This window comes from Streptomyces sp. NPDC104307, from assembly GCF_055584045.1.
Window position 1 is genome coordinate 56,731 of record NZ_JBVJMU010000020.1, and the last position, 55,733, is coordinate 112,463.

At 72.1% G+C, this 55,733-nt stretch carries 58 protein-coding genes, 1 pseudogene and 1 riboswitch (2 of these 60 only partly in view); of the genes and pseudogenes, 34 read left to right on the top strand and 25 right to left on the bottom strand.

What is annotated here, in order from left to right; translation table 11 throughout:
* The 5 genes in view from ACZ601_RS34055 to ACZ601_RS34075 are tightly spaced (at most 25 nt apart) and all read right to left on the bottom strand, a layout consistent with a single transcriptional unit that may run on beyond the window.
* Positions 1–284, bottom strand: partial view of a VIT1/CCC1 transporter family protein gene (locus ACZ601_RS34055; protein ID WP_469545124.1) — the 5' portion only. Its footprint begins 430 nt before the window's first position; 284 of the gene's 714 nt are visible here — the first part of the coding sequence; the start codon lies at positions 282–284; its stop codon lies beyond the left edge, outside the window.
* Between the two features lie 25 nt (positions 285–309).
* Complete coding sequence (locus tag ACZ601_RS34060; protein ID WP_469545126.1) at positions 310–1,569, bottom strand: amidohydrolase family protein; 1,260 nt, start codon at positions 1,567–1,569, stop codon at positions 310–312.
* Entirely contained in the window at positions 1,566–2,849 is a 1,284-nt protein-coding gene (locus ACZ601_RS34065; RefSeq protein ID WP_469545128.1) for an amidohydrolase family protein, read from the bottom strand. Before ACZ601_RS34065 ends, ACZ601_RS34060 begins: the two co-directional genes overlap by 4 nt.
* A gap of 10 nt (positions 2,850–2,859) precedes the next feature.
* On the bottom strand, positions 2,860–3,744 hold the full coding sequence (locus tag ACZ601_RS34070) for an SDR family NAD(P)-dependent oxidoreductase (RefSeq protein ID WP_469545129.1): 885 nt from the start codon (positions 3,742–3,744) through the stop codon (positions 2,860–2,862).
* Complete coding sequence (locus ACZ601_RS34075) at positions 3,741–4,541, bottom strand: acetoacetate decarboxylase family protein (protein WP_469545131.1); 801 nt, start codon at positions 4,539–4,541, stop codon at positions 3,741–3,743. Before ACZ601_RS34075 ends, ACZ601_RS34070 begins: the two co-directional genes overlap by 4 nt.
* A 124-nt stretch (positions 4,542–4,665) precedes the next feature.
* Between ACZ601_RS34075 and ACZ601_RS34080 the strand changes: the two genes are divergently transcribed.
* From ACZ601_RS34080 to ACZ601_RS34105, 6 genes are all read left to right on the top strand, one after another.
* Positions 4,666–5,322 (top strand): TetR/AcrR family transcriptional regulator, encoded by a 657-nt coding sequence (locus tag ACZ601_RS34080; RefSeq protein ID WP_469545132.1) that lies wholly within the window; start codon positions 4,666–4,668, stop codon positions 5,320–5,322.
* Positions 5,323–5,351: 29 nt separating this feature from the next.
* Entirely contained in the window at positions 5,352–6,359 is a 1,008-nt protein-coding gene (locus ACZ601_RS34085) for a DEDDh family exonuclease (protein WP_469545134.1), read from the top strand.
* Positions 6,360–6,423: 64 nt separating this feature from the next.
* Positions 6,424–6,657: a hypothetical protein gene (locus ACZ601_RS34090; RefSeq protein WP_078852816.1), complete on the top strand. Its 234-nt coding sequence runs from the start codon at positions 6,424–6,426 to the stop codon at positions 6,655–6,657.
* Between the two features lie 59 nt (positions 6,658–6,716).
* Positions 6,717–7,532: an SURF1 family cytochrome oxidase biogenesis protein gene (locus tag ACZ601_RS34095; protein ID WP_469545136.1), complete on the top strand. Its 816-nt coding sequence runs from the start codon at positions 6,717–6,719 to the stop codon at positions 7,530–7,532.
* A 115-nt stretch (positions 7,533–7,647) separates the two neighbouring features.
* Positions 7,648–9,459: a glycoside hydrolase family 15 protein gene (locus ACZ601_RS34100; RefSeq protein ID WP_469545137.1), complete on the top strand. Its 1,812-nt coding sequence runs from the start codon at positions 7,648–7,650 to the stop codon at positions 9,457–9,459.
* Positions 9,460–9,463: 4 nt separating this feature from the next.
* Positions 9,464–10,219, top strand: coding sequence for an SDR family oxidoreductase (locus ACZ601_RS34105; protein ID WP_469545139.1), 756 nt, complete (start codon positions 9,464–9,466; stop codon positions 10,217–10,219).
* Between the two features lie 315 nt (positions 10,220–10,534).
* On the opposite strand, the gene amaP is transcribed toward ACZ601_RS34105, so the two are convergent.
* The 5 genes from amaP to ACZ601_RS34130 are packed head-to-tail and all read right to left on the bottom strand — an operon-like array spanning position 10,535 to position 12,861.
* A complete protein-coding gene (amaP, locus tag ACZ601_RS34110) occupies positions 10,535–11,122 on the bottom strand; it encodes an alkaline shock response membrane anchor protein AmaP (RefSeq protein WP_440575103.1) in 588 nt (195 codons plus the stop codon).
* Complete coding sequence (locus ACZ601_RS34115; protein ID WP_469545142.1) at positions 11,119–11,805, bottom strand: DUF6286 domain-containing protein; 687 nt, start codon at positions 11,803–11,805, stop codon at positions 11,119–11,121. The genes amaP and ACZ601_RS34115 overlap by 4 nt, the downstream gene beginning before the upstream one ends.
* A complete protein-coding gene (locus ACZ601_RS34120) occupies positions 11,802–12,164 on the bottom strand; it encodes an Asp23/Gls24 family envelope stress response protein (RefSeq protein ID WP_469545144.1) in 363 nt (120 codons plus the stop codon). The genes ACZ601_RS34115 and ACZ601_RS34120 overlap by 4 nt, the downstream gene beginning before the upstream one ends.
* Positions 12,161–12,352: a hypothetical protein gene (locus tag ACZ601_RS34125; protein ID WP_073735273.1), complete on the bottom strand. Its 192-nt coding sequence runs from the start codon at positions 12,350–12,352 to the stop codon at positions 12,161–12,163. The genes ACZ601_RS34120 and ACZ601_RS34125 overlap by 4 nt, the downstream gene beginning before the upstream one ends.
* Positions 12,353–12,384: 32 nt before the next feature.
* Positions 12,385–12,861 (bottom strand): Asp23/Gls24 family envelope stress response protein, encoded by a 477-nt coding sequence (locus tag ACZ601_RS34130; RefSeq protein ID WP_440575100.1) that lies wholly within the window; start codon positions 12,859–12,861, stop codon positions 12,385–12,387.
* 93 nt (positions 12,862–12,954) lie between these two features.
* On the opposite strand from ACZ601_RS34130, the gene ACZ601_RS34135 reads away from it, so the two are divergent.
* The gene (locus ACZ601_RS34135) at positions 12,955–13,695 is read left to right on the top strand and encodes a hypothetical protein (protein WP_469545147.1); all 741 of its coding nucleotides are present in this window, start codon (positions 12,955–12,957) and stop codon (positions 13,693–13,695) included.
* Positions 13,696–13,767: 72 nt separating this feature from the next.
* Here the strand turns inward: ACZ601_RS34135 and ACZ601_RS34140 are convergent, their stop codons facing one another.
* The 3 genes from ACZ601_RS34140 to ACZ601_RS34150 form a co-directional block, all read right to left on the bottom strand.
* Positions 13,768–14,559, bottom strand: coding sequence for an enoyl-CoA hydratase/isomerase family protein (locus ACZ601_RS34140; RefSeq protein WP_469545148.1), 792 nt, complete (start codon positions 14,557–14,559; stop codon positions 13,768–13,770).
* 149 nt (positions 14,560–14,708) lie between these two features.
* Positions 14,709–14,930 carry a helix-turn-helix domain-containing protein gene (locus ACZ601_RS34145; RefSeq protein WP_018518904.1) on the bottom strand — a complete coding sequence of 74 codons (222 nt, stop codon included), beginning with the start codon at positions 14,928–14,930 and terminating at the stop codon, positions 14,709–14,711.
* A 341-nt stretch (positions 14,931–15,271) separates the two neighbouring features.
* Positions 15,272–16,870, bottom strand: a complete 1,599-nt coding sequence (locus ACZ601_RS34150) for an ABC-F family ATP-binding cassette domain-containing protein (RefSeq protein WP_440575097.1) — start codon at positions 16,868–16,870, stop codon at positions 15,272–15,274.
* A 255-nt stretch (positions 16,871–17,125) separates the two neighbouring features.
* On the opposite strand from ACZ601_RS34150, the gene ypfJ reads away from it, so the two are divergent.
* A complete protein-coding gene (gene ypfJ / locus ACZ601_RS34155) occupies positions 17,126–18,016 on the top strand; it encodes a KPN_02809 family neutral zinc metallopeptidase (RefSeq protein ID WP_469545151.1) in 891 nt (296 codons plus the stop codon).
* 124 nt (positions 18,017–18,140) lie between these two features.
* Complete coding sequence (locus ACZ601_RS34160; protein WP_469545153.1) at positions 18,141–18,554, top strand: VOC family protein; 414 nt, start codon at positions 18,141–18,143, stop codon at positions 18,552–18,554.
* 119 nt (positions 18,555–18,673) lie between these two features.
* Here ACZ601_RS34160 and ACZ601_RS34165 read toward each other — a convergent pair whose 3' ends face one another.
* From ACZ601_RS34165 to ACZ601_RS34175, 3 genes are all read right to left on the bottom strand, one after another.
* The gene (locus ACZ601_RS34165; RefSeq protein WP_469545275.1) at positions 18,674–19,984 is read right to left on the bottom strand and encodes a hypothetical protein; all 1,311 of its coding nucleotides are present in this window, start codon (positions 19,982–19,984) and stop codon (positions 18,674–18,676) included.
* Positions 19,985–20,169: 185 nt separating this feature from the next.
* Positions 20,170–21,297: an alpha/beta hydrolase gene (locus tag ACZ601_RS34170; protein WP_469545155.1), complete on the bottom strand. Its 1,128-nt coding sequence runs from the start codon at positions 21,295–21,297 to the stop codon at positions 20,170–20,172.
* 112 nt (positions 21,298–21,409) lie between these two features.
* Positions 21,410–22,087: a class II aldolase/adducin family protein gene (locus ACZ601_RS34175; RefSeq protein WP_469545156.1), complete on the bottom strand. Its 678-nt coding sequence runs from the start codon at positions 22,085–22,087 to the stop codon at positions 21,410–21,412.
* Between the two features lie 235 nt (positions 22,088–22,322).
* On the opposite strand from ACZ601_RS34175, the gene ACZ601_RS34180 reads away from it, so the two are divergent.
* From ACZ601_RS34180 to ACZ601_RS34210, 7 genes are all read left to right on the top strand, one after another.
* On the top strand, positions 22,323–23,600 hold the full coding sequence (locus tag ACZ601_RS34180) for an inorganic phosphate transporter (RefSeq protein WP_469545158.1): 1,278 nt from the start codon (positions 22,323–22,325) through the stop codon (positions 23,598–23,600).
* A 12-nt stretch (positions 23,601–23,612) separates the two neighbouring features.
* Positions 23,613–23,846 (top strand): hypothetical protein, encoded by a 234-nt coding sequence (locus ACZ601_RS34185; protein ID WP_469545159.1) that lies wholly within the window; start codon positions 23,613–23,615, stop codon positions 23,844–23,846.
* A gap of 158 nt (positions 23,847–24,004) precedes the next feature.
* A riboswitch (cobalamin riboswitch) is annotated at positions 24,005–24,137 on the top strand.
* Positions 24,138–24,287: 150 nt separating this feature from the next.
* Positions 24,288–25,301 (top strand): cobalamin biosynthesis protein, encoded by a 1,014-nt coding sequence (locus tag ACZ601_RS34190; protein ID WP_469545161.1) that lies wholly within the window; start codon positions 24,288–24,290, stop codon positions 25,299–25,301.
* Positions 25,298–26,953 carry a cobyric acid synthase gene (locus tag ACZ601_RS34195; RefSeq protein WP_469545162.1) on the top strand — a complete coding sequence of 552 codons (1,656 nt, stop codon included), beginning with the start codon at positions 25,298–25,300 and terminating at the stop codon, positions 26,951–26,953. Before ACZ601_RS34190 ends, ACZ601_RS34195 begins: the two co-directional genes overlap by 4 nt.
* Positions 26,950–28,989: a putative cobaltochelatase gene (locus ACZ601_RS34200; protein WP_469545164.1), complete on the top strand. Its 2,040-nt coding sequence runs from the start codon at positions 26,950–26,952 to the stop codon at positions 28,987–28,989. Before ACZ601_RS34195 ends, ACZ601_RS34200 begins: the two co-directional genes overlap by 4 nt.
* The gene (gene cobO, locus ACZ601_RS34205; RefSeq protein WP_469545165.1) at positions 28,989–29,588 is read left to right on the top strand and encodes a cob(I)yrinic acid a,c-diamide adenosyltransferase; all 600 of its coding nucleotides are present in this window, start codon (positions 28,989–28,991) and stop codon (positions 29,586–29,588) included. The genes ACZ601_RS34200 and cobO overlap by 1 nt, the downstream gene beginning before the upstream one ends.
* Positions 29,582–31,021 carry a cobyrinate a,c-diamide synthase gene (locus ACZ601_RS34210; protein WP_469545167.1) on the top strand — a complete coding sequence of 480 codons (1,440 nt, stop codon included), beginning with the start codon at positions 29,582–29,584 and terminating at the stop codon, positions 31,019–31,021. Before cobO ends, ACZ601_RS34210 begins: the two co-directional genes overlap by 7 nt.
* A gap of 38 nt (positions 31,022–31,059) precedes the next feature.
* On the opposite strand, the gene ACZ601_RS34215 is transcribed toward ACZ601_RS34210, so the two are convergent.
* Positions 31,060–31,782: a ZIP family metal transporter gene (locus ACZ601_RS34215; protein WP_440578146.1), complete on the bottom strand. Its 723-nt coding sequence runs from the start codon at positions 31,780–31,782 to the stop codon at positions 31,060–31,062.
* A gap of 127 nt (positions 31,783–31,909) precedes the next feature.
* Between ACZ601_RS34215 and ACZ601_RS34220 the strand changes: the two are divergent.
* Both ACZ601_RS34220 and cobC read left to right on the top strand, forming a co-directional pair.
* Positions 31,910–32,302: pseudogene (locus tag ACZ601_RS34220) on the top strand (cobalamin biosynthesis protein); the annotation flags it as partial.
* 170 nt (positions 32,303–32,472) lie between these two features.
* Positions 32,473–33,567 (top strand): Rv2231c family pyridoxal phosphate-dependent protein CobC, encoded by a 1,095-nt coding sequence (gene cobC / locus ACZ601_RS34225; RefSeq protein WP_469545169.1) that lies wholly within the window; start codon positions 32,473–32,475, stop codon positions 33,565–33,567.
* Between the two features lie 153 nt (positions 33,568–33,720).
* On the opposite strand, the gene ACZ601_RS34230 is transcribed toward cobC, so the two are convergent.
* Together ACZ601_RS34230 and ACZ601_RS34235 are read right to left on the bottom strand one after the other, a co-directional pair.
* Positions 33,721–34,809 (bottom strand): SCO1860 family LAETG-anchored protein, encoded by a 1,089-nt coding sequence (locus ACZ601_RS34230; protein ID WP_469545171.1) that lies wholly within the window; start codon positions 34,807–34,809, stop codon positions 33,721–33,723.
* Positions 34,810–35,177: 368 nt separating this feature from the next.
* Entirely contained in the window at positions 35,178–36,254 is a 1,077-nt protein-coding gene (locus ACZ601_RS34235) for an amidohydrolase family protein (protein WP_469545277.1), read from the bottom strand.
* A 136-nt stretch (positions 36,255–36,390) separates the two neighbouring features.
* Between ACZ601_RS34235 and ACZ601_RS34240 the strand changes: the two genes are divergently transcribed.
* From ACZ601_RS34240 to ACZ601_RS34265, 6 genes are all read left to right on the top strand, one after another.
* The gene (locus tag ACZ601_RS34240; protein WP_469545173.1) at positions 36,391–37,497 is read left to right on the top strand and encodes a pyridoxal-phosphate-dependent aminotransferase family protein; all 1,107 of its coding nucleotides are present in this window, start codon (positions 36,391–36,393) and stop codon (positions 37,495–37,497) included.
* 384 nt (positions 37,498–37,881) lie between these two features.
* On the top strand, positions 37,882–38,346 hold the full coding sequence (ectA, locus tag ACZ601_RS34245; protein WP_469545279.1) for a diaminobutyrate acetyltransferase: 465 nt from the start codon (positions 37,882–37,884) through the stop codon (positions 38,344–38,346).
* An 88-nt stretch (positions 38,347–38,434) separates the two neighbouring features.
* A complete protein-coding gene (gene ectB, locus ACZ601_RS34250; protein ID WP_469545174.1) occupies positions 38,435–39,697 on the top strand; it encodes a diaminobutyrate--2-oxoglutarate transaminase in 1,263 nt (420 codons plus the stop codon).
* 119 nt (positions 39,698–39,816) lie between these two features.
* Positions 39,817–40,215 carry an ectoine synthase gene (locus ACZ601_RS34255; protein WP_024494051.1) on the top strand — a complete coding sequence of 133 codons (399 nt, stop codon included), beginning with the start codon at positions 39,817–39,819 and terminating at the stop codon, positions 40,213–40,215.
* A 6-nt stretch (positions 40,216–40,221) separates the two neighbouring features.
* Positions 40,222–41,115 carry an ectoine hydroxylase gene (thpD, locus tag ACZ601_RS34260; protein ID WP_469545176.1) on the top strand — a complete coding sequence of 298 codons (894 nt, stop codon included), beginning with the start codon at positions 40,222–40,224 and terminating at the stop codon, positions 41,113–41,115.
* Between the two features lie 108 nt (positions 41,116–41,223).
* Positions 41,224–42,237, top strand: a complete 1,014-nt coding sequence (locus ACZ601_RS34265; protein WP_469545178.1) for a VOC family protein — start codon at positions 41,224–41,226, stop codon at positions 42,235–42,237.
* A gap of 18 nt (positions 42,238–42,255) precedes the next feature.
* Here ACZ601_RS34265 and ACZ601_RS34270 read toward each other — a convergent pair whose 3' ends face one another.
* The 4 genes from ACZ601_RS34270 to ACZ601_RS34285 form a co-directional block, all read right to left on the bottom strand.
* Positions 42,256–43,317 carry an aminotransferase class V-fold PLP-dependent enzyme gene (locus ACZ601_RS34270; protein ID WP_469545180.1) on the bottom strand — a complete coding sequence of 354 codons (1,062 nt, stop codon included), beginning with the start codon at positions 43,315–43,317 and terminating at the stop codon, positions 42,256–42,258.
* Between the two features lie 164 nt (positions 43,318–43,481).
* Entirely contained in the window at positions 43,482–44,204 is a 723-nt protein-coding gene (locus ACZ601_RS34275) for a DsbA family oxidoreductase (RefSeq protein ID WP_469545182.1), read from the bottom strand.
* Between the two features lie 125 nt (positions 44,205–44,329).
* Complete coding sequence (locus ACZ601_RS34280) at positions 44,330–44,815, bottom strand: GNAT family N-acetyltransferase (protein WP_469545184.1); 486 nt, start codon at positions 44,813–44,815, stop codon at positions 44,330–44,332.
* A gap of 157 nt (positions 44,816–44,972) precedes the next feature.
* Positions 44,973–45,146: a CsbD family protein gene (locus ACZ601_RS34285; RefSeq protein WP_440577775.1), complete on the bottom strand. Its 174-nt coding sequence runs from the start codon at positions 45,144–45,146 to the stop codon at positions 44,973–44,975.
* A gap of 356 nt (positions 45,147–45,502) precedes the next feature.
* Here ACZ601_RS34285 and ACZ601_RS34290 point away from each other — a divergent pair, with 356 nt between their 5' ends.
* The 7 genes from ACZ601_RS34290 (at position 45,503) to ACZ601_RS34320 (ending at position 51,396) form a co-directional block, all read left to right on the top strand.
* Complete coding sequence (locus ACZ601_RS34290) at positions 45,503–46,369, top strand: SigB/SigF/SigG family RNA polymerase sigma factor (RefSeq protein ID WP_469545186.1); 867 nt, start codon at positions 45,503–45,505, stop codon at positions 46,367–46,369.
* Positions 46,370–46,491: 122 nt separating this feature from the next.
* Complete coding sequence (locus ACZ601_RS34295) at positions 46,492–46,965, top strand: ATP-binding protein (RefSeq protein WP_469545189.1); 474 nt, start codon at positions 46,492–46,494, stop codon at positions 46,963–46,965.
* A gap of 121 nt (positions 46,966–47,086) precedes the next feature.
* Positions 47,087–47,938 carry an STAS domain-containing protein gene (locus tag ACZ601_RS34300; RefSeq protein WP_469545190.1) on the top strand — a complete coding sequence of 284 codons (852 nt, stop codon included), beginning with the start codon at positions 47,087–47,089 and terminating at the stop codon, positions 47,936–47,938.
* The gene (locus ACZ601_RS34305) at positions 47,935–48,375 is read left to right on the top strand and encodes an STAS domain-containing protein (protein ID WP_469545192.1); all 441 of its coding nucleotides are present in this window, start codon (positions 47,935–47,937) and stop codon (positions 48,373–48,375) included. Before ACZ601_RS34300 ends, ACZ601_RS34305 begins: the two co-directional genes overlap by 4 nt.
* A complete protein-coding gene (locus ACZ601_RS34310) occupies positions 48,372–48,785 on the top strand; it encodes an anti-sigma regulatory factor (protein ID WP_469545194.1) in 414 nt (137 codons plus the stop codon). The genes ACZ601_RS34305 and ACZ601_RS34310 overlap by 4 nt, the downstream gene beginning before the upstream one ends.
* Complete coding sequence (locus ACZ601_RS34315) at positions 48,782–50,008, top strand: ATP-binding protein (protein ID WP_469545196.1); 1,227 nt, start codon at positions 48,782–48,784, stop codon at positions 50,006–50,008. Before ACZ601_RS34310 ends, ACZ601_RS34315 begins: the two co-directional genes overlap by 4 nt.
* Positions 50,005–51,396 (top strand): PP2C family protein-serine/threonine phosphatase, encoded by a 1,392-nt coding sequence (locus ACZ601_RS34320; protein ID WP_469545197.1) that lies wholly within the window; start codon positions 50,005–50,007, stop codon positions 51,394–51,396. Before ACZ601_RS34315 ends, ACZ601_RS34320 begins: the two co-directional genes overlap by 4 nt.
* 91 nt (positions 51,397–51,487) lie before the next feature.
* On the opposite strand, the gene ACZ601_RS34325 is transcribed toward ACZ601_RS34320, so the two are convergent.
* Positions 51,488–52,099, bottom strand: a complete 612-nt coding sequence (locus tag ACZ601_RS34325; protein WP_469545199.1) for a DUF1349 domain-containing protein — start codon at positions 52,097–52,099, stop codon at positions 51,488–51,490.
* Positions 52,096–53,616 (bottom strand): aldehyde dehydrogenase (NADP(+)), encoded by a 1,521-nt coding sequence (locus ACZ601_RS34330; RefSeq protein ID WP_469545201.1) that lies wholly within the window; start codon positions 53,614–53,616, stop codon positions 52,096–52,098. Before ACZ601_RS34330 ends, ACZ601_RS34325 begins: the two co-directional genes overlap by 4 nt.
* A 205-nt stretch (positions 53,617–53,821) precedes the next feature.
* On the opposite strand from ACZ601_RS34330, the gene ACZ601_RS34335 reads away from it, so the two are divergent.
* The 3 genes from ACZ601_RS34335 to ACZ601_RS34345 all read left to right on the top strand — a co-directional run.
* A complete protein-coding gene (locus ACZ601_RS34335) occupies positions 53,822–54,592 on the top strand; it encodes an IclR family transcriptional regulator (protein ID WP_469545203.1) in 771 nt (256 codons plus the stop codon).
* A 3-nt stretch (positions 54,593–54,595) separates the two neighbouring features.
* Positions 54,596–55,069, top strand: coding sequence for a GNAT family N-acetyltransferase (locus tag ACZ601_RS34340; protein ID WP_469545205.1), 474 nt, complete (start codon positions 54,596–54,598; stop codon positions 55,067–55,069).
* Positions 55,070–55,209: 140 nt separating this feature from the next.
* Positions 55,210–55,733, top strand: the 5' portion of a protein-coding gene (locus tag ACZ601_RS34345; RefSeq protein ID WP_469545207.1) for a hypothetical protein. 511 nt of this gene lie beyond the right edge of the window; 524 of the gene's 1,035 nt are visible here — the first part of the coding sequence; the start codon lies at positions 55,210–55,212; its stop codon lies off the right edge, out of view.

A 55,733-nucleotide genomic window follows, 5' to 3' on the forward strand; every position in this document is an offset into this window, starting at 1 on the left:
TGGAGCTCGCGCTTCTCCGTGGCGAGTGCGGCCTTCTCCGAGTCGCGCTGGGTGGAGACGGAGACGTACTCACCCGCGGCCATCGACATGGATCCGGCCAGCAGCCCGGCCAGGCCTGCGGTCAGCAAGGTGCTGCGGTCGTCGGTGGCACCGGCCACGCCGACGACGAGACCGGCGGTGGAGACCACACCGTCGTTGGCGCCGAGGACGGCGGCGCGCAGCCAGTTCAGCCGTGCGCCCATGCCCGAGCTGTGCGGTTCGTGGTGCGCCTGGGTATCGCTCATCCGGGGATGGTCTCACCCAGGACCTTCACCAGACGCGTACCGACCCACCCGGTGCGAACGCGGGGCTGGTCGCGCCTGCGGGGACCTCCTTCAGGGGTTCGGAGATCTCCGCCACCGTCGGGCCCACGCGCGCGGCGATCCGGTCCAGGGCGGGCAGGTCGAATCCGTAGACGCGGGCCGCGTTGCCGCCGGTCATCGCCGCGACCTCGGCGGGCGGCAGCCCGGCGTACGCGATGCGCAGGCCCTCCCGCGAGTAGGGGGCGGTGCCCTCGTCGTGCGGGTAGTCGCTGCCCCACATGATCTTGTCGAGGCCGATCCGGTCGCGCAGCGGCACCTCGTGCGGGCGCATGAAGCTCGCGCCCACGTAGCAGTTCTCGTGCCATACCTCGCTGGGGCTCGCGCCCATCGAACCGGCCAGTCCCGCACCGAACTTGGACTCCGCGGTGGCCGCCCGGGAGGCCGCCGCGACGAGCCGGCCGTGGTAGTAGTCGAGCATGTCCATGATGCCCGGGATCCAGCCCGAGCCCTGTTCGGTGAGGACGAGCCGCAGCCCGGGGTGACGGCGGAACGCCCCACCGAAGATCAGGTGCCACAGCGCCCGGTGCGAGAACCAGGTGGTCTCCACCATGAAGACGGCGCGGGCCGCGGGTTCGTCGCCCAGCGGCGGCGAGGCCGAGCCGCCGTGGTGGTTGACCGGTACGTCCAGCTCGGCGCAGGCCGCCCAGAGCGGGTCGTACGCCGGGGAGTGCAGCTCCGGTACGCCGGAGCCGGGCGGGGCGCCGGGCAGCAGGATGCCGCCGGTGAGCCCGACGTCCTTGGTGCGGCGGACCTCGCGGGCCGCCTCTGCCGGGTCGTTGAGGAGGATCTGCGCGACGCCCGCGCGCCGGCCGGGCGCGGCCGCGCAGAAGTCGGCGAGCCAGCGGTTGTGGGCGCGCAGCCCGGCCCAGCGCTGTTCGTACTCCGCCCGGGAGGGTGCGGGTGCCATCAGGGAGGCGGAGGGGAAGAAGGGCGGGATGGTGTTGGGGAAGACGACTTCCGCGACGATGCCGTCCGCCTCCAGTTCCGCGAGGCGGCGGTCCGAGTTCCAGTTGCGGTCGGCGGTGTCGGCCACCAGGTCCTCGTACGGGTTGACGTAGGTGGCCGCCCAGGCGTCGAAGTCGTCGTGGTAAGCCGACTCCAGGTACGGCTTGTAGTCGAGGAGGTCGGCGCCGGCGTGGCAGTCGGCGGAGATGACGGTGTAGCGGTCCGTGTCCCGCGTGGCGTGCTCATGCCGGGGATCGGTCATGACGCCCCCAGGACCGGGAAGTCGTGGTCGGTCAGCCAGTGCCGGCCGACCTCGCGCGAGCGGGCCCAGGACGCCTCCACCGCCGCCTGGTCGGCGCTCTGGCCCAGGTCTGCGGGGGTGGGGCCGATGCGCGCGGCCACGGGTGCGAGCCTGTCCGTGTCGAAGCCGAAGACCTCGGCGGCGGCCAGGCCGAGCATCCGGCGGGTCTCGGTGACGGGGATGTCGTGGAAGGTGTCGCGCAGCCAGTTCGCGGTGTTCGGCCAGGTGCCCTCGGGATGCGGGAAGTCGCTGCCCCAGAGGATGTTGTCGACGCCGATCTCGTAGCGCTGGGCGAGCTCGCGGCGTTTGGTGTTGGTGGCGCAGATGAACACCTGGCGGTCGAGGTACTCGTGCGGCGGGCGCTTGAGCTCCGCGAACGGGGAGAGCTTCTTGCCGCCGTGGGCGCCGAGGTAGAGCCGGTCCATGAACCAGAGGAGGTTCGGCAGCCACCAGCAGCCGGACTCGGCCACGCCGAACTTCAGCCCGGGATGGCGTTCGAAGGCGCCCGACCAGAGGAGGAACCAGAGCGGGCGCGAGGGCCACCAGGTGACCTCGGAGACGTAGATGCCGAGGTGGTCGCCGTACTCGTGGCGCGGGGCCGCGCCGGAGTGGGTGACGACCGGCATCCCGGTCTCTGCGGCGGCCGCCCAGACCGGATCGTAGCGGCGGTCGTGGTACGGGGCCTTGTCCACCCACATGGACGGGATCATCAGGGCGCCGAGGCCGGATTCCTTGGCTCGGTGGATCTCCGCGACGACCCGGCCGGTCTCGCCGGTGACGGGCAGCAGGGCGACCCCGCAGTGGCGTTCGGGGTGCTGGGAGACGAACTCCGCGAGCCAGCGGTTGTGGGCCTGCGCTCCGGCCATGCCCAGCTCGGGGTCCTGGTCGCCGGAGAGGCCGAGGCCGACGCCGAAGGGGGCGGCGGTGCGGCTGTCCACAGCGTCCGCGTCGGGGAAGACGACCTCGGCCGCCACCCCGTCGCCGTCCAGCTCCTTGAGCCGCTGCGTGGAGTCCCAGCCGCCCCTGAGCCCTTCCTCGTTGTCCTGGAACCACTTGTCGGCGAAGGCCTCGTTGCGGACCCCGAGGCGGGTCATCTCCTCGCGGCGGCGGTCGCGTCCGGCGAGGAAGTCGTCGAACTCGCGGTGGAAGCGGCTGTCGAGGTAGGGGCGGTACTCCTCTGTGGGCAGTCCGGCGTGGCAGTCGGAGGAGATGATCAGGTACGGGTCGTCATCGGTCGTCATCACTCACTCCTCAGTCGAGTATGAAGTTCTCCAGGTACGACGGGTTGGACCGGTCGAGCATCGACTGCGACCTGGCCCGGATCTGGCTGTCGCTGCGCTCGCTGTCGGGGAGCATCCAGAAGCGGTCGGCGCGGATGCCGTCCACGACGGTCGCGGCGACGTCCTCCACGGGGGTGAACTCCACCTCCTGGCCCGCCGCCTTCATCGCGCTCTCCCACTGGTCGAGGCTGCGGTACGGGGTGCGGCGCGGGCGCTCCTTGGCGTATCGCTCGGGGCGGTTGCGGTGCGACTCCCACAGCCCGGTGCGGAGCATGTGCGGGCCGGGGAAGAGGACGGAGGCGCCGACCGCGGCGCCCTCCGCCCGCAGGTGCGCGTACAGCGATTCGGTCATGGTGACGACGGCGGACTTGGTGACCGCATAGACGGAGGCGGTGGGCAGCGGGGCGATCCCGCCGTCGCCGGAAGACGTGTTGACGATGTGGCCGGGGGCACCGTCCGCGAGCATGCGCGGCACGAAGGCCTGGATGCCGTGGAAGACGCCCCACACGTTGACCGCGAAGGCCCACTTCCAGTCGTTCGGCTCGTGGTCCCACATCCGGCCCTCCGCGCCGGAGCCGACCCCGGCGTTGTTGCACAGCACGTGCACGGCGCCGAAGGTCTCGTAGACGGTGTCGGCCAGGGCCCGTACGGAGTCGCGCTCGGCAACATCGACGACGGCGGCCAGCACCCGTGCGCCGTCCTCGCGCAGTTCACCGGCGGCCTTGTCGAGCGCGCCCTCCTCGACGTCCGCGAGGACGACGTTCAGCCCCTCGGCCGCGAACCGGCGGGCCATGGCGAGGCCGATACCGCTCGCGGCCCCGGTGACGACAGCGGTCTGCCCTTCCTCCAGCCTCATCGGACGCTCCCCTCGGGCGGTCCGTCGTGGATCTGCTGCGGATCGTCGTAGCGCTGGTGGACGTACGGCAGCAGCGCGTCGGCGCTGACCCGCTCCACCGCCCTGCCCTGCTGGTCGCTGGTCTTCTCCCCGATGGTGAGTTCGAGCAGCCTGCGCACCGGCAGGTCCGCGACCGGGTCGTACACCGACTCGCGCAGCACCACGTCGCCGGTGATCCGCTCCAGCTTGCGGACCTTCTCGTGCCGGGTGCAGTGGATCAGCACGGGTCCGGAGTCGAAGCCGTCGCCGTCCACGGCGGGCAGGAACTTGAAGTAGAAGTCGAGCTTCGTGCTCGGTTCCGGCAGCGGGAGCGGTCCGTCGACGGCTCCCCGGATCTCGACGAAGGCGATGCCGTGGCGGACGAGGGCGGCCCGGACGACGAGACCCTCGCGCTCGACGCTCACCTCGCCCAGCTTCTTCGGTTCACCGAACACCTCGCGACCGCCGGTCAGCGCCCGCTCGTGGGTCATCGGCATGACCAGCGGGTACCAGCCCTCGTGCCCGTCGTGGACGGCGGCGACGGCGACGGAGCCCGCGCCGAGCGGATAGCCGGGCAGGTCGACCTTGCTGACGCTCGCCCGGACCAGCGGGCGCCCGGCGGGTTTCAGGGGCGGCGGGAGGACGGCCGCCACCGCCTCGTGGTCACTCTCCCAGACGGCGGTGACGCCGGTCGACCAGATGTCGGGGAGCCTGGAGCGGGCCTCGCGGGATGCCGCGATCTCGGCCTCGGTGCGCGCGCCGTACCGTACCCGTGCCATGCGGTGCCACCTTTCTGCGTCGTCCGCGTCCCGGCTCTCCGCCGGGCTCTGTAACACAGTTACACCGACGACGATGAAGGGTAAATAGCCGTGCGTGTAACGGAGTTCTGGACCTGGAGGAGCTGTGGCGCGATCGGCGCTGACCCGCGAGGAGGTCCTGGTGGCCGCCGCTGGACTGGTGCGGCAGCACGGTCCGCAGACCCTCACCATGCGCAAGCTGGCCGCCGAGCTGGGGACCGCCGTCACCTCGATCTACTGGCACGTCGGCAACCGCGAGTCGCTGCTGGACGCCCTCGTGGAGCGCACCGTCCAGGAGATGGGGACGCTGCGCCCCGTCGGCCGGGACCCGGCCGCGAGGATCGCCTCGGTGGCCCGCGGACTGCGCCGCGAACTGCGCGCCCGGCCGCATCTGATCGCGATGGTCCACGAACGGGGACTGACGGAACGGATGTTCCTGCCGGCGCAGCGGGCACTCGTCCACGAGGTGCACGCCGCCGGGCTGCGCGGCGCACGCGCGGCCGACGCGGTCCGGGCGGTGCAGTTCCACACCGTCGGCTTCCTGCTGGTGGAGCGGAACCGGGAGCGGTCCCCCGTCCAGTCACCGGGCGAGAGTGACCTGTGGGGCGGGTCGACGGCCGGCGGCGATCCGGCGCTGGCCCGCTCACTGGCCCGGCCGGCCGACCCCGACCGGCTGTTCGCCACCTCGCTGCGGGCGCTGGTGGACGGACTGCTGGCGGCCTCCGGACCGCCGGAGGACGACCCGGGGGCGACGGCCGAATAGGGGACTGTCGGTCCCGGCCCGTATTCTCTGTGACCATGCTCGACGACCGCCAGACCGCAGCACCGTGGCCGACCGCCTACCCGCAGGGGTACGCGGTCGTCGACGTGGAGACCACCGGCCTCGCACGGGACGACCGGATAATCTCCGCCGCCGTCTACCGCCTGGACGCGCAGGGCAATGTCGAGGACCACTGGTACAGCCTGGTCAACCCGGAGCGGGACCCCGGCCCGGTGTGGATCCACGGGCTGACCAGTGACGTGCTCGAAGGCGCCCCGCTCTTCCCGGAGATCGCCGCCCAGCTCTCCGAACGGCTCACCGGCCGGGTCCTGGTCGCGCACAACGCCGCCTTCGACTGGTCGATGCTCGCCCGGGAGTACGCGCGCGCCTCGGTGATCGCCCCGGTCCAGCAGCGGCTGTGCACCATCGCGCTCTCCAAGGAGCTGCGGCTGCCGCTGCCCAACCACAAGCTGGAGTCGCTCGCCGCGCACTTCGGGGTCGTACAGCAGCGCGCGCACCACGCGCTGGACGACGCCCGGGTGCTGGCCGAGGCGTTCCGCCCGAGTCTGCACGCGGCGGCGGGCGGCGGGCTCAGGCTGCCGCTGCTGGAGTGCCGGCCGCTGACCGAGTGGTCGGACTCCCCCGTCACCCCCCGGATCGGCCACCAGGCCCCGTACGGCGGCGGCCAGGCCGGCTGGCGCCCCTCGCGTAAGCGTCCGGCCTGCCCGTATCCCAACCCGGGACGGTACGAGAAGGACAAACCTCTCATGCAGGGCATGCGGGTGGCGTTCTCCGGGGACACCTCGATCGACCGGGAGCTGCTGGAGGACCGCGCGGTGGAGGCCGGGCTGCATGTGGCGACCAGCGTCTCCCGGCTGACCAGCCTGCTCGTCACCAATGATCCGGACGCGGCGACGTCGAAGACGGTGAAGGCCAAGTCGTTCGGCACCCCGATCCTGGAGGAGAGCGCGTTCACCCATCTCCTGCGGGACGTGGCCGAGTCTGCGAAGGGCTCGTCGGCCACGCCGTCATCGGAGTGAACCGGGGGCGACTCGCCCGCCCGCCGCTCGCCCGCCGGCGCCCTCGCGTCCCACCCTGTGGCGCATGGCACGTTGCGAGGTATGCGGAAACGACTACGGGATGTCCTTCGAGGTGCACGCGCAGGGCGCGGTGCACGTCTTCGACTGCTTCTCCTGCGCCATTCACCGGATGGCACCGATCTGTGAGCACTGTCGGGTCCAGGTCATCGGCCAGGGCGTGGAGGTCGACGGGCACTGGTTCTGCGGCGGTCACTGCGCCCGCGCGGAGGGGAAGGTGGGCATCATCGACAAAGTCTGAGCGCCGCTCAGCCGACCCCCTCCGCGATGCACCCCATGACGCGGTTGTACCGTCATGGGGTGTACCGCTTCCTGTTGACCCGGCAGTGGCTGATCCTCGCCCTCCTCGCCCTCGTCATGATCCCCACGATGATCGAGCTGGGCTTCTGGCAGCTGCACCGGCATGAGCACAAGGTCGCGCAGAACGCCCTGATCTCGCACAACCTCAAGGCGAAACCGGTTCCGGTCGCCTCGCTCACCTCGCCCGGCCACGTCGTTCCGCGCTCCGACTACTGGCGCGCGGTGAAGGCCACCGGGACGTACGACGAGAAGCACGAGGTCGTGGTGCGGCGCAGGACGTCCACCGACGGGTCCATCGGCTTCCACGTGCTCGTCCCGTTCGACCTCAAGGGCGGCGGCACGGTCATGATCAACCGGGGCTGGATCGCCACCGCCGACGACCAGCGCGCCTTCCCCGACGTACCGGCCGCACCCAAGGGCGAGGTGACGGTCACCGGCCGGCTCAAGGCCGACGAGACGACGGGCAGCAGCGGCATCAAGGACCTCTCGGACCTGCCGGACCGCCAGGTGATGCTGATCAACAGCGCCCAGCAGGCCAAGCTGCTCTCCCGGCCGGTGCTCGGCGGCTACCTGGAACAGACCGGGCCGGTGCCGTCCGGCGACAGGCCCGAGCTGATCGAGGCCCCCGACGACAGCTCCATCGGCCCGCACATGGCGTATGCCGTGCAGTGGTGGCTGTTCGCCGCCGGGGTGCCGGTCGGCTACGTGGTGCTGGCCCGCCGGGAGAAGCGCGACCTGGTGGCGGCCGCGGCAGAGGCCGCCGGGGCGCAGGATTCCCCGGCGGAGCCCGGGAAGCCGGAGCCGGCGAAGGCCTGACGGCGCGTCGGACCCGTACGGGTCCGTGCCCGCACGGTCGTCCGGCGGGGTGACTCCCGCCGCACGTCGGACAACGGCTGCTTAGCCTGGGCGATGTTCGGGAACACGCCAGAACGTGACACCACTCATCGAGGACTACGCCCTCATCGGCGATCTCCAGACAGCCGCCCTGGTCGGAAAGAACGGTTCTGTCGACTGGCTCTGCCTGCCCCGCTTCGACTCGGGCGCCTGCTTCGCCGCCCTGCTCGGTGACGAGGACAACGGTCACTGGCGCATCGCACCGCAGGGCGCGGACACCTGTACCCGGCGTGCCTACGCCGGTGAATCCCTCGTCCTGGAGACCTTCTGGGAGACCCGTACCGGCACGGTCAAGGTCATCGACTTCATGCCGCAGCGCGACGCCGCACCCGACGTGATGCGGATCGTCGAGGGGGTCAGCGGCACCGTCGACATGTCCTCGGTGATCCGCCTGCGCTTCGACTTCGGCTCCGTCGTGCCCTGGGTGCGCCGCTCGCAGGGCCACCGGGTGGCGGTCGCCGGGCCGGACTCCGCCTGGCTGCGCAGCGAGCCACCGGTCAAGACCTGGGGCCAGCAGTTCTCCACCTGCTCCTCGTTCACCGTCTCCGCCGGGGAACAGGTCGCCTTCGTCCTGACCTGGCACCCCTCGCACTCGCCCCGGCCCGATCTGGTCGATCCCTTCGAGGCGCTGGAGAACACCCTCGCCGACTGGGCCACGTGGTCCGCGCGCTGCAAGTACCAGGGGCCCTACCGGGAGGCGGTGATGCGCTCCCTGATCACCCTGAAGGCCCTCACCTTCGGCCCGACCGGCGGCATCGTGGCGGCCCCCACCACCTCGCTGCCCGAGGAGATCGGGGGTGTACGGAACTGGGACTACCGCTTCTGCTGGCTGCGGGACTCCACGCTCACCCTCGGCGCCCTGATCTCGGCCGGCTATCTGGAGGAGGCCGGCGCCTGGCGGGACTGGCTGCTGCGCGCCGTCGCCGGGGACCCGGCCGACCTGCAGATCATGTACGGGCTCGCGGGCGAGCGCAGACTGCCCGAATCGGAACTGCCGTGGCTGCGCGGCTACGAGAACTCCGCCCCGGTCCGGATCGGCAACGCCGCGGTCCGTCAGCGTCAGCTCGATGTGTACGGGGAGGTCATCGACTCGCTGCGGCTGGCCCGCGACGCGGGCCTGGGCGACAAACCGCACGCCTGGAACCTCCAGCTCAGCCTGCTCGGCTTCCTGGAGTCCACCTGGCGCGAGCCCGACGAGGGGCTGTGGGAGATCCGCGGCCAGCGCCGCCACTTCGTGCACTCCAAGGTGATGGCCTGGGTGGCGGCCGACCGGGCCGTGCGCAGCCTGGAGGAGGACCCGTCGCTGACCGGCGACGCCGACCGCTGGCGGGCGATGCGGGACGCCGTGCACCGGGAGGTCTGCGAGAAGGGGTACGACCCGGTGCGCAACACCTTCACCCAGTCGTACGGATCACGGGACCTGGACGCCGCGACCCTGCTGATCGCCAGGACCGGCTTCCTGCCGCCCGACGACCCCCGGCTCGTCGGGACGGTGGACGCGGTCCGCGCCGAGCTGGGCAGTGACGGGCTGGTGCGCCGGTACAGCACCGACGGCCCCTCGATCGACGGCCTGCCGGGCGACGAGGGCGCCTTCCTGGCCTGCTCGTTCTGGCTGGCGGACGCGCTGCGGATGACGGGGCGCACCGAGGAGGCCACCGAGCTGTTCGAGCGGCTGCTGGCCCTCCGTAACGACGTGGGGCTGCTGGCCGAGGAGTACGACACCGCCGGACAGCGTCAGCTGGGCAACTTCCCGCAGGCCTTCAGCCACATCGGTCTGGTCGGCACGGCGGTGGCACTGGCGGAGGCGCGGACCCCCGAGGACACGGCGACGGGCGAGGCGGCAGGATAGAGCCATGGATCTTGGACTGAAGGACCGTGTGTACATTGTCACCGGGGCGACCCGGGGGCTGGGCAACGCCACGGCGAAGGCACTGGTGGACGACGGCGCGAAGGTGATCATCACCGGCCGGGACGAGAAGAGCGTCCGGGCGGCCGCCGACGACCTGGGCCCGGACGCCGTCGGGCTCGCCGCCGACAACGCCGACCCGTCCGTGGCGCAGCGGCTGGTGGACACCGCGCTGGAGGGGTGCGGCCGGCTCGACGGCATCCTCATCAGCGTCGGCGGTCCGGCGCCCGGTTCCGCCGCGGACAACACCGACGAGCAGTGGGAGTCGGCCTTCGAGTCGGTCTTCCTGGGCGCGGTACGGCTCGCCCGGGTGGCCGCCGCGGCGCTCGGCGACGGCGGGGTCATCGGCTTCGTGCTCTCCGGCTCCGTCCACGAGCCGATCGGCGGACTGACCATCTCCAACGGTCTGCGCCCAGGACTGGCCGGGTTCGCCAAGTCGCTGGCCAATGAGCTGGGCCCGCGCGGCATCCGGGTGGTGGGCGTGCTGCCGGCCCGGATCGACACGGACCGGGTCCGTGAGCTGGACGCGCTCTCGGGCGACGCGGAGGCCTCGCGCACGGCCAACGAGGCGCGCATCCCGCTGCGCCGCTACGGCACCCCGCAGGAGTTCGGCCGGACGGCGGCCTTCCTCCTCTCGCCCGCCGCCTCGTATCTGACCGGCATCATGGTCCCGGTCGACGGCGGCTCCCGGCACGGCTTCTGACCCGTCCGGCCCGAGGCCGTGTCTGACAAATAGCGCCGTCCGCCCGCAGGGCGGGGCTCGCGGCGCCTGGTGCGTGCGATCGCAAGGCGGAGGATCGCCCGTGTACTGGACGTACTCGGGCGACTCCGACAACGCCGCGAGCGATGGGGCCTCCCCTGCTCAAGCGAAGCCGAGAGCTCGGGGAAGTGCCAGGCGTCGCGAGCCAGGCGGTATTTGTCAGACACGGCCTCGGGCCGGTCGGGATGCGGCGGGCGGGCCGGATGATGACTTCTCCGGCCCGCCCGTCGTCGTATCCCGTACCGCCCGTACCGCCCGTCAGCTCACCCGCTCCGCGCGGTGCTTGACCGCCTTGAGCCGTACTTCGGCGGGCAGCCGGTCCAGCCCCGCGGAGTCCCTGGCATGGGCCAGCGCCTCGTCGCTCAGCCGGCCCAGCGCCTCGTCCGGTGCCGCGTCCGGCTCCACCAGCAGCCGGATCCTGGCCCGCGGTGCGCTGCGCTTCCCGGTCAGTACGACCTGGGCGCGCGCCACCCCGTCCAGGCCGCCCGCCTCCGCGGCGAGCGCACCCTCCAGGGCCCGGCCCCGCAGCAGGGCGCCCTCGCCGTCGCCGCTGTCCACCAGCACCTCGGAGAGCCGGGCCCGGCGCAGCTGGGCCAGCAGCCACCACAGGGCGAGCACGACGAGGACGGCGAGGACCGCGATCACCGTCGGCCACCACCAGCCGTCCGAGCGCCAGCGGGTGCGGTCGGCCTCGCTGAGCAGTACGTCGTTCTTCCCCGACCACGGCCACCAGGACGGGACGGAGAGGCCGGTGGCGGCGGCCAGCACTCCGCCGCCGAGGCAGACCAGCACCAGCCCGGCGAGGCCCAGCAGTACCCGGTTGACGGTCCTGCGCACGCCGCTCACCCCTTCTTCGCCGGACGGCGGACATGGACGGACAGACCGGGCGGCCTGGACAGGCCGAGTTCCGTGATGCCCGTGGAGAGCGCGGTGTCCAGGTCGGCCCGTACGTCGTCGAGTTCGCGGAAGTGCGAGACGGCCCGCACCTTCGCCTTGCTCCGGCGCATCCGGACCCGGACCGACTGCACGCCGGAGACCTCGACGGCCCGGTCGCGCAGCACCATCGCGGCCGCGGTCCGGTCGAGCGCGGCCCGGACGTCCGGGCGGTCGCGGCGCATCGGCAGCAGATCGCGGAGTCCGGGCGTGAGCGCGAGGAGGATCAACCACAGGCCGATGGCCGCCGCGACCGCCGCGCCGGTGAGTACCCAGACGTCGTTCACGGGCCGCCGCGCCAGCTCGTCGGCCAGTGTGCGGCGCCAATGCATCGCCGGATGGCCGGCCCGGACCGCCGCCACGTCGTACAGCAGAAGTCCGGCGCCGCCGAGGACCACAGTTGCGAGGATGCCGGCCGGCACCCGGCGGGCGGACCAGAAGCGGCCGCCGCCGCCCTCGCCCCGGTCCTTGGCGGGCACCGGCTCGTAGGACGCGCCCGAGGCGGACTGGTCCAGTTCGAGCACGTCACCGCGGACCACCGGCTGGACCGTCGGCAGCGGCCGCGTGCTGTGTTCCGGGTTCTGGGGCTCGGTCATCGGATCCTCCCCTGCGCCGCGAGACTCGCTCCTGAGGGGTGCAGGCGCTCGACCTGTACGGCCACTTCGGGCACCTCCATCCCCGCCAACGCCTTTACCCGCATCGCGACCCGCTGACGCACCGCGCCGCACTGGCGGCCGATGTCGCTGGGATATCCGAGTTCAAGGCTCACCCGTACCCGGGCGGTGTCACGGTGCACCGTGACCGTGGCGCGCGGCGACGCGCCTTCCTCGGCCGGCTCGTCGACGGCCTCCTTCGCGGCCTGAGCGGCGATCTTCGCGACCACCCGGTCGGCGATCCGGGTCTCCCCCCGCTCCGCGGCGGCGACCCGGTCGCCCGCCCCCGACACGGCCGTCACCGCCGTCGGTCGCCGCGATCGCGACTCCGGAAGAAGTCGCCGGGCTCCAGATCACCGTCCAGGAAGCGGCCGGCGATGAAGCCGACCGCCCCCAACGCGGCCACCAGCAGGAAGGCCCCGAACCCGCCGAAATATCCGGCGAATCCGAGCGCCATGCCCGCCACCATGCCGACCACAGCCATGCTCATCGTGCGCTCCTCAACTACCTCGGACCGGAGGACTACTGGAGACGTGGCTCGGGCTGATCGTCGTCGTCATCCTCGTCGGGCAGCTTCACATCGCTCACCGCGATGTTGACCTCGACGACTTCGAGACCCGTCATCCGCTCGACGGCCGCGACCACGTTCTCCCGTACGTCACGGGCGACATCCGCGATCGACACGCCGTAGTCGACGACGATCTCCAGATCGAGGGCGGTCTGCGACTCACCGACCTCGGCCTTCACGCCCCGGGTGACGGACTTGCCGCCGCCGGGCACCCGGTCGCGCACCGCGCCGAAGGTGCGGGAGAGGCCGCTGCCCATCGCGTGCACGCCTTCCACATCGCGTGCCGCCATTCCGGCGATCTTCTCGACCACCCCGTCCGCGATCGTCGTACGGCCGCGGCTGCCGGGGTCTCCCCCGCCACGCTTGGTCAAGGACGAGCTCGCGTCCTTGTCGGGGTTCTCTGGCCGGTTCCGCTGTGGGGTCTCGGTCATCGCCGTTCTTCCCTTCGGGGCAGGAATGGACTTCATTGCCCACATTAAGTGCGCTTGCCCCGTCTCGCGCCGTGGATGCGGCAGGCTGAGGGAATGACGACGGCTGACAGCCCGAACAGGGCCGACGGATGGACCGCTGCGGTTCGGCAACGACTCGGTCTGGGCAGGCTGCTCCCGCTGGGCGGCCCGGCGGACGGGGCCTGGATCTCGGAACGGGCCGCAGTCGCGGTGCTCCGCCGGGCGGTGCGCGGCCCGGGGCCGGTGCTCGGTGAGCTGAGGATCGCGGTGGCCGATCCGGACACGGCCCCCGGTGCGCGGGTGCCGTCTCCCCCGAGTGCGCTGCCGCCGGGACCGCTGCGGATCGAGGCGACCATGGCGGCGACGGCCGACCAGCCGTTGCCGGCCGCCGCGGCGGCCCTGCGCTCCGCGCTGCTGGCGGCGGCCTCGCTCCGGCTCGGCCTGGAGGTCCGCGAGGTGGATCTCCAGGTCACGGAGCTGCTGGAGACCGAACCGGAGCGGGCGGAGCCCGAGCCGGACGGGGCGCGCGCGGCGAAGGCCGAGGGCACGGCGGGCCTGGCGGCCGCCGGGGTGGCCGGTGTCTCGACGCTGACCCGGGTGCTGGGCCCCGCCGTGCACACGGACGCGGATCACGTACGGGTCGAGCTGGCCACCGACGACGGCCACCGCGCGCTCGACGTGGCACGCGCGGTGCGGGTCGCGGTGACGGAAGCGGTGGACGGGCATCCGCCGGTCGCGGTGCTGGTCACGGCCGTAGCGGGGCCCACGCCCCGGCCGGACGCGCCGGAAGCTGAACCGGGCGCGCCGGAGGGCTGAGCCGGGCGTGCCGGGGCCGGAGGCCGGTGCGCGGAAAAGCCGGAGGCGGGATGCCTCCGGCCGGGTGACGGGTCAGTCGGACGCGCCCGCCAGATCGCGCAGCCGACGGCCCTGCGCGGCCCGTTCAGCGGTGCGCTGCTCCTCGTACGTCCGCGAGACGGCGCCGCTCAGCAGGGCCTTGGTCTCGATGAGGGCGTCGCGCGGGGCGGCCAGCAGGGCGCCGGCCAGATCGCGGGCGGCTCCGTCGAGCTCCGCCGCGGGCACCACGAGGTTGGCCAGCCCGGTGCGCTCGGCCTCCTCGGCGTGCACGAAGCGGCCGGTGGCGCAGATTTCGAGCGCGCGCGCGTACCCCACCAGGTGCACCAGGGGGTGCGTGCCGGTGAGGTCGGGCACCAGCCCGAGGCTGGTCTCGCGCATGGCGAACTGTACGTCCTCGGCGACGATCCGCAGATCGCAGGCGAGGGCGAGCTGGAAGCCCGCACCGATGGCGTGCCCCTGGACTGCCGCGATCGACACGAGGTCGTTGCGGCGCCACCAGGTGAACGCGGACTGGTACTCGGCGATGACCGCGTCGAGGTCGGCCTCCGGGCCACGCCCCATGTCGAGGAACGACGGCTCGCCGTCGAAGCCCTCCGGGGTGAACGCCTGGCGGTCGAGGCCCGCGGAGAAGGACACACCTTCGCCACGCAGCACGACGACCCGCACACTGCCGGGCAGGGCCCGTCCGGCCTCTGTCAACGCCCGCCACAGAGCGGGGGACTGAGCGTTGCGCTTGGCCGGATTGGTGAGGGTCACCGTGGCAACCGCGTCGTCGACGGTGAGTCGTACGCCGTCCTTGTCGAGCACAGTGTCGAGCGAGGTCATGAAGCGCCTCCGGATCGGGTGCAGTCAGCACAGAGCTAAGTGACTGAACAGTAACCACCCGATCGACCATACGATCGACCGGGTGGCCACCACCGAACCGGTGGGCCACGGAGCGGATCAGGCGATCCGCTCCGGTCCGGCGACGGCTGTCAGGCCGTCGCGGCCTTCTTGCCTCGTGTCGCGCCGCCGCGTCCTCGCAGCGTCACTCCGGACTCGCTGAGCATCCGGTGGACGAACCCGTAGGAGCGGCCGGTTTCCTCGGCCAGCGCCCGAATGCTCGCACCGGAGTCGTACTTCTTCTTCAGGTCTGCCGCGAGCTTGTCGCGCGCGGCGCCGGTTACCCGGCTGCCCTTCTTCAGAGTCTCGGCCACCCGTGCCTCCTCGTGGGAAGTGCGCTCTGGACTCTCATGATCACCCCTCCGGCGCTTCCTGGCCACCCATTCGGCAAGGTCAGTGCGACCTGATTCACGCCCCGGGAGTGCGCCGGAATGATCGGAATCCCGCATTCCGCAGGGCTGTGGAGGGCCCCTGGGGAGCCCTCCGGGAAAAACGTCCAGGTCAGGGCCGTGCGGGTATTGCGCCCGGAAATGGGTGCGCCCGGCAGGTATCTGCCGGGCGCCGCGCCGAGGTACGAGACGTACTCACGCAGATGATGGATCACGCGTAGGCCGAATGATCCAGCAGGAGTGGATCAATGGACGGCCCTGCGGGGTCAGGCCAGCGAGACCAGGTCCCGGTAGTCCGCACCCCACAGGTCCTCGACCCCGTCGGGCAGCAGGATGATGCGCTCGGGCTGGAGCGCCTCGACCGCGCCCTCGTCGTGCGTGACGAGGACGACCGCGCCCTTGTACGTGCGCAGCGCGCCGAGGATCTCCTCGCGGCTGGCCGGGTCGAGGTTGTTGGTGGGCTCGTCGAGCAGGAGCACGTTGGCGGAGGAGACCACCAGCGTCGCCAGGGCGAGCCGGGTCTTCTCGCCGCCGGAGAGCACGCCCGCCGGCTTGTCGACGTCGTCACCGGAGAAGAGGAACGAGCCGAGCGTCTTGCGGACCGCGACGAGGTCGAGGTCGGGCGCGGCGGAGCGCATGTTCTCCAGGACGGTGCGGTCCGGGTCGAGGGTCTCGTGCTCCTGGGCGTAGTAGCCGAGCTTGAGTCCGTGGCCCTCGATGACCTCGCCGGTGTCGGGCTTCTCCGCGCCGCCGAGGAGGCGCAGCAGCGTGGTCTTGCCCGCGCCGTTGAGGCCGAGGATGACGACCCGGGAGCCCTTGTCGATGGCGAGGCCGACGTCGGTGAAGATCTCCAGCGATCCGTAGGACTTGGAGAGGCCCTCCGCCATCAGCGGGGTCTTGCCGCACGGCGAGGGGTCGGGGAAGCGCAGCTTGGCGACCTTGTCGGAGACCCGCACGGCCTCCAGGCCGGAGAGCAGCCGGTCGGCGCGCTTGGCCATGTTCTGCGCGGCCACGGTCTTGGTGGCCTTGGCGCGCATCTTGTCGGCCTGGGCGTTGAGGGTGGCGGCCTTCTTCTCGGCGTTCTGGCGCTCGCGCTTGCGGCGCTTCTCGTCGGCCTCGCGCTGCTGCTGGTAGAGCTTCCAGCCCATGTTGTAGACGTCGATCTGGGAGCGGTTGGCGTCGAGGTAGAAGACCTTGTTGACGACGGTCTGGACCAGCTCCTCGTCGTGGGAGATCACGACGAAGCCGCCCCGGTAGCTCCTGAGGTAGTCGCGCAGCCAGACGATGGAGTCGGCGTCGAGGTGGTTGGTGGGCTCGTCGAGGAGCAGGGTGTCGGCGTCCGAGAAGAGGATCCTGGCCAGCTCGACCCGGCGGCGCTGACCGCCGGAGAGCGTGTGGAGCGGCTGGGCGAGCACCCGGTCGGGCAGGCTGAGGGCCGCGGCGATGGTGGCTGCCTCGGCCTCTGCGGCGTATCCGCCCTTGGTGAGGAACTCCGTCTCCAGGCGCTCGTACTTCTTCATCGCCTTCTCGCGGGTGGCGCCCTTGCCGTTCGCCATCCGCTCCTCGTTCTCGCGCATCCTGCGGAGGGTCTCGTCGAGGCCGCGGGCGGAGAGGACGCGGTCGCGGGCGAGCACGTCGAGGTCGCCGGTGCGCGGGTCCTGCGGGAGGTAGCCGACCTCGCCGGAGCGGGTGATGGTGCCGGCGGCGGGGGTGCCCTCGCCCGCGAGGCACTTGGTGAGGGTGGTCTTGCCCGCTCCGTTGCGGCCGACGAGGCCGATGCGGTCGCCCTTGGCGATGCGGAAGGAGGCGGATTCGATAAGCATGCGGGCGCCGGCGCGCAGCTCGATGCCGGAAGCGGTGATCACGGGAAAAACTCCAGGGCGGAATGGACGGCGGAGGAACGGCTAGCTATTCACGACTCGAACGCCGCTACTCACGCATACGCACAAGGAGAGTTGCCATGAGGACCAGTCTACTGGCGGTGTCCAATCGCTTTTCCGCCTGCTCCCACTCCCCGCCACCCGACCCCCACCCTTGACCCGATAAGGGGCATCCTGGTGTGAACTATCTGATACTCGGCGCAGGGCGGTGCGCGGCCGCGCGGAGCAGAGGGTGGTGCCATGCGGTTCGACGACGACGCCGGTCTGGACACGTCCGAGGTCCGGGATGCGCGCGGCAGCCGCGTCCCGGGCGGCAGGGCCACCGTGGGCGGCGGCATCGCGGCGGTCATCGCGCTGATCCTGGGGCTGCTCTTCGGCGTCGGCCCCGACGAGCTCGGCCTCTCCTCCGGTGACTCGGGCACGACCGCGACCGCGTCGTCGGCCGCCCAGGTCGAGCAGGACTGCCGGACCGGCCGGGACGCCGCCACCAAGGACGACTGCCGGACGGTCGCGGTGGTCAACAGCGTCCAGGACTACTGGAGAGCGGAGTTCGCCCGGGGCGGAGCCACCTACGGGAACGCCCGCACGGTCCTGTTCACCGACCGGATCAGCACCGCCTGCGGCTCCGCGACCTCGGCCGTCGGGCCGTTCTACTGCCCCGGGGACCGGCAGGTCTATCTGGACCTGGGGTTCTTCGACGAGCTGCGGACCACGTTCGGGGCGAGCGGCGGGCCTTTCGCCCAGGCCTACGTCGTGGCGCACGAGTACGGGCACCACGTGCAGAACCAGCTGGGGACGCTGGGCCGGGCGCGGGACGGGCGGACCGGCGAGAACAGCGACGCGGTGAAGGTGGAGCTCCAGGCGGACTGTTACGCCGGGGTCTGGGCGCACCACGCGACGACGACACCCGACGCGACGACGGGCCGGCCGCTGATCACCGAGCTGACCGGGGCCGACATCCGGGACGGCCTCGACGCCGCTGCGGCGGTCGGGGACGACCGGATCCAGGAGAGGTTCCAGGGCCGGGTCACCCCGGAGTCCTGGACGCACGGATCGGCGGCGCAGCGGCAGCAGTGGTTCAGCGCGGGGTTTCGCGGCGGCGACCCGGCCGGCTGCGACACACTCCGCTGACCTGCGGGAACCGCTTCCGTACCCGCGTCCGGCAGTGCGTTGTCAGTGCCCGGTGCGAGACTGAGACACAGATCACATACGAGTCGGGCGCGGGGTCCTGGCGACGCGAGAAGGGGTGAGCGCGATGGCGGGCTCAACGGCAGGTGTGCCCTCGGTGTTTCCGACGATTCTCTACGACGACGCGAAGGCCGCGATCAAGCAGCTGACGGAGGCCTTCGGCTTCACCGCCGAAGCGGTGTACGAGGGCGAGGACGGCACCGTGATGCACGCGGAGCTGTCCAGCGGGAACGGCAGGGTGATGCTGGGCTCCAAGGGCCGCGAGGGGATCTTCGCTAAGGCGATGCGGGGATCCGGGCCGGTCGGTGTCTACGTGGTGGTCGACGACACCGACGCGCACCACGCGCGGGCGGTGGAGCACGGGGTGGAGATCCTGATGCCGCCCACCGACCAGGACTACGGCTCGCGCGACTACATGGCGCGGGACGCGGAGGGCAACGTGTGGAGCTTCGGGACGTACACCCCGGGGGCGGCGGACTGACGGCGCACCCGGGACCGGCGGGCTGACTGCGGGCTGACAGCGGGCTGACTGCGGGCTGACTGCGGGCTGACTGCGGTCCGGCCGGCGGGGGTCTCCCCCGGGCCGGCCGGACCGGCCGCTCAGGCTCCGCCGGTGTGCACCTGGAACGCGGCCTTGCGGACCGCTTTGGCGAGTGCCGGGTCGGGGTGCGCGGCGGCCAGCGCCACCAGGACCTGGACGGTGCGCGGATGGCCCACCGCCCTCACCTCGTCGAGGAGGGCCGGGACGCTGCCCTGCACGGCCGAGTCGAGGTGGCGGACCAGCAGCGCGGTCTCGCCGTGGTCGGCCACGGCCGCCGCGGTGTCGACCCAGAGCCAGGTGGCCTCCTCCCGGCTGAGGACCTCCTGAGCGTCCTCGGGGTCGGCTCCCTCGTACTCCGCGAGCCAGAGCAGCGCGTAGGGGCGCAGCGACGGGTCGGCCACGACGGAGCGCACCTCGGGCTCCGCGGGTGCGCCGACCACCCGGAGCGCCTCGAAGGCGAGCCCGCGCAGCAGCGCGTCCTCGCCCCGGGCCACCCCGAGCAGTTCGGCGACGGCGCTGCCGACGGGGCGGGCGGCCAGCCAGGCGCGGTACTCGGCTCGGGCCGGTCCGGGGGTGAGCCGGGCGCAGCCGAGCAGCATGTCGGCGGCGGACTGCTCGATGTTGCCGGCCGGGCTCTGGGCGGCGACGCAGATCTGCTCCAGCTTGACCCAGACCGCCCAGTTGCCGAGGGGGGTGAGGGTGGCGTGCCCGGAGCCGAGGGTGAGCGCGCCGACGGCGGCGAGCCCCTCCAGGGCCCAGTCCAGCAGGAGGGCGACCAGCGCCTCCGGGTGGGCGGTGGGAGCCGCCTCCGCGGGGACCGGCAGCGGCTGCGGCCCGTACGGCACCTCGCAGCGCTCCTCGTGCAGTTCCGCGACGCGCTGGCCCAGCAGGTCGAGCAGGGCGGGCACGGTGACCGGGCCCGCCGAGAGCTGGAGGAGGGAGAGCACCTGGGGCACGGCCTCGACGGCCTCCGCGACCGCGGTGGACTCGATGTCCTGTGGCGCGGGGTGGACGAGGGACCAGGCGTCGAAGAGCGCCACCCAGCCGCGGAGCACGGCCGAGTCGTCGCGGTCCCAGGCGCGCAGCCGCCAGCCGGGCCGTGCGGTGTCGCCGTGCAGTTCGACGAGCCCGGCCAGCCGGGCCCGGTCCCAGCCGGACCGCACCTGGCCCGGGGACAGTTCAAGTTCCGAACAGGCCCGTTCGAGCGCCGTCGCGGCCAGCGGCGGGGTGCCTGAGCGGGAGCCGCCGGCTGCCCAGCGGGCGATCCGCACGGCGTCGGCGAGAGCGGTCCTGGCCTGTCGGGCCAGTTCCGCCCGGGGCGGAGTGCCCTCGGGCGGGCGGGGAGCCGGCCTGGTGCGCCGGGTGATCACGGCCTTGTGAGCGGTGGCGAGGGGTCGCGGGCGGACAAGTCGCAGCCTGGAGTCGCGCGGGGTACGGGACGTCACGGGGAGCAGTCTTGCCTCTGACAGCCCGAAAGCCCAAACGGAACCCGGATCAACGGTGTTCCGGGCCGTCCGCGCCGTCCGGGACCAATCCGCAGAAGCGGCGCATCAGCTCACATCAGGGGCGTGAGGAAGCGGCGCAGCGTCTCCTCGTAGTACACCGGGTCGGCGTTCCACATCGCCGCATGCGGAGCCTGCGCCACGGGGTGCAGGGCGACCAGCTCGGGGCGGTGGGCGGCGAGCGCGCGGGACGGCTGCCAGGGCGCCAGGGTGTCGTCCGGCCCGTGGAAGATCAGGGTGGGCACGTGCAGGGTCCGGGGCAGCGAGGTGTCCAGGAGCCGGGTGCCGCGCAGTCCGGTCTGTCCCTGGGCGGCCCGGACGGCGAGGGGCAGCAGGGCGGACGGCACCCCGCGGGCGGCGGCCAGGGCGCGCAGGGTGGTGTCCCGGTCCAGCACCGGGGAGTCGAGGACGAGGCCGCAGATCCGGTCCCGGAGCGCGGAGTTGGCGGACGCGTGGAGCGCCATGGAGGCGCCGGTCGACCAGCCGTGCAGCACCACCTGCTCGGCGCCGTAGCGCACCGCGAAGCGGATGGCCGCGTCCAGGTCGCGCCATTCGGACTCCCCGAGGTGGCTGAGGCCGTCCGGGGAGCGTGGTGCTCCGGGGTCGCCCCGGTAGGCGATGTCGAGCACCGGCAGCTGCTGTCCGTTCAGGAAGCCGAGCAGGTTCAGGGGGTGTTCCCTGGTGGTGCCGATGCCGTGCGCGGTGATGACCCAGGTGTCCCGGGGGCCGGGCACGAACCAGGCGGGCAGGGCGCCGAGCTCGCCGGTGATCTCGACGTCGCGGTGTTCGAGGCCGAGGGCCGTGGTGGGGTCACCGGTGTGCAACTCGGGCGTGAGGCGCACCTTGGCACCGGGGCGCAGGGTGCCTCGGTTGACGCGCTCCAGCCGGCGCACGACGGTGTCGGCGGCCTGGTGGGCCTGGTCGATCACCGGGCCGACGACGGCGTGGACGTCGTCACCGACCAGCCCGTAGGTGCCGGGCCGCAGCGCGGCGAAGGAACGGGTCAGGGTGACCTGCCCCGCCGCCGTCGCGTGCACGGTGACTCTGCGGTCGGCGGGGAACGGACGTCCGGACGGCGCCTTGAGGGCGACGTCGCTGGCGTACCGGCCGGCCGCGACCGCTGCCGCACCGGCGCCGAGGATGGAGGTGACGACTGCTGCCGTCGCTGTTGCCGGGCGCACGGCTTCAGTCTCCTGGCCGCCCGCGGACTCGGCCAGCGGGCGGGGGCCGTACGGTGACGGCCCCCGCCCGCCCCGGCGGGCTCAGAGGCCGGCCGGACGCCACCCGACAGTCTCAGCCCGGCTGCCCGTACCCCTTCAGCGCCTCCCCGACGTCGCTCAGCTGGTCCGGGGTGAGCAAGGCCGGGGAGCGGCCGGGGACGGCGCTCGCGGCGAGCCAGAGGCGGCACAGCCATTCGAGCTGGGCGGTGCGGTCGTACGCCTCTTCGAGGGTGGCTCCATAGGTGACGGTTCCGTGGTTGCCGAGCAGGCAGCCGGTGCGGTCCCGCAGGGCGGTCAGCATGTTCGCCGCCAGCTCCTCGGTGCCGTACCTGGCATAGGCGGCGACCCGGACGGGGCCGCCCAGCAGCGCGGCCGCGTAGTGGATCGGCGGGACCTCGGCCACGAGCGTCGAGACGGCCGTGGCGTGCACCGCGTGGGTGTGCACGACGGCGGCCGCCGCCGTGTTCCGGTAGACGGCGAGATGGAGCGGAAGCTCGCTGGTGGGCGCCAGCTCACCGAGGATCCGGTTGCCCTCCAGGTCGACGCCGACCAGGTCCTCGGGGCGGAGCCGGTCGTACGGCACACCGCTCGGGGTGACCAGGACGGTGTCGCCCACCCGCGCGGAGACGTTGCCCGAGGTACCGACGACCAGACCGTCGGCCGCCGTCCTGCGGGCGGTGGCGACGACCGCGCCCCAGGCCCGTTCGATGTCCCGGGTGTGTTCGACCGAACCCTGCCGCTGATCGCTCATACGAAGATCCTTTCCACTGATGAGCGGTCCATGATTCCGCCTCCCGCCGGAGACCGGCCGGGCCCGGATTCGGGGCCCACACCGCGCCGTGCCCGTCCCGCCCTGTCGGACCACGGCCAAACGGGGCGAGGCCGCTCCGGTTGGGGTCACCGCAACGCCCTGTTCAGTTCATCTTCCGTTCACCCAGGTTGCCTACGTTCCTCGTGCCACTGACGTCGAACGATTGCCTGGGTAAATGGAACACATCACGCTGCTGCTCGCGATTGTGATCGTGACAGCTCTAGTGTTCGATTTCACGAACGGTTTCCACGACACCGCCAACGCGATGGCGACCACCATCTCGACCGGCGCACTCAAACCCAAGACAGCGGTGGCGATGTCCGCCGTTCTCAACCTCGTCGGCGCGTTCCTGTCGGTGGAGGTCGCCAAGACGATCTCCGGCGGGATCATCAATGAGGACGGCCTCAGAACCGAGGTCATCTTCGCGGCGCTCGTCGGCGCCATCCTGTGGAATCTGCTGACCTGGCTGGTCGGGCTCCCGTCCAGCTCCTCCCACGCCCTCTTCGGCGGTCTGATCGGCGCCGCGGTGATGTCCGCGGGCTGGTCGTCGGTCGACGGCGGCACCGTCGTCACCAAGGTGCTGCTCCCCGCGGTCGCCGCCCCGATCGTCGCCGGACTGGCCGCGCTGCTGGCCACCAAGCTGACGTACCGGATCGGCGGGAAGGTCCAGGGTGGCGCCCAGGAGAAGGCGACCGCCAAGGGCTACCGCGCCGGGCAGATCGCCTCCGCCGGGCTGGTCTCCCTCGCCCACGGCACCAACGACGCACAGAAGACGATGGGCATCATCACCCTGGCCCTGGTCACCGGCGGAGTCCTCTCCCCCGGTTCGAACCCGCCGGTCTGGGTCATCGTCAGCGCCGGAATGGCCATCGCGCTCGGCACCTACCTCGGCGGCTGGCGCATCATCCGCACCATGGGCAGCGGACTGACCGAGCTCAAGCCGCCGCAGGGCTTCGCCGCCCAGACCAGTGCGGCCACGGTCATCCTGGCCTCCTCGCACCTCGGCTTCTCCCTCTCCACCACCCAGTCCTGCTCCGGCGCGGTGATGGGCGCCGGTCTCGGCCGCCGGGGCGGTGTGGTCCGCTGGTCCACCGCCACCCGGATGTTCGTCGCCTGGGGTCTGACGCTGCCGGCCGCCGGTCTGGTCGGCGCGGGGGCGGAGTTCCTCACCAAGCAGGGCACCTGGGGAGTCGTGCTCGTCGCCGTACTGCTGGTCGCGGGCTCCGGAGCGATCTGGGTCCTGTCCCGCCGCAAGCCGGTCGGCCAGGACGATGTCGCACCCGGCGCCCAGGACCGCGCTCCGGTCACCCCGGACGCCGAACCCGCGGGCGTCATCACCACCGCCATCGCGGCCGTCAGCCCGCCGCCCACCTCGGCCGCCCAGGCCCACGAACTCACCGCCACCATCCCGGCCCCGGCCGTAGCCGACCCGGCACGACCCGCCACGGTGTAAGGAAGATCCTCCATGAACATCGACTGGGCAGCCCTCGGCACCGTCTTCGGCGTCTCTCTCGTCGCCACCGTCGCGCTGGTGGGCCTCTTCACCCTGGGCATCGCCGGCCTCTCCAGGCAGCCGGAACCGGCCGAGCGTGGCGGGCAGTCCGGCGGGTCCCTGCTGCTCGCCCGCGCGGGCGCGTACGTCTGCTTCGGACTGTGCGCGGCGGCGGTGGCCTACGGGATCTATCTGATCGTCGCCTGATCCACAGCCCCTGATCCACCCGACGCGTCGGGCCGGCCGCACCTCGCGTGCGGCCGGCCCGATGTGCGTCTCAGCACACTGCACCGTCGCAGGTCAACGGTAGGTTGACTGGCGTTCGCGGAGCGTGGTGGACTGCCGGAGCCATTACGGCGACAGCAGAGGAAGCCGGTGCGAATCCGGCGCGGTCCCGCCACTGTCACCGGGGAGCAGTCCCCCACCACCGGAAGTCACGGTCCACGCCGAGTGGGCTGGAAGACCGGGGGAACTGCGGATCCGGGAGCCAGGAGACTCTCGTCGCCGGTCACGTCGAACCAGGGCGCGGACCCTGAGTGAGGACATATCGCCATGCCCGGCCGCCGTGCGCCCGTCTCCATGTCTCCCCTTCGACCAGCACCAGGTGTCCGCGCGAAAGCTGTCCGAGGCGCGACGGCCGGCTGAACCGTGCGTGCCGATCGCATCTTCGCGTACGGCGCCACGGCCGGTCTGATCGGTGATCTGCTGCTCGGTGATCCCCGCCGGGGACATCCGGTCGCCGCCTTCGGGCGCGCCGCGGCAGACGTCGAACGCCGCCTGTGGCGCGACCACCGCGGGTGGGGCGCCCTGCACACTCTGGTCTGCGCCGGAGGCGCCGCCGGGGGTGCCGCACTGGCCGCCCGCGCGCTGCGCCGCCGTCCCGCCGCCGCCGTCGCGCTGACCGCCGCAGCCACCTGGTCCGTCGTCGGCGGTACGTCGCTGGGGCGCGAGGCCCGGTCCATCGGCGGTGCGCTGGCCGCCGGGGACCTCGGCCTGGCGCGGGAGCGGCTGCCCCATCTGTGCGGCCGCGACCCGCAGTCCCTGGACGGGCCGCAGATCGCCCGCGCGGTGGTGGAGTCCGTCGCGGAGAACACCTCAGACGCCGTGGTCGGCGCCCTGGTGTGGGGTGCGCTGGGCGGGGTCCCCGGACTCGTCGGTTTCCGGGCCGCCAACACCCTGGACGCGATGGTCGGCCACCGGTCGCCCCGCTACCTGCGCTACGGCTGGGCCTCGGCCCGCCTCGACGACCTCGTGGGCTGGCCGGGAGCCCGGCTCACGGCCCTGCTCGCCGTCGCCGCCGGCGGCCGGCCCCGGGGTGCGCTGCACGCCTGGCGGGCGGATGCCGCCAAGCACCCGAGCCCCAACGCGGGCCCCGTGGAGGCCTCGTTCGCCGGCGCGCTCGGCGTACGGCTCGGCGGCACCCTCGCCTACGGCGGCCGGGTCGAGCACCGCCCCGTACTCAACGGCGAGACGGGCCGGGCGGTGGCGACCGAGGACATCGAACGCGCCGTACGGCTGTCGCGCCGGATCGGAGTGCTGGCCCTCGGCGTGAGCGTGGCGGCCCGGCTGGGCGTGGCCGCCGCCGCACGACGGATCACCTCGACGCGCGGCCCGGGGACAGCTGCCCCGGGTACGCGCACCTCAGGACGGAGACCGACATGAGCGGCGGACTGCTGGTCGCCGGGACCACCTCGGACGCGGGCAAGAGCGTCGTCACGGCGGGGATCTGCCGCTGGCTGGTGCGCCGGGGGGTGAAGGTCGCGCCGTTCAAGGCGCAGAACATGTCCCTCAACTCCTTCGTCACCCGTGAGGGCGCCGAGATCGGCCGGGCCCAGGCCATGCAGGCCCAGGCCGCCCGGGTGGAGCCGACCGCGCTGATGAACCCGGTGCTCCTCAAGCCCGGCAGCGACCGCTCCAGCCAGGTCGTCCTGATGGGGCGCGCGGTCGGCGAGATGAGCGCCCGCGGCTACCACGGCGGCAGGCAGGAGCAGTTGCTGTCCACCGTCGTGGACTGCCTGGAGCAGCTCCGGTCCACCTATGACGCGGTGATCTGCGAGGGCGCGGGCAGCCCGGCCGAGATCAACCTCCGGCGCACGGACATCGTGAACATGGGCATCGCACGGGCGGCGCGCTTCCCGGTGGTGGTCGTCGGGGACATCGACCGGGGCGGGGTCTTCGCGTCGTTCTTCGGTACGACGGCGCTGCTGGCCGCGGCGGACCAGGAGCTGATCGCCGGCTACCTGGTCAACAAGTTCCGCGGTGACGTGTCGCTGCTGGAGCCGGGCCTGGACATGCTGCTAGGTCTCACCGGGCGGCCCACGTACGGGGTGCTGCCGTTCGCCCACGGCCTCGGCATCGATGAGGAGGACGGGCTGCGGGTCTCGCTGCGCGGCACCGTACGCGAGTCGGTCGTGGCGCCGCCGCACGGTGAGGACATCCTGCGCGTCGCCGTGTGCGCCGTGCCGCTGATGTCGAACTTCACCGACGTGGACGCGCTCGCCGCGGAACCGGGCGTCGTCGTGCGGTTCGTGGACCGTCCGGAGGAGCTGTCCGACGCCGACCTCGTCATCGTGCCCGGCACCCGGGGCACCGTGAAGGCGCTGGCCTGGCTGCGCGAGCGCGGGCTCGCCGACGCGCTGCGGCGGCGCGCCGCGGAGGGCCGCCCGGTCCTCGGCATCTGCGGCGGCTACCAGATCCTCGGCGAACACATCGAGGACGAGGTGGAGTCGCGCGCGGGGCAGGTCGACGCGCTCGGGCTGCTGCCCGTCCTCGTCCGGTTCGAGCGCGAGAAGACCCTCGCCCGGCCGGTCGGTGAGGCGCTCGGCGCCCCCGTGGAGGGGTACGAGATCCACCACGGCGTCGCGGACGTACGCGGCGGTGAGCCGTTCCTCACCGACGGTCAGGGGCAGCGGCTCGACGGCTGCCGGTCCGGCGCGGTGTGGGGCACCCACTGGCACGGCTCGCTGGAGAGCGACGCGTTCCGCCGCCGCTTCCTGACCGAGATCGCGCGGGCCGCGGGGCGCCGCTTCGTCCCCGCCCCCGACACCTGCTTCGCCGCCCTGCGCGAGGAGCAGCTCGACCTCCTCGGTGACCTCATCGAGGAGCACGCGGACACCGACGCGCTGTGGCGGCTCATCGAGTCGGGCGCACCTGCGGGACTCCCCTTCATCCCGCCCGGAGCGCCCGGAGCCCCCGCGGCACGCGAAGCCCCGCGCAGGACCGCCCCGCTGGAACAGCCGGAACCACTGGAACAGCCTGAACCGCCGCAACAGCCCGAACCGCTGGAAACCGCCGCCACCAAGGAGGCCCTGTGAGTACGCCGTACCCCTTCACCGCCATCGTCGGGCAGGACGATCTCCGGCTCGGCCTGCTGCTCAACGCCGTCTCGCCGGCCGTCGGCGGAGTGCTGGTGCGCGGCGAGAAGGGCACCGCCAAGTCCACCGCCGTGCGCGCGCTGGCCGCGCTGATGCCGGAGGTGTCCGTCGTCCCTGGGTGCCGGTTCTCCTGCGACCCCGCCTCGCCCGACCCGGCGTGTCCCGACGGCCCGCACGAACCGGCCTCCGGCGTGTCGCGGGCGGCCCGGACGGTCGAGCTGCCCGTCGGCGCGTCCGAGGACCGGCTGGTCGGCGCCCTCGACATCGAACGGGCGCTGGCCGAGGGCGTGAAGGCCTTCGAACCGGGGCTCCTCGCAGACGCCCATCGCGGAATCCTGTACGTGGACGAGGTCAACCTCCTCCATGACCACCTGGTCGACCTCTTGCTGGACGCGGCCGCCATGGGCGCCTCCTACGTGGAGCGCGAGGGCGTCTCCGTACGGCATGCCGCCCGCTTCCTGCTGGTCGGGACGATGAACCCGGAGGAGGGCGAGCTCAGGCCGCAGCTCCTGGACCGGTTCGGGCTGACCGTCGAGGTCGCCGCCTCCCGGGATACCGATCTGCGGGTCGAGGTGGTGCGCCGGCGGCTCGCGTACGACGACGACCCGGCCGGCTTCGCCGCCCGATGGGCAAAGGAGGAGGGCGCACTGCGGGACCGGATCGCGGCCGCGCGGGCGCTGCTGCCCCAAGTGCGGCTCGGTGACGGCGCGTTGCGGCAGATCGCGGCGACCTGCGCGGCCTTCGAGGTCGACGGGATGCGGGCCGATATCGTGATGGCAAGGACCGCCACGGCGCTGGCCGCCTGGGACGGGCGTACCGACGTGCAGTCCGAGGACGTACGGCAGGCGGCCCTGCTCGCGCTCCCCCACAGGCGCCGGCGCAATCCGTTCGACGCGCCGGGGCTCGACGAGGACAAGCTCGACGACACGCTGGAGCAGAACAACTCCGAGGACGACGATCCGGACCCGGACGGCCCCGGTGGCGGCGGCCCGCCGCCGCAGGGCGACGGGCCCGACACACCGCCTCGGCCCGAGGGCGGCGCCGACGACACGCCCGAGGGGTCAGGGCCGGAACAGTCCGTGCCCGAGCAGGGCAAGGAGCGCGAACCAGGGCAGGGTCAGCCCGTCGGGGGCGGCGAGCAGCAGCCCGTGCGGGCCGGCGAGCCGTTCCGGACGAAGATGCTGAGCGTGCCCGGCCTGGGCGAGGGCGCGGCGGGGCGGCGCTCCCGGGCGCGTACCGAGCACGGGCGTACCACCGGCGCACGGCGTCCGCAGGGCGCGCTCACCAAGCTGCACCTGGCCGCCACCGTGCAGGCCGCCGCCCCGCACCAGCGGGCGCGGGGCCGGTCCGGGCGGGGCCTGGTGGTGCGGCGGGACGATCTGCGACAGGCCACCCGGGAGGGGCGCGAGGGGAACCTCGTGCTGTTCGTCGTGGACGCGTCCGGCTCGATGGCCGCCCGGCAGCGGATGACCGCCGTGAAGGGCGCGGTCCTCTCCCTGCTGATGGACGCCTATCAGCGGCGGGACAAGGTCGGGCTGATCACCTTCCGGGGCAAGGAGGCGGCCGTGGTGCTGCCGCCGACCTCCTCGGTGGACGCGGCCGCCGCCCGGCTGGAGACGCTGCCCACCGGAGGCCGCACCCCGGTGGCCGCCGGGCTGCTGAAGGCCCATGACGTGCTGCGGGTGGAGCGGCTGCGCGATCCCTCGCGTCGGCCGCTGCTGGTCGTGGTGACCGACGGGCGTGCGACCGGCGGTCCGGAGCCGGTGGCGCTGGCCGCGCGGGCCGCCCGGCTGCACGAGGCCGAGGGCACCGCGTCCGTGGTCGTGGACTGCGAGTCGGGTCCGGTGCGCCTCGGCCTGGCGGCGAGTCTCGCGGCCGAGCTGGGCGGCACCGCCGTCACGCTCGACGAGCTGCGGGCCGACTCGATCGCCGGGCTGGTCAAGGATGTTCAGGGTGACAACAGGAGGGCAGCGTAGTGCCGCAGGGACAGCCGGTCAGTGTGCCGGACGACGGACTCACCACCCGGCAGCGCCGCAACCGGCCGCTGCTGATGGTGCACACCGGTATCGGCAAGGGGAAGTCGACGGCGGCCTTCGGGCTGGCGCTGCGCGCCTGGAATCAGGGCTGGCCGGTCGGAGTCTTCCAGTTCGTGAAGTCCGCGAAGTGGAAGGTCGGCGAGGAGAACGCGCTGAAGGTCCTCGGCGCGAGCGGTGAGGGCGGGCCCGTCGTCTGGCACAAGATGGGCGAGGGCTGGTCCTGGGTCCAGCGCGACCAGCAGCTCGACAACGAGGCGGCGGCCCGCGAGGGCTGGGAACAGGTCAAGCGCGACCTCGCCGCCGAGACGCACCGGCTCTACGTGCTCGACGAGTTCGCCTACCCGATGCACTGGGGCTGGGTCGACACCGAAGAGGTGGTCCAGGTACTGCGCCACCGGCCCGGTTCGCAGCACGTGGTGATCACCGGGCGCAACGCGCCCGCCGCGCTGCTGGACGCGGCGGACCTGGTGACAGACATGTCGAAGGTCAAGCACCCGATGGACGCCGGGCAGAAGGGCCAGAGGGGCATCGAGTGGTGACGATTCCGCGCCTGGTCATCGCCGCGCCGTCGTCCGGCAGCGGCAAGACCACCGTCGCGACGGGCCTGATGGCCGCCTTCGCCGGACGCGGACTCGCCGTGTCCGGGCACAAGGTGGGGCCCGACTACATCGACCCCGGCTACCACACGCTTGCCACCGGGCGCCCCGGGCGCAATCTCGACGCGTACATGTGCGGCCCCGAGCTGATCGCCCCGTTGTTCGCGCACGGGGCGCGCGGCTGCGAACTGGCGGTCGTCGAGGGCGTGATGGGGCTGTACGACGGGGCCTCCGGGCTCGGTGAACTGGCGTCCACCGCGCATGTCGCGAAGCTGCTGCGGGCGCCGGTGGTACTGGTCGTGGACGCGTCCTCGCAGTCGCGCTCCGTGGCGGCGCTGGTGCACGGCTTCGCCTCATGGGACCCGCAGGTACGGATCGGCGGGGTGATCCTCAACAAGGTCGGCTCCGACCGGCACGAGGCGCTGCTCCGCGAGGCCCTGGAGGAGTCCGGGGTGCCGGTGCTGGGGGCGCTGCGGCGGGCCGGGCAGCTGGCGGTGCCGTCGCGGCATCTGGGCCTGGTGCCGGTGGCGGAGCGCCGGGGCGACGCGGTGGCCGCGGTCGCGGCGATGGCGGAGCAGGTGCTGGCCGGGTGCGACCTGGAGGGGCTGCTGGCGCTGGCCCGGTCCGCGCCGCCGGTGACGGGTGAGGTGTGGGACGCGGTGGGGGCGGTGAGCGCGGTGGGCGGCTTCGGCCTGGGCTCCGCTCCGGATCCCGCTCCTCGTCGAACGTCGGAGGGGCTGGACAGCACATCGGAGGGGCTGAACAGCACATCGGCCGGGGTGCGGATCGCTGTCGCGTCCGGGGCCGCGTTCACCTTCTCCTACGCAGAGCACAGCGAGCTGCTCACCGCCGCCGGGGCCGAGGTCGTGCCGTTCGACCCGTTGCGCGACGAGTCGTTGCCCGAGGGGGCTCGGGGGCTGGTCATCGGGGGCGGGTTTCCCGAGGTGTACGGGCCCGAGCTGTCCGCCAACGAGCCGTTGCGCAAGGCCGTCGCGGAGCTGGCGGCGTCCGGGGCACCGCTGGCCGCCGAGTGTGCGGGGCTGCTCTATCTGGCACGGTCGCTGGACGGGCTGCCGATGTGCGGGGTGCTGAACGCGGAGGGCCGGATGTCCCAGCGGCTGACGCTCGGTTACCGGGACGCCGTGGCGCTCACCGACAGCGTTCTCGCGGCGGCCGGTACCCGGATGCGCGGGCACGAGTTCCACCGCACCGTGCTGGAGCCGGGCGCCGGGGACGAGCCGGCCTGGGGCATGCACCGGCCGGAGCGACGCGTGGAGGGGTTCGTGCGGCGGGGCGTCCACGCGAGCTACCTGCACACCCACTGGGCCGCCGCGCCCGGCACCGCCCGCCGGTTCGTCGAGAAGTGCGCGGGATGAACCACGGACACGGCGCCGGGCGGCACACCGTCAGCCCGTCAGTCCGCGATGCCCACCACCAGCCAGATGAAGCCCACCCCGGCGACCGTCCACAGCAGCGTGGAGCGGGCCGGATGGTCATGGTGCGCCTCGGGAAGGATCTCGGCCGCGGCGAGGTAGAGCAGCACTCCGCCGAAGAAGCCGAGATAGCAGCCGAGGAGTTCCGCCGGAAGGGTGAACAGGAGCGTCGTCGCCGCACCGACGACGGGCGCCGCCGCGTCCGCGTAGAGCATCGCGAGGGCCTTGCGGCGGGCGTTCCCGTACAGGCTGGTGATCGTGTACGTGTTGAAGCCGTCCGCGAAGTCGTGGGTGATCACGGCGAGGGCGACGGCCGCGCCCATGCCGCCGCCCACCTGAAAGGCCGCGCCGAGCGCCACGCCGTCCATCAGGCTGTGCCCGACCATCGCCGCCGCCGCTGTCAGCCCGACCTGGGGCACCCGTTCCTCGCCCGCCCCGTGCGCGGCCTGGCGTACCGCGAGCAGCCGCTCCACCAGGTGTGCGACCAGGAAGCCGCCGACGAACAGCAGCAGGGCCGCCGGGACGCCGAAGACCAGTCCACCGGCGGCCTCGATCGCCTCCGGCAGCAGGTCCAGGCCGACCACGCCGAGCATCAGTCCGCCGGCGAAGCCGAGTACGAGGTGGCGCCGGTCGGTGACGCGCTGGGCGACCCAGCCACCGGCCAGGGTCATCAGGAACGCGCCGAGCGCGACGAACACCGCCATGGGCTCTTGCTAGCCGATTGACCCCGGTGCGCGCATCTCAGGGTGTGCGCCGTCACTGCTGTCATCAGTCCGGAAGGAGTGCTCCATGACCGAAAGCGCCGGCGGTCACCTGCCCGGTCCGCCGGTCCCCTCGCTCACCGTCGGGGTCGGTGCCTCCAGGGGTGCGCCGCAGGACGAGGTGCTCGGGCTGATCCGGGACACCCTGTCAGGGGCCGGGCTCTCTCCGCTGGGCGTCGCGGAGTTGGCGACCGTCGATGCCAGGGCCGGGGAGCCGGGGATCGTGGCCGCCGCCGCACGGCTCGGGGTACCGCTGCTGACGTACCCGGCCGAGGTGCTGGCCCGGGTCGAGGTGCCGCATCCGTCCGGCGCGCCGCTCGCCGCCGTCGGCACGCCCTCGGTGGCGGAGGCCGCGGCGCTCGCCGGGGGCGGCGAACTCCTCGTACCGAAGCGGAAGTCTCACCCGGAGGGGCGCCCGGCGATGGTCACCTGCGCGGTCGTCCGCCGGGCCCCGCGCCGCGGCCCCGCCGTCGAAGAGGCCGTGCCGGCGCACGTGGCACCGTCCGCGCCCTTCGCGTCGTCAGGTCCGGACCGTTGCGTGAAGCCCGTCGCGGGGCGCATAGTCGTATCGCCGCACTTCCACCCCCACGACGACGGCCATTCCCCCCCACTCCCACCCCCACCATGGCGGTCATGCACACTCCCACTGAGAGCCCCGACGCCACCGGCGCGGGAGCCCACGATCTGCGGCATCACGGTGACGCGGAGGTACGGGGACGGGGCCGGGATCTCACCGACCTCGCCGTCAACGTACGGGCCGGTACCCCACCGGCCTGGCTGAAGGAGCGGATAGCCGCGTCGCTGGGCGCGCTCTCCGCCTATCCGGACGGGCGTCCGGCGCTCGCGGCGGTCGCCGCGCGGCACGGGCTGCCGCCCGAGCGGGTCCTGCTGACCTCGGGTGCGGCGGAGGCGTTCGTGCTGATCGCCCGCGCGCTGCCGGCCCGGCGGCCGGTCGTGGTCCACCCCCAGTTCACCGAGCCGGAGGCCGCCCTGCGCGCGGCCGGGCACGAGGTGGGGCGGGTGCTGCTGCGGGCCGAGGACGGCTTCCGGCTGGATCCGGCCGCCGTTCCGGCGGACGCGGATCTGGTGGTGGTCGGCAATCCGACCAACCCGACGTCCGTGCTGCACCCCTCCGCCGTCCTGGAGCGGCTGGCCCGTCCCGGGCGGACGCTGGTGGTCGACGAGGCGTTCATGGACGCGGTGCCCGGTGAGCGCGAGGCGCTGTGCGGCCGTACGGATGTCCCCGGGCTGGTGGTCCTGCGCAGCCTCACCAAGACCTGGGGGCTCGCCGGGCTGCGGATCGGCTATGTCACGGCGGCACCGGAGACCGTGCGGCTGCTGGCGGAGGCGCAGCCGTTGTGGCCGGTGTCCTCGCCCGCGCTGGCGGCGGCCGAGGCGTGCATGGAGCCGAGGGCGCTGGCAGAGGCGGAGGCCGCTGCGGAGCGCATCGCGGTGGACCGGTGCCATCTGGTCGCGGGGCTGCGCGAGTTCACCGAGATCCAGGTGGTGGAGCCTGCGGAGGGGTCGTTCGTCCTGATCCGGCTCGATCGGGCCTCCGAGATACGGGAGCGGCTGCGGATGCTGGGCTTCGCGGCCCGGCGCGGCGACACGTTTCCGGGACTCGGCACCGACTGGCTGCGGCTGGCCGTGCGCGACCGTACGACGACCAACCGTTTTCTGCAGGTGCTCGACCAGGCGCTCCAGGCGCTGACCGCCATCAGCCGGTGAGCCGGTGGGTCGGTGACGCTTCCATCCTGCCGGTAGTCCCATGGGCGGGGCGGAGAGCGGCGCTCCATCCACGGAGCACCGCTCTCCGCCCCCTTCTCTCTTTCCTACGGCCCCCCGGCCGCCCCCTCGGGCCCTGACGCGCTCATCCGCACGTCAGTTCTGCGCACGCCGCCTGGTCACGACCATCGCGCCCGCGCCGACCGCCAGCAGCAGGGCAGCGCCGCCCGCGATGTACGGCGTGGCGGAGCTGGAGCCCGTCTCCGCGAGGTCGGCGTCGGTGGCGGCGGGTGCGTTGCCGGTGCCGGTCTGCGTCTTCACATCGCCACCGGAGTCACCAGAGCCACCGGAGCTACCGGCGGTGGAGCCCCCGCCGGTAGAACCGCCGTTGCCGGAGCCACCGTCGGACGAGCCCCCATCGGTCGAACCGCCGTTGCCGGAACCACCGTCACTGGAGCCGCCGTCCGACGAACCCCCGTCCGAAGAACCCCCATCCGACGAACCGCCGGTGGAGCCGCCCGGCTCGGGCGCCTTCGGGGTCTCGCAGGTGGCCTCCGCGAGCGTCACCTCGCCCTGCACGTCGGCAACGTTCAGCTTGAGCGGGTTCACCGAGACCTTCAGCTGGAGCGCCGTGGCCGCCGCGGTGCGCGAGGTCGTGTGCGTCTTCGCCAGGTCGAGCGTCACGTCACCGACACCCGGCACATTGACCCGGGTGGTGCCTCCGGTGGTGAGGGTGACGCGCTGGCCGAGCACCTTCACATGCCCCAGCACGTTCGCCTCCGCCACCGGCCGGTGGCCCACCTCGCAGACCGCCTTGGTGGTGATCTGCTCCACCTCGATCAGCGAGAGCAGCGGCAGACCGGGCAGGTGGAGCCGGGCCTTGGCGATGTTGGTGTAGCCCTCGGCACGGTGCTTGTCGACGGTGGCGTTCGCCGTGGCGACATCGGCACGCAGCACCTTGACGGGCTGCCCCTGCTCCACGCCGTCGAGCCGCACGCTGAGCGCGGTCTCCTTCGCGGTGGCCGGTGCGTGCACCTCGTTGAGCGAGGTCTTGAGCGGCACATCGATCGTCTTGTTCAGGAGCGAGACGTCGAGTGCGGTACGGAGCACTACCGCGCTGGCCTTCCCGTCGCCGGTGGTCGTGGCGGTGGTCGCGGTGGCGGCCTGCGCCGGGACGGCGACCAGCAGTGCGACGGGAGCGGCGGCGACCGCCAGGGCGGCGAGGCGGAAGGTGTTGCTGTTCAAGATGGTGGAACCCCCACAAGAGACTTTGGAGCCACCGGCGCCGTCCAATGGGGGACATCGCGGGCACCGGTGGCCTCGACTCCGTGAATCTTTACGCACGGAGGGTGAACTGGCGGATACCTGACGTGAGTTCACCCCAAAGGGGGGTTTCCGTGCCTGTATTCGATTATTCCGGCACGCGCGTTCCCTCAGCCTCACGAATTTCACCCGCTGCACCCGTTTCCCTGAGCGTGAGCGGCTCGAAGACGGTCACGCCGGGGCGCACACGGAAGTGGTTCAACGAGCGGTCCACGCTCCGGTAACTGCCGGTCAACACGGCACACCGACGGGCGGGCCTGCGGGGCCGGCCCGCCCCGCAGGCCCGCCCGTCAGCCGATCACCCGCCCGTTCAGCACGACCCCGCGGGGCGCGGCCAGCACGCGCACGTCCGCCCTCGGGTCCTCGTCGTACACCACCAGGTCGGCCGGAGCCCCCTCCTCAAGGCCCGGCCTGCCGAGCCACGCGCGGGCGCCCCAGGCCGCCGCCGACAGCGCCTCCAGGGCCGGGATGCCCGCCTTGACCAGTTCCGCGACCTCCCCGGCCACCAGCCCGTGGGCCAGCACCCCGCCCGCGTCGGTGCCGACGAAGACGGGAACACCGGCGTCGTACGCGGCGCCCACCGTGTCGTAACGCCGCTCGTGCAGCCGGCGCATATGGGCCGACCAGCGCGGGTACTTGGCGTCGCCGCCGCGCGCCAGCGAGGGGAAGGTGGCGATGTTGACCAGCGTCGGGACGATCGCGACCCCGCGCTCCGCGAAGAGCGGGATCGTCTCCTCGGTCAGCCCGGTCGCGTGCTCCACGCAGTCGATGCCGGCCTCGACGAGATCGCGCAGCGAGTCCTCCGCGAAGCAGTGCGCGGTGACCCGGGCGCCCAGCCGGTGCGCCTCCGCGATGGCGGCCCCGACCTCCTCGCGCGGCCAGCAGGCGGTCAGGTCGCCCACCTCCCGGTCGATCCAGTCCCCGACCAGCTTCACCCAGCCGTCGCCGCGGCGCGCCTCCTGCGCCACGTACGCCACCAGCTCGTCCGGCTCGATCTCGTACGCGTAGTTCCTGGTGTAGCGCCGGGTCCTGGCGATGTGCCGGCCGGCCCTGATGATCTTCGGCAGGTCCTCGCGGTCATCGATCCACCGGGTGTCGGCGGGAGAGCCCGCGTCGCGCAGGAGCAGCGCCCCGGCCTCCCGGTCGTCGACGGCCTGCTTCTCCGTGGTCGCCGTGTCGACGGCCCCGTGGTGGTCGAGCCCGACGTGGCAGTGGGCGTCCACCAGTCCCGGCAGCGCCCATCCGGTGAGGACCGCCGCCCCGTCCGCACCGGCCGGCCGTTCGTACGTGACGCGCCCGTCGACCGCCCAGAGTTCGTCCCTGACCTCTTCGGGTCCGACGAGCACCCGCCCCTTCACGTGCAGCACCCGCGGCGCCTTGTGATCGCTCATGGACAGCACTGTACGAGGGACCATCCGGCGGGCCGCGAGGTGCTGGGTACGCTCGGTGCAGGCCCGGTCCGCAGGCCCGCACACCGCCCCGAACCCGAAGAGAGCACCAACCGTGACGCACCCCTTCCTCGACCTCACCCCGCTCACCGCGGAGCATTTCGCGGCGATCGAGCGGCGGGTGGCCCGCCTCCTCGCCACCGAGCAGGATGTCGTCATCACACAGGGCGAGGCCCTGCTCCCGCTCGAAGGCTGTATCCGGGGCGGCGCCCGGCCCGGTTCGACCGCGCTGAACGTGGTGACGGGCCCGTACGGGCAGACCTTCGGCAACTGGCTCCGGGACTGCGGTGCCGAGGTCGTCGACCTGGCGGTGCCCTTCCACACGGCCGTCACCGCGGAGCAGGTCGCGCAGGCGCTGGCCGCGCACCCGGAGATCGACTTCGTCTCGCTGGTCCACGCGGAGGCGGCGACCGGCAACACCAACCCGGTCGCGGAGATCGGTGAGGTCGTGCGCGCGCACGGGGCGCTGTTCATGCTGGACGCCGTCGCCTCCGTGGGCGCGGAGCCGCTGCTGCCGGACGCATGGGGCGTCGACCTGTGCGTGATCGGCGCGCAGAAGGCGATGGGCGGTCCGGCCGGGGTGTCCGCGGTCTCAGTGAGCGCCCGCGCCTGGGAGCGGCTCGCCGCCAACCCGCAGGCCCCGCGCCGCTCCTACCTCTCCCTGCTGGACTGGAAGGAGCGCTGGATCGACGGTGGGCGCAAGGCCTTGCCGCACGCTCCGGCCCAGCTGGAGATGCTGGCCCTGGAGGCGTGCACGGAGCGGATCGAGGCGGAGGGCCTGGACGTCCTCATGGCCCGTCACGCCGCGGCGGCCGCCGCGACCCGGGCCGGTGCGCTCGCGCTGGGCGGCGGCCTGGCCCCGTACGTGCACGAGGCGAAGGACGCGGCGCCGGTGGCGACCACGCTGCGTACTCCGGAGGGCGTGGACGCGGCGGGCCTGGTGGCGCGGGCGCTCGCCGCAGACCCGTCGCTGCCGCTGATCGCGGGCGGTGGGGCGCTGTCGGGAGAGATGATCAGGGTGAATCACTACGGAGTGGATGCCACGCGGGGCGCGGTGCTCTCCTCGCTCGCGGCTCTGGGGGCGGCGCTGGCCGACGCGGGCCGGCAGGTCAATTTCGAAGCTGCCCGCAAGACGGTTTCGGAAACCTGGCCCAGCGAATAAATTGCGCCGCAATTCAACAATGCGGGGAGCCGGCTCGTCGAGAGCAGCTCCCCGCATTCTTCTTCCCGCTCATCCGAAGGCTAAACACACCAGTTTGAACGAGGCTCTGTCACCCATTTCGGTTGTGTCTCCATAGAGTTATCACGTTGTGACCGACTCCACACCGAGGGCGCTTTGCCCGAAAAATACGGGTCAATTCGGAACGAACCGCAGCCGATTCGCGCTGGAGCGCGCACCCGCGTGATAGCACAGAAGACGCCTTCACCCAACCCTTTTCGTCGATGCAATTTCGAAATTTGCTGGGTAAATTCAAATCCCATGACCGCCGCACCAGCAGATTTTGCACGTGCCCGAAGCGAATTCATCACCATCGACACCCCACGAGTGGAGGACGGAGCCGCGATCTGGCGCATAGCCCGCGACTCCAAGGTCCTGGACCTCAACTCCTCGTACAGCTACCTGCTGTGGTGCCGTGACTTCGCGGCGACCTCCGTGGTCGCCCGCGACGAGACCGGCAGCCCGGTCGCCTTCGTGACGGGGTACATCAGGCCAGACCGCCCCGAGACGCTCGTCGTCTGGCAGGTGGCCGTCGACCACGGCCACCGAGGCACCGGCCTGGCGGCGAAGCTGCTGGACGACCTGACCTCACGGGTGGCCGCGAACCAGGGCCTGGCCTGGGTCGAGACGACCATCACGCCGGACAACACCGCGTCGGACCGCCTGTTCACGTCCTACGCCCAGCGCCACGACGTGGAGCTGGAGCGCGAGGTGCTCTTCGACGGCGGACTGTTCCCGGAGGGCGCTCATCTGCCGGAAGTGCTCCACCGCATAGGCCCGTTCCACGCCTGAGCGTTGCACTTCCGCCGGCGGGCACCGGTGCCCGCCGCGATCCCCTTCACCGCCGCACGTCACACCCCCCTCACGCAGGAGACCCGCTGTGACCATCACCCCGCCCGCCCTCAGTGTCTTCGAGACCCTGGAGTCCGAGGTACGTAGCTACTGCCGTGGCTGGCCCGCCGTGTTCGACCGCGCGCAGGGCGCCCGGCTGACGGACGAGGACGGCCACTCGTACCTGGACTTCTTCGCCGGAGCCGGTTCGCTCAACTACGGCCACAACAACCCGGTGCTGAAACGCGCGCTGATCGACTACATCGAGCGCGACGGCATCACGCACGGCCTCGACATGGCGACCACCGCCAAGCGGGCCTTCCTGGAGACCTTCCAGAACGTCATCCTGCGGCCGCGCGACCTGCCGTACAAGGTGATGTTCCCCGGCCCCACGGGCACCAACGCCGTCGAGTCGGCGCTGAAACTGGCCCGCAAGGTCAAGGGCCGCGAGTCCGTGGTGTCGTTCACCAACGCCTTCCACGGCATGTCGCTCGGCTCGCTGGCCGTCACCGGCAACGCCTTCAAGCGGGCCGGGGCCGGCATCCCGCTGGTGCACGGCACCCCGATGCCGTTCGACAACTACTTCGACGGCCAGGTTCCCGACTTCCTCTGGTTCGAACGCCTCCTGGAGGACCAGGGCTCCGGCCTCAACAAGCCCGCCGCCGTGATCGTGGAGACGGTCCAGGGCGAGGGCGGCATCAACGTCGCCCGCGCCGAGTGGCTGCGCGCGCTCCAGGAGCTGTGCCACCGCCAGGACATGCTGCTGATCGTCGACGACATCCAGATGGGCTGCGGCCGCACCGGCGGCTTCTTCTCCTTCGAGGAGGCGGGCATCGTCCCGGACATCGTCACGCTGTCGAAGTCGATCAGTGGCTACGGCCTGCCCATGTCGCTCTGCCTCTTCAAGGGCGAGCTGGACATCTGGGAGCCGGGCGAGCACAACGGCACCTTCCGGGGCAACAACCCGGCCTTCGTCACCGCGGCCGCCGCGCTCGACGCCTACTGGGCCGACGGCCACATGGAGAAGCAGACCCGGGCCCGGGGAGAGCAGGTCGAGCAGACCCTGCTGGCCATCTGCGCCGAGCACGAAACCGCGCAGTTCCGCGGCCGCGGACTGGTGTGGGGCATGGAGTTCAACGACCCGGCGCGTGCGTCGGCCGTCTGCGCCCGCGCCTTCGAGCTGGGGCTGCTGCTGGAGACGTCCGGCCCGCAGAGCGAGGTCGTCAAGCTGCTGCCGCCGCTGACCATCACCCCGGAGGAACTGGACGAGGGCCTGCGCACGCTGGCCCGCTGCGTCCGCGAGACCGCCTGAGAGGTGGCCGGGTGACCGCGTCCGCTTTCCGGTCGGAGTCACCCGGCCGCCTCCGGCCCGGGGCCGCCCCCGGGCGGGCCCGATGAGAAACACCGTAGAGAGAAAGGCACCGACCCACCGTGATCGTCCGATCCTTCAGTGACATCGAGAACACCGACCGGCATGTGAAGGCCGCCTCCGGCACCTGGGAGAGCAAGCGCATCCTGCTCGCGCAGGAGAAGGTGGGCTTCTCGCTCCACGAGACCACGATGTACGCCGGTACCGAGACGTCGATGTGGTACGCCAACCACATCGAGGCGGTCCTGTGCGTCGAGGGCGAGGCCGAGCTCACCAACGACGAGACCGGCGAGAAGCACTGGATCACTCCCGGCACGATGTACCTGCTCAACGGCCATGAGCACCACACCATGCGCCCGAAGACGGATTTCCGCTGCGTCTGTGTCTTCAACCCGCCCGTCACCGGACGGGAGGAGCATGACGAGAACGGTGTCTACCCGCTGCTGACCGAGGAGGTCTGAACCACCATGACCACTGATGTACGCGCCGACCTGTACCCATCGCGCGGCGCCGCCGAGATGACCACTCCCCGCCAGGACCCGGTCATCTGGTCCGCGCCCGGCGCACCGGGTCCGGTCGCCGCGAAGGATCTCCAGGGATTCGAGCGGGACGGTTTCCTCACCGTCGGCCAGCTGATCTCCCCGGACGAAGTGGCCGGCTACCACGCGGAGCTGGAGCGGCTGATCGCCGATCCGGCGGTCCGGGCCGACGAGCGCTCGATCATCGAGCCGAAGTCGCAGGACGTCCGCTCGGTCTTCGAGGTCCACCGGCTCAGCGAGGTCTTCGCCCGGCTGGTCAGCGACGAGCGCGTGGTGGGCCGGGCCCGGCAGATCCTCGGTTCCGACGTGTACGTCCACCAGTCCCGGATCAACGTCAAGCCGGGCTTCGGCGCCTCCGGGTTCTACTGGCACTCGGACTTCGAGACCTGGCACGCGGAGGACGGTCTGCCGAACATGCGGGCGGTGTCCGTCTCGATCGCGCTGACCGAGAACTACGACACCAACGGCGGGCTGATGATCATGCCCGGCTCGCACAAGTCGTTCCTCGGGTGTGCCGGCGAGACGCCGAAGGACAACTACAAGAAGTCGCTCCAGATGCAGGACGCGGGCACCCCGTCCGACGAAGCGCTGACGAAGATGGCCGACCGGCACGGCATCAGGCTCTTCACGGGTCAGGCCGGTTCTGCGACCTGGTTCGACTGCAACGCCATGCACGGCTCCGGGGACAACATCACCCCGTACCCGCGCAGCAATGTCTTCATCGTGTTCAACAGCGTGGAGAACAAGGCCCAGGAGCCCTTCGCGGCTCCGGTCCGCCGCCCGGAGTTCATCGGGGCGCGGGACTTCACCCCGGTGAAGTAGAGCCGGCCGGGACATGCGGAGACCCGTCGCGCAACGCGCGGCGGGTCTCCGCATGTCCCGGCATATCTCGCTGGACCCCGACGGCGCCCACGGGCGACAGTGTGGCCCATGACTTCACACGTACACCACGTCACCGTCGACTGCGCCAACGCCTATGAACTCGCCACGTTCTGGGCCCAGGCGCTGGGCGCCTCGCTGGCCGACGACGATTTCCCCGGTGACCCCGAAGCTCTCGTCGAGACCCCGGGTGCCGCGCTGCTGTTCATCACCGTGCCCGAACCGAAGAGCACCAAGAACCGCGTCCACTTCGACGTCCAGCCGGACGACCGCACCCGGGACGAGGAGGTCGAGCGACTGCTCGCCCTCGGCGCCACGCTGGTGGCGGATCACCGCAGGCCGAACGGGCGGGGGTGGGCGACCCTGGCCGATCCGGAGGGCAACGAGTTCTGCGTGGAGTGCGGTGCGCGGGAGCGGGCGCTGCTGACCGGGACGCGGCTGCCGGTCACCGCGGACGACGTGACCTCTGCGGTACGGCTCGCGGTCGCCGCGCTCAGGGAGTCCCCGGCGAAGGACTGGCACATCCCGGCGGGGACGCTCACCTGGGACTGCTGGGAGACCGTGGAGCACCTGAGCGACGACCTCTTCGCCTATGCCGCCCAACTTGGCCCGCAGTCACCTCCGTTGGACCGCGAGGTGCCGTTCCACTGGACCAGGCGGCACGAGGGCGGACCGGCCAACGCGATCTTCGCCGACCCGGCGGCCGGTACGGCGGGGCTGCTCCAGACCCTGGAGGCCAGCGGGGCGATGCTCGCGGCGATGGTCGGGACGACCTCGCCGGATGTCCGCTCGTACCACGGCTTCGGGATCTCCGACGCGGAGGGGTTCGCCGCGATGGGCATCGTGGAGACCCTGGTGCACACCCATGACCTGGCCGAGGGCCTGGGCGTCGGCTGGACTCCGCCCGCAGACCTCTGCCACCGGGTGCTGGCCCGGCTCTTCCCGGACGCCCCGGACGACAGCGACCGGTGGACCGTACTGCTGTGGTCCACCGGTCGCGCCGAACTGCCGGGCCGCGCGAGGGTGTCGTCCTGGAAGTGGCACGGCGCCCCGCTGACGGACTGACGGACCGACGGACGGGGCTCAGCCGGTGAGTACGTCCAGCGCACGGTCCACGTCGGCCTCGGTGTTGTACAGGTGGAAGGCGGCCCGCAGGTTGCCGGCCCGGTTGGAGACCATCACCCCGGCCCGCACCAGTTCCGCCGCCCGCTCCCCGAGTCCGGGCACCGCGACCACGGCCGACTCCCCCGGCACCGCCTCGCGCCCGGCCCCGGCCAGCCCGTCCCGGAAGCGGGCCGCCAGGCCGGTGGCGTGGCCGTGAAGGGCGTCGATGCCGATCTCGTTCAGCAGGGCGAGGGAGTGCTCCGCGCCGTGGTACGAGAGGAACGCGGGCGGTTCGTCGTAGCGGCGGGCGTCGGGCGCGAACTCGGCGACCGGCCCGTAGGTGCTGCCCCACCGGTCGGCGGCGCTGACCCACCCGGCGAACACCGGCGGCAGTGACTCCTGCGCCTCCTGAGTGACGGTGAGGAACGACGCGCCGCGCGGGCAGAGCAGGAACTTGTACCCGCCCGCCACCGTGTAGTCGTACGCCCCGGCGTCGAGCGGCAGCCAGCCCGCGGACTGGGTGGTGTCCAGGAGCGTGCGGGCCCCGTGCGCGGCGGCCGCGGCCCGCACCGCGTCCAGATCCGCGGTCCGGCCGTCGGCCGACTGCACGGCGGAGAAGGCGACGAGCGCGGTGTCCGGACGCACCGCGTCGGCCAGCTCCTCCAGCGGGACGTAACGCGTCCGGAGATCGCCGCGGGCCGCGAACGGAGTGACGACCGAGCTGAACTCCCCCTCCGGAGCGAGCACTTCGGCCCCGGCGGGCAGCGAGCAGGCGATCAGGCCGACATGGACGGAGACCGAGCTGCCGACCGCGACCCGTCCTGCCCCGACCCCGGCAAGCCGCGCGAAGCCCTCCCGCGCGCCGTCGGCGGCCTCGAAGTCACCGGCACCGTCCCGGCGGCCGGTGGCGTTCTCCTCGGCGAGGGCTTTCACAGCGGCCACGGTACGGCGGGGCAGCAGCCCGCAGCTGGAGGTGTTGAGGTAGGCGGTCTCCGGCGCGAACTCGGCGTCGACCGCACGGCTGAGCGAAGAGATCATCATGCGCCCAGCCTGGGGGCCCCCTCAACCCATAGTCAATCACCAATAGTTAAGGGGTACCCCCAAGCAACGCTTATGCGTGCGGGCGGCTCCGGCCATCGGCGGGCTGACGCGCACTCAGGTGACCCGGGACCAGCCGCACGCTCACGCGCGCAGGCGTGCGCAGGTCAGCCGTTGCCGCCGCCCGCCGCCGGAACCTCGCACGCGCCGTCCGCGTCGCAGGCTGCGGCGTCCCCGCCGATGGCGGTCAGCGGCCGGTCCTGCCAGGCCTGCTCCAGGGCCTGGGCGAAGACCTCGGCGGGCTGGCCGCCGGAGATCCCGTACCGCCGGTCCAGCACGAAGAACGGCACCCCGTTGGCCCCCAGCTCGGACGCCTCCCGCTCGTCGGCCCGCACCTCGGCCGCGTACGCCTCGGGGTCGGCGAGCACCGCACGCGCCTCGTCGGCGTCCAGCCCGGCCTCGACGGCGAGGTCGACCAGCACCTCACCGTCGAAGACGGACCGCTCCTCGGCGAAGTTCGCCCGGTAGGCGATGTCCAGCAGCGCGTCCTGACGGCCGCGGCCCTTGGCCAGGTGCAGCAGCCGGTGGATGTCGAAGGTGCTGCCGTGGTCGCGCCCCTCGCTGCGGTAGCCGAGCCCCTCGGCCTGCGCGTTGGCGGCGACACCCGCCTCCATGGACCGTGCCTCCTCGGGGCTGCGCCCGTACTTCCGCGCCAGCATGTCGAGCACCTGCACGGTGTCGCCCTTGGCCCGCCCCGGGTCGAGCTCGAAGGAGCGGTGCACCACCTCGACCTCGTCGCGGTGGGCGAACCCGGCCAGGCCCTTCTCGAAACGGGCCTTTCCGATGTAGCACCACGGGCAGGCGATGTCGCTCCAGATCTCGACGCGCATGACTCTTCAACTCTCCAGGGCTCTCGGGGGGCTGCTCACGCAGCACGGGGGAACTGAGAAACCCTCCGCCCCGTGGGAACGCGTGTCCGGGCCCGTGACATTCCCGACCGCCGTTCCCGCCTTGCTCAGGCGCTCACCTCGGCCGGCACCGCCAGGCGCAGCACCAGATGGTCGCTCGTGCGGGGGTGATCCAGATCGGGGGCCCAGCCCCGGGCCACGTAGAAGGACTGGGCGCGGGTGTTGTGGACGAACACCTCCAGCCGGGCTTCGGCCACCCCGTCCCGCCGCCAGGCCGCCACGCACGCCTCGTGCAGCTCGGTGCCGATGCCCTCGCGCCAGCGGTCCGGTGCCACGTGGAGCTGGGTCAGGTGCATGCCGCCGTCCCGCACGGCGTGGGCCGCGATTCCGGCGAGGACGCCGTCCCGCTCGGCGCAGAGCACGGTGGCGTCGGCGCGGTCGATGGCGCGGGCCCAGCCGCCCCGGCTGCGGCCGACCTCCTCCACACCCAGGTACTCCTCCTCCGGGAGGTGGCCTCGGTAGTAGGTGGCACGCGCTTCGGTGTGCAGGCGGACTATCTCGTCGAGATCGGCGGGCGTGGCTATTCGGATCATGCTGAAGGGGACGCTCCCGGACGGCCGGGGGTTGCGGCCGGGTCCGTCCTGCGGAGCACGGGCCGCCGCGACCGCTTCAAGGGCCGGAAACGCGCGGGGCCGCCATGAACGATTCGTTCATGGCGGCCCCGCGCGTTCGAAAGGCGAGAAAAGGCGGTCAGTCCTTGAGGACGTCCTTTACCTTTTCCTTGGCCTGACGGGCATCGCCCTTGGCCTGGTCGGCCCGGCCCTCAGCGGTGAGTCGTTCATTGCCGACGGTACGGCCGGCGGCCTCCTTGACCTTGCCCTTGGCCTGCTCGGTCTTGGCCTGAGTCTTTTCATCGGCAGCCATGTCACTCACACCTTGCTGTAGTCGAGTTCGGGACACCCACCGTCTGACCCGCACCGCCCGGCTCAAACCACACGGCCCGACATCTTGTCTCGGCGTAAGAAGAAAATAATCGGGACGGTGTGAATCCGGGATCTTGAGTCACCGGGGCGGGCATGCTTCCCGCCCTTCCGGTCCTCCTCCTCGCGCTCGGCCTTCTCCTCGCCCTGATCCTTCCGGTGCAGGCCAGGGCGGCAAGCGCGGCCGCTGGTATCGCTGGTGACGCGAACTCACCGGCCGGACGCGTGGATCGCGTATGCGTGGGTACCCGGGCGTACGCAAAAGCCCCTGAGGGCACCTTGGTGGAGGGAAACAAAAACATGCCGGCACCTGTGCAGGCCCCGGTCCGAAGAGCAGCCGCCGCACCGGCCACCCTTCCGGAGATCGCCGATCCGCAGAAAGTCGCGCCGAAGGACGCCCGCCATTTGAGCAAACTGTTCTTCGACCGGCTACAGGTCCTCGAAGAGGGAACGGTCGAGTACCAGTACGCGCGTAACACGCTCATCGAGATGAACCTGTCGCTGGTCCAGTTCGCCGCCAAGCGCTACCGCAATCGCGGCGACGGCCAGATGGAGGACATCATCCAGGTCGGCACCATCGGCCTGATCAAGGCCATCGACCGATTCGAGCTCAGCCGTGAAGTCGAGTTCACCTCCTTCGCGATTCCTTACATCGTGGGCGAGATCAAGCGGTTCTTCCGCGACACCACCTGGTCCGTCCACGTCCCCCGTCGGTTGCAGGAACTGCGTGTCATCCTCGCCAAGGCGAAGGATTCCCTCGCCACCGAACTGGACCGTGAGGCCACGGTCGCGGAGCTCGCGGCCCACCTGCGGATCAGCGAGGAGGAGGTCATCGAAGGGCTCATCGCCGCGAACGGCTACACGGCCGGCTCCCTCGACGTGCCCGTCGGCGGCAACGACCGCGGCGAGGCCGGGGCAGGTGCCACCTACGCCGATATCACCGGCGACAGCGACCCCGGCATGCAGTTGTTCGAGGACCTCCATGCCTTGGCGCCACTGCTGGAAACCCTCGGAGAACGTGATCGCACCATCATCCGGATGCGCTTCGGCGAAGAGATGACCCAGTCCCAGATCGGCGCCCACCTGGGGGTCTCCCAGATGCACGTCTCCCGGATGATCACCCGGATCATCGCCCGGCTCCGGGCCGACATGCTCACCGAGGACTGACCGCCCCGGGCTCGGATCCCCGTGACACCGGTGCACATGGTCGAAGCCGACTGTGTCGGACGGGGTTTCGGGGGTACGAGCCCGTCAGACGGGTGACAGAGGTCCGGCGACGGGGGAAATCCATGGACCAGGCAGCACAGGAACGCGTCGGGCAGTCCATGGCGGGCGGCCCCCCTGCGGTGTCCGCGACGTTCGAGGACACTACGGAGATCGCTGAGGCCCGCGCGCTCGCCCGGTCATTCCTGGCGGACGCCCAGGCGGTCCACGGCTTCCCGGTGTCGGACCGCGCCATGGGGAACGTGCAGCTCGTGGTCAGCGAACTGGTCACGAACGCGCGCAAGTACGCCCCCGGCACCTCCCTCCTGACACTGGACATCCAGGGCGGAGCGGTCCGTGTGCGCGTGTGGGACAGCGGTACGGAGCTGCCGGTCGTCCTGGCCCCCGACTCCTCCCGGATCGGCCAGCACGGCCTGGAGATCGTGATGGCGGTCTGTCAGAGCCTTGCCATGCACAGGAAGCCGGTCGGCAAGGAGATCATCGCGACCATCGCTCTCGCCGACGACCCCGGTGGCAGCATTCTCGGCATGCGGATGTGACGGGCGCCAGCCCGGATGTTCACCCTCGTGACCTTGCTCCAGCCATGCAGCGGTTTCCCCCGGATGGCTTAATGTTTCCCTCAAGCAAGAGTTTTCGCGCTTACTCCTGAGGATGTGTGTCGTGGCTGGTAGAGGCGTTTCGGACCGAGTGGTCGGTCTGTTGTCCGTCCGGGGTGAGGACCTGGGCACCGCGTGGGCGGACAAGGTCTCCGGCTCGCTGGGCGGGCGGGTGAGCCGCGCGGAGGTCCACCGCGAGCTGGAGGAGCTCTACACCGCGCTCGTGGCAGCTCTGAAGGAGGGCAGCCTGGACGGTCGCGGAGAAGCGTTCGGTGAGGTACGCGCCCTGCTGAGCGAGTTGTCACGTGACCGCGCCCGACAGGGTTTCACTCCCACCGAGACCGCTGTCAGCGTCTTCGCCCTCAAGGAGGTCCTGGAACCCGCCCTGTCGGGCGAGGACGGTGACGTACAGGCATACCTGCAGTTCGCCGCGCTGCTGGACACGCTCGGGCTGTTCACCATCGAGGTGTACTCACGCGCTCGCGAGGATCTGATCTCGGCGCAGGCCGAACAACTGCTGGAACTGTCGACGCCGGTCGTGAAGCTGTGGGACGGCGTGGTGGGCGTTCCCCTGGTGGGCACCCTGGACTCGGCGCGCACGATGGTCGTGATGGAGAAGATGCTGCAGGCGCTGATCGACACCGGCTCCGAGCAGGCCATCATCGACATCACCGGCGTCCCGGCGGTGGACACGGAAGTCGCCCAGCACCTGTTGAAGACCGTGGTGGCGGCCCGGCTGATGGGCGCCGAGTGCACCATCTCCGGCATCCGCCCGCAGATCGCACAGACCATCGTCGCCCTGGGCATCGACTTCGGCGACATCGTGACCAAGGCCACCCTGGCCGACGCCCTGCGGCACACACTGCGCCGCTCCGGCCTCTCCGTCTCGCGCACGGCTCCGCAGGCGGGACAGTGAGCGAGCGGGTTCCGGTCCTGCGGATCGGGCAGACGCTGCTGGTGTCCATCCAGACGGATCTGGATGACCAGGCAGTGATGCTGCTTCAGGACGACCTGTCGGCCGCGGTGGTGGCGTCCGGGGCGCACGGAGTGGTCATCGACATCACCGCTGTGGAGATCGTCGACTCCTTCGTGGGCCGGATGCTGGCCACCATCGCCGCCATCTCGCGCCTGCTGGACGCGCAGACCGTTGTGGTCGGTATGCGCCCGGCCGTCGCCATCACCCTGGTCGAGCTCGGCCTGTCCCTCGGCGGGGTGAAGACAGCGCTGACTTTGGACAAGGGGCTGCACATGCTGGAGCGAGCCCGCTCCGCGGCAACGAACGAGCACATGTTCGGATCTCAGGGCCCGGCCCGTCACGGGAGCGCCGTCCAGGACACCGCGGCCGAGCAGTGAGCGGCAGCTCCGACGGCCCAGAGGTCTTGGAGATCAGCGCCAACGCCGGGGTCGTACAGGCCCGTCAACTCGTCCGCACCCTGGCGCAGCAGTGCCGTCTCTCGCTGGTGGAGCAGACCAAGCTGATCACTGCCGCCAGTGAACTGGCACGCAACACCCTCATTCACGGTGGTGGCGGCACCATGACCGCCGCCCTGGTGGAGGAGCGCGGCCGGCACGGGGTGCGTCTCGTCTTCGCCGACCAGGGGCAGGGCATCGCGGACACCGACCTTGCCATGACCGACGGATGGACCTCGGGCACCGGCATGGGCCTGGGCCTTTCGGGCTCCAAACGACTCGTCGACGACTTCGTCCTGGACACCGCGCCGGGGCAGGGAACCACCGTGACCATCACCAAGTGGGGCCGATGAGCGCCCGTGGCGAGCTGCTGACGATGGACTGCGAAGACGTGGCCTGGTTCCGTGACCAGCCGGAAGCGGCCCGGGGCTCCGCCGCGGCCCTCGGCCGGCGCATCGGTCTCGGGGAGACGCGCACCGCGGAGCTGGTCCTGGCGGTGGCCGAGCTCACGGCCAACATCACCAAGCACGCCGTCAACGGGTCCCTGCTGCTGCGTGTGCTGCGCAATCAGGACGTGGCCGGGGTGGAGGTGGTCGTCGTGGACGGCGGCCCCGGAATGGCCGACGTCCCCGCGGCCCTCCGGGACGGGACCTCGACGGCCGGGACCCTGGGTATCGGCCTGGGCGCCGTACGCCGTCTCGCCGACAGCTTCGACATCCACTCGCAGCTGGGGATGGGGACCGTACAGGTGGCCGGTTTCTGGCCGCGCTCCTCGCGCCCCTCAGGGACGGGCGAGGTGGTCGTGAGCGGGATCACCCGGGCGATCGGCGGCGAAGAGGTCTGCGGTGACGCCTGGGTGGCCCGCGTGGATACCGGCGAGGAGACGGCGCCGGAGCACCGCCAGGACACCGGGCCACGGCGGGTCACGGGGCTCGTCCCGCCGGACCGGTCGGCCACAACCGACACCCGGACGCCGGGCGAGCGGCTCTTCGGAGCCTCGCCGGGCTCCGATGCATTGCCGCGCTCCGGAGCGAAGCACCGTTCCGTACCGGTGCGTGCCGCTGTCGCGGGGCCGGGGCGGGGCACCCTGGTGATGTCCTGCGACGGACTGGGCCACGGGCCGATGGCGGCGCTGGCCGCCCAGGCCGCGGTCAAGGCCTTTCGCACCGGGGAGCCCCGCACACCCGAGCAGGCCATGGAGCGGGTGCACCGGGCCCTGCGTGGAACCCGTGGCGCCGCTGTGGCCATCGCCCGCATCGAGCCGGACGGCCGGGTGCTGTTCTGCGGCGTCGGAAACATCACCTCAGCACTGGTCACCGGCACGACCCGCGCCAGCCTGATCTCGCACCCCGGCATCGTCGGCAGCCAGATGCACCAACTGCGCACCTACGAGAACCGCCTGCCCGCCCGGGGAGCCCTGATCATGCACTCCGACGGACTCAGCGAACGCTGGACCCCCGCCGACCTGGCCTCCGTGCTGCACCACCCTCCCGCCCTGATCGCCGCCCATCTGCTGCGGCAGGCCGGAACCCGCCGCGACGATGCCAGCGCGGTGGTAGCGAAGGCGGCGGGGTGAGCGGGCAGCGCTCCGGCGATCACACGCCCGTGCTGGTCACCCCCCTCAGCACCGAGCAGGACGTCTTCGCTCTGCGCCGCAACGTCAAGATCGTCACCCAGGCCGTCGGCCTCGACAGCCGTGACCAGGTACGCCTCGCCACCGCACTGAGTGAACTGGGCCGCGACCTGCTGCGCCCGGCCGCCATGACCGCCGCCTTCAGTGTGCAGCGGCAACCGGCGGCGTTTCAGGCCCTCCTGCAGTGGCGGGACGACCGTGAGCCGAGCCGCGAGTCGCTGACCGCCGTCACCCGCCTGCTGCCGCAGACACGCTACGAACCTGCCTCTGACACCCCGCAGGACCCGGCGGTGCCCGCGACCCGTCGCCGCGGCGGCCGGATCGAGATCACCTGCCTCATCCCCGGGTCCGCCGCTCGGGACCTGGACGTGGACCAGGTGTCGGCGCTCCTGCGGTCGGACGGTCCTGCGAGCGCGATCGACGACCTGCGGGCGCAGTCCCGTGACCTGATGGCCGCGCTACAGGAGGCGCACGCCCAACGCGACGAGTTGGAAAGGCTCAACGAGGAGCTGACCGAGACCAACGCCGGGGTGATGGCCCTGTACGCGGAGCTGACGGTCGAGCACAAGGACGTCGTGGAACGCTTCGGGGAGGAACACGAACTCGCCCTGGCCCTGCAACGCACCTTCCTACCCGATTCGCTGCCGCAGGCACCTGGGGTGGAGCTCGCCGTGCGCTACCTGCCCGCCGCCTCCACGGCCGAGATCGGCGGCGACTTCTACGAAGCCGTCAACACCCCGCACGGACTTCTCCTCGCGGTCGGCGACGTCGTGGGCCACTCCCTCCAAGCCGCCATGGTCATGGGGGAACTGCGCCACGCCCTGCGTGCCTACGCCTGCCAGGGGCACCCCCCGCACATCCTGCTGCGGCATCTGGACCACCTGCTGGGCCTGCATCAGCCGGGATGGACAGCGACGTTGTGCATCGTCCTGATCGAACCCGCCAACGATCGCCTGCACGTCGCGAACGCCGGCCATCTGCCACCGCTGCTCCTGGCCCCGGACGGCGCACCCCGCTACCTGAACGAGCACGGCCCGCTCCTGGGCCTGGGGCTCCCGCACCCCGTCGCCGTCAGCCACCCCGTCGAACCGGGCAGCCGCCTCCTGATGGTCACCGACGGCCTCATCGAGACCCGCGACAGCGGCCTTGACGACCGCCTGAAGATGCTGGGCGCCGCCGTCGCCGCCGGGCCGGAGGGGCCCGATGAGCTGTGCTCCGAACTCGTGACCGCGTTCGGAGCCGATCCCGTGGACGACATCATCGTCTTCGCGGCCCGCTTTCACCCGCCGGACATCCGCAGCGCTCTGCCCGCGCCTCGGTCCCCCGTATAGCTAGCTCACGCACGTCGTCCAGGCAACGCGATGCCCCCGCCGTCCCTGTCCGGAAGGCGGGGGCATCGCGGTGCGTGGACACGCCGTCCGGTCAGCTCCCGTCGCGGAGGTCCACGAGACCTGTCGGGCGGAACGTGATCCGGTCGAAGGCGGCCTCGCAGCCGTCACCCGTGGGTGACTGGACCAGGAAGCCGATGGACGCGGCGGCGGCCTGCTCCGGGGTGCCCAGGGCGAAGACGCGGACGAAGGTCCACTTCTCGCCGTCGGCGGAGGCGTGGCAGGCGAAGGCCTTGCCGGTACGGCTCAGCCGCAGCCAGTAGGTGTCGCCGTCCACGACGGCGGAGTTGACGTCGTCGGAGTGGCCACGGGTGACGACCGTGCAGACGGTGGGGCGGTCCGGGGACAGCTCCAGGCAGATCTTGGCCCACTCGCGGTCGCCGACGTGGAGGTAGAGGACGCCCGCGTCGAAGGCGGCGGCGAAGCCGACCCGCACCCGCGCGATCAGCTGGAAGTCGCCCTCCGGGGCGGTGCCCAGCAGCCGGGGCGCGTCGCTCGCCGGTTCGAGGGCGGCGCCGCCCGGTGGGACGAAGCGGTCCTGCCGGGCGCCCGCGCGGCCGGTCAGCACGCCGCCTTCGTAGGCCCATTCCGTCGCCGGGCCGAACGGTTCGAGGCCGAAGGGGAGTTCGGGGAGTCGCAGGGTCATGCGCGGCGCCCGTCTACCCGGCGCGGCAGCCCCTGCGGGTTGTCCTCGCGCAGCTCCGGCGGGAGCAGGGCCTCGGGGGTGGTCTGGTAGCTGACCGGACGCAGCCAGCGCTCGATGGCGGTGGCGCCGACCGAGGTGGAGGTGGAGGTGGTGGCCGGGTAGGGGCCGCCGTGGTGCTGGGCGGGGGCGACGGCGACGCCGGTCGGCCAGCCGTTGACCAGGACCCGGCCGGCCAGCGGGGTGAGGGCCGCGAGGAGTGCGGCGGCGCTGTCGTCGGCCTGCTCGGTGGCGGTCTGGAGGGTGGCGGTGAGGTTGCCGGGCAGCCGGGAGAGGACCGCGGTGACCTCGTCCTGCGAGGTGTAACGGGCCACGACGGTGACCGGCCCGAAGCACTCCTCCAGGAGGGCGTCGTGCGGGCCCTCTGTGGTGAGGAGGTGCGCCGGTACGGTCAGGAAGCCGGCCGCGACGGTGTGCTCGCCGCCCGCGCCGGGGGTGACCGGGGCGTCCACGTCCGGGAGGGCGGCGCGCTCGCTGACTCCGGCGAGGAAGGCGTCGCGCATCCGGTGGTCGAGCAGGACGCCGGCCTCGGTGTCGCTGACCGCCGCTGTGAGGGACTTCAGGAGGCGGTCGCCCGTCTCCCCCGCCGGGGCGAGGACGAATCCGGGCTTGGTGCAGAACTGGCCGGCGCCCATGGTCATCGAGCCCGCGAGCCCGGCACCGATCTGCTCGGCGCGCTCCGCGGCGGCCGCCTCTGTGACGACGACGGGGTTCAGGGAGCCCAGCTCACCGTGGAACGGGATGGGGGCGGGCCGGGCCGCCGCCGCGTCGAAGAGGGCGCGGCCGCCGCGTACCGAGCCGGTGAAGCCGGCGGCGCTGACGAGCGGGTGCCTGACCAGCTCGATGCCCGCCTCGAAGCCGTGCACGACGGTGATGACGTCCTCGGGGAGACCGTGCTGCGCGGCGGCCCTGCGCAGCACGGAGGCGCAGAGTTCGGAGGTCGCCGGGTGGTCGGGGTGCGCCTTGACGACGACCGGGCAGCCGGCCGCGAGGGCGCTGGCGGTGTCGCCGCCGGGGACGGAGAACGCGAGCGGGAAGTTGCTGGCCGCGTAGACGGCGACGACCCCGAGCGGGATCTTGTAGCGGCGCAGGTCGGGCCACGGCGGGGTGCAGGTGGCGTCCTCGTGGTCGATGTGGATGTCGAGGAACGCGCCCTCGTCGACGACCTCCGCGAAGGCCCGCAACTGCGCTGCGGTGCGGGCGAGTTCGCCGGTGAGCCGGGCCGGGCCGAGGGCCGTCTCCGCGTCGGCGGCCTCGATGACGTGCTCACCCGCATCGGCGAGCAGATCGGCCGCGGTGCGCAGGAAGGCGGCGCGCACGGTGCGGTCCGCGAGCGAGGCGCGTGCGGCGTGGGCGGCCCGGACCGCCCGGTCGACCTCCTCCGCTGTAGCCTCCACCGCAACCTGCTCACGCGGGTTCCCGGTGCGGGGGTCGACGCTCCAGACTGGTGCTGCTGCCACCGTTTTTCCTTCCGCTCCACTGCCACACATCAGAAGTTGTTCGGTATTCTGAACAAAGTTCCTGATCGTGAATATGAAGCGACTCTATTTCCGGGCCTTCGGTGTTGGCAAGAAGTCGCGGGTTCCGTAAGCGGGCAGGTTTCGTAAGCGGGCGCGTTTCGTAAGTGGGCAGGTTTCGCAAGTGGGCTGGAAAGGGCGTGGGGCGATGTCGGTTGCCGAGTCTGGTGGGGCACAGGTCAAGTCCGCGGTACGGACGGTGGAGCTGCTGGAGTACTTCGCCGGACGGCCCGGCATGCACTCGCTCGCCGCGGTGCAGGAGGCCGTCGGCTACCCCAAGTCCAGCCTCTACATGCTGTTGCGGACCCTGGTCGAGCTGGGCTGGGTGGAGACGGACGCGACCGGGACGCGCTACGGGATCGGCGTACGGGCGCTGCTGGTCGGCACCTCGTACATCGACGGAGACGAGGTCGTCGCCGCCTCCCGCCCCACCCTGGACCGGCTCTCCGACGACACCACGGAGACCATCCACCTGGCCCGTCTCGACGGGACGAACGTGGTGTACCTCGCCACCCGCCAGTCCCAGCACTATCTGCGCCCCTTCACCCGGGTGGGCCGCAGGCTGCCCGCGCACTCCACCTCGCTCGGCAAGGCGCTGCTGGCCACCCACAGCGACGAGCAGGTCCGCAAGATGCTGCCCGAGGCGCTGCCCGCGCTGACCGAGCACACCCTGACCGACCGGGAGAAGCTCATCGAGGAGCTGCGCCTGATCCGCGAGCAGGGTTACGCGGTGGACCGCGAGGAGAACACCCTGGGGCTGCGCTGCTTCGGTGTCGCGATCCCCTACCGCACCCCGGCGCGCGACGCCATCAGCTGCTCGGTGCCGGTCGCCCGGCTCACGCCCGCGCACGAACAGACGGTCAAGGACGCGCTGTTCGACGCGCGCGACCGGCTGACCCTCGCGACCCGGAGGCTCTGACCCGTGGAGATCTCACTGCGCCCGGTCCAAGACGGCGATCTGCCGCTGTTCTTCGACTGGATGTCCGACCCGGTGGCGGTCCACGCCGCCGCCTTCACCAGCGAGGACCCCAGGGACCGGCACGCGTTCGACACGCACTGGGCGCGCGTCCTGGCCGACCCCTCGGTCGTGATGCGCAGCGTCCTCGCCGACGGGGTGGTGGTCGGCAACGCCGGGGTCTACGGGCCGCCGGACGACCGCGAGGTCACCTACTGGATCGACCGGGCGCGCTGGGGCCGGGGCGTGGCGACCGCCGCACTGGCCGCCCTGCTCGCCGCCGTGCCGGAACGTCCGCTGTACGCGCGTGCGGCGGCCGACAACGCGGGGTCCCGGCGGGTGCTGGAGAAGTGCGGGTTCACCGTGACGGGCAAGGACCGCGGCTATGCGAACGCCCGCGGCGAGGAGACGGCCGAGCTGCTGTTCACCCTGGCGGGATGAGATCCGGATGGGATGAAGGGACGGCCGAGCTGCTGTTCACCCTGGCCTGAGCAGCGGGCGGCTCGCCTCCCCCGCGCGGGGGAGGCGGATCACCATCGGGTATGAGGTGCGTTCGCCGCCCGCGCGGGAGCGTGGACGGTATGACACAGACACCGCTCGCAGCAGCCCCCGCACCGGCTCCCGCCGCCCCGGTCACCGCCCCCGTCACCACCAGGGCACGCACCGCGCTGCGCGCCCTGGCGATCGTCGCCTGTCTGCCCTACATCGTGCTCAAGGCCGCCTGGGTCTCGGGCAGTCACCTCGGGATTCCCGACGGCAGCTCGCTGCTCGACCACCGCACCACGATGATCGTCGCCAACAGCGGCTCGGTCCTGATGGACGGCGCGGTCGTCGTCATCGCCCTGCTGCTCACCCAGGCCTGGGGCCGGCGCGTGCCCGCGTGGCTGCTCGTCCTGCCGATGTGGGTCGCGACCGGTCTGTTACTGCCGATCATGGCGGGCTATCCACTCCAGCTGCTGGTCCAGGCCCTGGGCGGCGAGATCACCAGCAGCGCCGAGTCCACCCGGCCCTTCCTCGACCAGTGGGTCTTCGCCGTCGTCTACACCGGCTTCATCATCCAGGGCCTGGCCCTGGGCACCCTCTTCGCGCTGTACGCGAAGGACCG

Excerpts from the sequence above, each read along its gene's own strand:
- ACZ601_RS34275 (WP_469545182.1), bottom strand. The coding sequence starts at position 44,204 with ATGCGCGTCGAGATCTGGAGCGACATCGCCTGCCCGTGGTGCTACATC.
- ACZ601_RS34265 (WP_469545178.1), top strand. The coding sequence starts at position 41,224 with ATGACTTCACACGTACACCACGTCACCGTCGACTGCGCCAACGCCTAT.
- thpD (WP_469545176.1), top strand. The coding sequence starts at position 40,222 with ATGACCACTGATGTACGCGCCGACCTGTACCCATCGCGCGGCGCCGCC.
- ACZ601_RS34325 (WP_469545199.1), bottom strand. The coding sequence starts at position 52,099 with ATGACCCTGCGACTCCCCGAACTCCCCTTCGGCCTCGAACCGTTCGGC.
- ACZ601_RS34185 (WP_469545159.1), top strand. The coding sequence starts at position 23,613 with ATGAACATCGACTGGGCAGCCCTCGGCACCGTCTTCGGCGTCTCTCTC.
- ACZ601_RS34135 (WP_469545147.1), top strand. The coding sequence starts at position 12,955 with ATGACGACGGCTGACAGCCCGAACAGGGCCGACGGATGGACCGCTGCG.
- cobC (WP_469545169.1), top strand. The coding sequence starts at position 32,473 with ATGCACACTCCCACTGAGAGCCCCGACGCCACCGGCGCGGGAGCCCAC.
- ACZ601_RS34315 (WP_469545196.1), top strand. The coding sequence starts at position 48,782 with ATGAGCGCCCGTGGCGAGCTGCTGACGATGGACTGCGAAGACGTGGCC.
- ACZ601_RS34335 (WP_469545203.1), top strand. The coding sequence starts at position 53,822 with ATGTCGGTTGCCGAGTCTGGTGGGGCACAGGTCAAGTCCGCGGTACGG.
- ACZ601_RS34285 (WP_440577775.1), bottom strand. The coding sequence starts at position 45,146 with ATGGCTGCCGATGAAAAGACTCAGGCCAAGACCGAGCAGGCCAAGGGC.
- ypfJ (WP_469545151.1), top strand. The coding sequence starts at position 17,126 with ATGCGGTTCGACGACGACGCCGGTCTGGACACGTCCGAGGTCCGGGAT.
- ACZ601_RS34180 (WP_469545158.1), top strand. The coding sequence starts at position 22,323 with ATGGAACACATCACGCTGCTGCTCGCGATTGTGATCGTGACAGCTCTA.
- ACZ601_RS34130 (WP_440575100.1), bottom strand. The coding sequence starts at position 12,861 with ATGACCGAGACCCCACAGCGGAACCGGCCAGAGAACCCCGACAAGGAC.
- ACZ601_RS34290 (WP_469545186.1), top strand. The coding sequence starts at position 45,503 with ATGCCGGCACCTGTGCAGGCCCCGGTCCGAAGAGCAGCCGCCGCACCG.
- ACZ601_RS34270 (WP_469545180.1), bottom strand. The coding sequence starts at position 43,317 with ATGATGATCTCTTCGCTCAGCCGTGCGGTCGACGCCGAGTTCGCGCCG.
- ACZ601_RS34105 (WP_469545139.1), top strand. The coding sequence starts at position 9,464 with ATGGATCTTGGACTGAAGGACCGTGTGTACATTGTCACCGGGGCGACC.
- ACZ601_RS34175 (WP_469545156.1), bottom strand. The coding sequence starts at position 22,087 with ATGAGCGATCAGCGGCAGGGTTCGGTCGAACACACCCGGGACATCGAA.
- ACZ601_RS34280 (WP_469545184.1), bottom strand. The coding sequence starts at position 44,815 with ATGATCCGAATAGCCACGCCCGCCGATCTCGACGAGATAGTCCGCCTG.
- ACZ601_RS34115 (WP_469545142.1), bottom strand. The coding sequence starts at position 11,805 with ATGACCGAGCCCCAGAACCCGGAACACAGCACGCGGCCGCTGCCGACG.
- ACZ601_RS34125 (WP_073735273.1), bottom strand. The coding sequence starts at position 12,352 with ATGAGCATGGCTGTGGTCGGCATGGTGGCGGGCATGGCGCTCGGATTC.
- ACZ601_RS34065 (WP_469545128.1), bottom strand. The coding sequence starts at position 2,849 with ATGACGACCGATGACGACCCGTACCTGATCATCTCCTCCGACTGCCAC.
- ACZ601_RS34070 (WP_469545129.1), bottom strand. The coding sequence starts at position 3,744 with ATGAGGCTGGAGGAAGGGCAGACCGCTGTCGTCACCGGGGCCGCGAGC.
- ACZ601_RS34195 (WP_469545162.1), top strand. The coding sequence starts at position 25,298 with ATGAGCGGCGGACTGCTGGTCGCCGGGACCACCTCGGACGCGGGCAAG.
- ACZ601_RS34215 (WP_440578146.1), bottom strand. The coding sequence starts at position 31,782 with ATGGCGGTGTTCGTCGCGCTCGGCGCGTTCCTGATGACCCTGGCCGGT.
- ACZ601_RS34160 (WP_469545153.1), top strand. The coding sequence starts at position 18,141 with ATGGCGGGCTCAACGGCAGGTGTGCCCTCGGTGTTTCCGACGATTCTC.
- ACZ601_RS34060 (WP_469545126.1), bottom strand. The coding sequence starts at position 1,569 with ATGACCGATCCCCGGCATGAGCACGCCACGCGGGACACGGACCGCTAC.
- ACZ601_RS34075 (WP_469545131.1), bottom strand. The coding sequence starts at position 4,541 with ATGGCACGGGTACGGTACGGCGCGCGCACCGAGGCCGAGATCGCGGCA.
- ACZ601_RS34090 (WP_078852816.1), top strand. The coding sequence starts at position 6,424 with ATGGCACGTTGCGAGGTATGCGGAAACGACTACGGGATGTCCTTCGAG.
- ACZ601_RS34140 (WP_469545148.1), bottom strand. The coding sequence starts at position 14,559 with ATGACCTCGCTCGACACTGTGCTCGACAAGGACGGCGTACGACTCACC.
- ACZ601_RS34295 (WP_469545189.1), top strand. The coding sequence starts at position 46,492 with ATGGACCAGGCAGCACAGGAACGCGTCGGGCAGTCCATGGCGGGCGGC.